Below are 57,671 nucleotides of genomic sequence, written 5' to 3'. Positions count from 1 at the left end.
TCAATAAAACCACACACTGTTGATTCACAATTTGATATTTCAGGGTTGAATAAACTACCTGTGGTATCTATTGCATATTTCAATATAGATGCTGATCCGCTTATTCTCGATTATCTTGCAGAAAGATCTGAGGGAGTTGTAATTGCAGGTGCAGGAAGTGGAACTTTTAGTTCTAACTGGTTGAATGAGATTAAGAACTTAGAAGAAAAAGGCATACCTGTTGTAAGATCCTCAAGGATAGGAAGTGGAATTATACTAAGGGATGAAACTATGGATAGATATATTAATTGTATTCCAAGCTATACATTATCACCTCCCAAAGCAAGAATTTTACTATCTTTGGCATTAACTAAAACAAAAGATTTTTCGGAGATTGGGAAGATCTTCTCTGAATATTGATAGAATAAATAATTGCAAATATATATAAGTTAAATAAAAAGATGGAGTTGATTTAAAGATTATCTTCATCTTTTAATTTTTTAATTAATAATATATAAAATATCAACTCTAACTAAATCTTCATATAATGAATAGAATTAATATAAATTATATGGAGTTGCTGTTGTATGAGTGAACATTGTAGTAAAGATAAGAATTTTATTAGTAAGTTAATGAAGAAAGCAAATATTATTGAATTTGATAATTCTTCTAAAATAGTTATAATAAGTGACTCTCATAGAGGAGATGGAGGATATGCAGATTCTTTAAGACAAAATAGAAATATTTATAAAGCGGCCCTTGGATTTTATTATGAAAATGGATATACTTTAATTGAACTAGGCGATGGAGATGAATTATGGAAAAATAAAGACTGTTTAGATATCGCATATATGTATAAAGATATCTTTGCTATTTTAAATGATTTTAATTACGATAATCGTTTATGTCTAGTTTTTGGAAATCATGACATAGTTAAATCAAATCCAGAATATATAAAAAGGCAGGAGCAGTTATTTGAAAATGCAGGTGGTGGATTTGGACGTGAAATGATTAGCCTTTATACAGATGTTACATTTTATGAAAGTGTTATACTAAGATATATGCCTTTAAAAGAAGATATACTAGCATTTCATGGTCATCAAGTTGATTTTATTAATTGCGACTTATGGAAGGAAAGCAGATTTTTAGTAAGATATGTATGGAGATTTTTAGAGGGAGTCGCTGGTTTTAAGTCTCCAACAAGTCCAGCCAATAATTATAATAAAGGTACTAAAATAGATCATATGCTTGAAAAAGTAGCGAGAAGAGAAAAAAAGATACTTATTTGTGGACATACGCATAATGATATTTTTCCTGAACCCGATGAAGGTCTTTACTTTAATGATGGATGTTGTGTATTTCCATCAGCAGTAACGTGTATTGAATTAACTAATGGCGAAATTTCTTTAGTTAAATGGCAGGTTGAGGTTAATAAAGATATTTTGTATATCAACAAAACGGTAACTGGAGGACCGGAAAAATTACAAAAATATTTTGATTTTGCAAGACAATTATTATAGAAAAATGTTACGAGTTAGGAGGAATGAAAATGAAGTTTATAGACTTGCATTGTGATACAGCAAGTAAAATATTTTATGATAATCTGGATTTTAAAAGTGAACTATGCAGTTCTAATATAACGAATTTAAAAAAAGGCGGAAGTTTAGGGCAAGTCTTGGCTTTTTTTGTAAACCAAGAATTAAATGAAGACCCATATGAGGAATTTCTAAAAATTTATAATAGATTTATAATAGAAATTGAAGATAATAAAAATGAAGTTGAAATTGTAAGAAATATAAAAGAATTAAGAGAAGCAGAAGCTTTAGGGAAAATAGGAGCATTTTTTTCAATTGAAGAAGGGGAAGTTATTAAAGGAAGCATAGAAAATTTAAAGAAAGTCTATGAAAAAGGAATAAGGATACTAACAATAACTTGGAATTTTAAGAATCAATTAGGATACCCTAATTTTAACTACGCATATAGGAACAATGGACTAACGAGCAAAGGAATAGAGGTGGTTGAAGCATGTGAGAGTTTAGGGATAATACCAGACGTTTCACATTTATCTGATGCTGGGTTTTATGATATGACTAAGATTTGTGAAAAGCCATTTATAGCATCTCATTCTAATGCAAGGGCTATTACAAATCATCCTAGGAATCTAGATGATAATATGATAAAATTATTAGCTGAAAAAGGCGGGATAATGGGAGTGAATTTTTGTGCGGATTTTCTGGGAAATAAAAGCACAGCTACAATAGATGAAATGTTGTCTCATATAAAACACATAAGAAATGTTGGAGGAATAGATATATTAGCACTTGGAAGTGACTTTGATGGTATACACAATGAAGTTGAAATTAAAGATGCTTCAGAATTTGATAAATTATATAGTGCTCTTGAGAAAAATAATTTCAAAGAATCTGAAATTGAAAAGATATTTTTTAAAAATGCAATTAGGGTTTTTAAAGAGACGTTAAAATAATTAATATATAAGTATAAGAGAAAAAGAGGTGAGTTTTAGGAGAGATTTAACGGATAGGTTTTATATCTCTCTAGAAATTATGAATAGATTAACTGGTAAGGTTGCATTGGTTACAGGTGCATCAAGAGGAATCGGAAGAGCCATTGCTATTGAGCTTTCAAAGCAAGGCGCAAGTGTAGTAATTAATTATTCTAAAGATGATGAAGGAGCTAAAGAGACACTTGAAGAAATAAAAAAAATAAATGGATATGGAATTATAATAAAAGGTGATATATCGTCTTTTGAAAAGTGTAAGGAAATAGTTCAAGAAATCTTAGTGTCTATGGGAAAAATAGATATACTAATAAATAATGCAGCAATAAGTCAAATAGGATTATTTATAGATGCCACAGAGGATGATATTCAACAAATTATGAATATTAATTTATTAGGTACCGTCTATATAACAAGACATGTGCTTGAAAATATGATTTCAAGAAAAAGTGGGAACATAATAAATATTTCTTCAATGTGGGGGGAAGTAGGTGCTTCTTGTGAAGTGTTATATTCAACTACAAAAGGTGGTTTGAATTTATTCACGAAAGCTTTAGCGAAGGAAGTAGCCCCTTCAAACATAAGAGTAAATTGCATCTCACCAGGAGTTATAGATACTAAGATGAATTCATTCTTAGGAGAAGAAGAAAGGAAATCCTTAGAAGAAGAAATTCCACTAGGAAGATTTGGAGTTCCTAGTGAAATAGGAAAACTAGCAGTATTTCTATGCAGTGATGATTCGTCATATATTACGGGACAAATTATCAGAGCAGACGGTGGTTTTCTTTAATATTCTTCATTTTCTTCTGATGATACTATTTTTTCTAAATAAAAGTAAAATTCTACTCCTCCATTTATGTTCTGTAAATTAAATTCGCTATTATGAAGGCGTAATATATTCTTTACTATTGATAAGCCTATTCCTGTGCTATTTTTTTGAGTTCTTTCCCTAGATTTATCCATTCTATAGAACTTATCAAAAAGCTTGCTTATTTCTGCATCAGGAATAGTAACCCCCATATTTTGAACAGATATTTTAAATTTATCCAAACCTTCTTCAATTGATATATTTATATCATTACGTGGAGGAGTATATTTAATTGCATTAGTTATAATATTTGTTAAGACTTGCTCCATTTGAAATGGATCTGCATAAACGTAACTATAAGGAGTAGAGGAATTAAATTTCACATTAAATTTATTTTCTTCAAATTCTGGTGTATGTTTCTTCAATATTTTTGTAATTAATCTATTTATGTTGAAATCTTCATAATTTGGTTTTATAGTACCAGACTCGAGTTTTGAAAGCTCTAACATATTGGTAACTAATACACTCATTTTTTTAGATTCATCAATTATAGTTTCCAAATACATTTTGGCATCATCGCCAGATACAATTCCATCTTTAAGACCTTCGGCATACCCCTCGATTATGCCGATAGGAGTTTTAAGTTCATGACTGACATTAGAAATAAAATCTTTTCTCATATCCTCTAGTTGTCTTTCTTTTTCAATATCATGTTCTAATTTTGAATTTTTTTGTTGTAAATCTAATAGAGCATCCTGAAGATTTTTGGACAAAAAGTTTAAAGATTTAGCAAGGCTTCCTATCTCATCTTCTCTTTTAGTTTCACAAACTTCAGTAAAGTTCATATGAGATATTTTATTTGCAGCATGAGTTAAATTTACTAGGGGTTTAGATATTAAATTAGAACAAATTAATGATAATACTACTGAGATAACAATTAAGCCTAAAAATAGGTATATAAAGAACTCACTCATTACTTCTGAAGCTTCTTGTATTGGTTGAATAGAAGATACACAAAAGATAAGACTATCATTTTTATTCATTAAGGACATTGGGCTTACTACTCCAATTTTTTTTAGTCCACTGCTTTCATTATCAAAACTTTTATATCTTGGCTGAGAGTATTTAAGGGCTTGGTTTATTAAGTCTTTATCATTTACTAGTTCTGAAGCAAAATTAGTAAAGCTATCAAAGCTTTCTTTATTGCCATAAATATTATTTGAAATATACTTAATATCTCCATTTAATGAAGTAATAACAATTTGAGCATTATTGTCATCTTCAAATTTTTGAAGAGCCTTGTATAAAGCCTGATCACTATCGATATGCATTGAATATAAATCATTAAATTTATTTACTTCTCTAATTAATGATACAGTTTTTTTATAAGAATAAAAATTTTCAAAGAAAAATGCTTGTGCCAAATAAGTCATATACATTAGCGCAATAATTAGCGATAAAGTTATGCTAAATAATCTTTTTGATAAACTTTTTTTCATTCTTTTACCTCGAATTTATATCCACTGCCACGAACCGTAATTATATAGTTGGCTTTGTCTAATAATTTTTCTCTAAGCCTTTTAACATTGGTATCAACTGTACGGATGTCACCATAGTAGTCCACTCCCCATACATTATCTAAAATATTATCTCTGCTTAATGCAATTCCTTCATTTGTAATTAAGTATATTAAAAGTTCATATTCTTTTGGTGATAATATAACTTCTTTTCCATCAATTTTTACTTCGTGAGAAAGCTTATTGACAGTTAGACCATTAAAGTCCTGAGAGCTTGAGTCTAAGTCATCTCTGGTCCTCTTTAGCAAGGCTTTAACTTTGGCGATTACAATTTTAGGACTGAAGGGTTTTGTCATATAATCATCGGCACCGTAGTCATATCCTTGTAATTTATCTTCTTCCTCACCTTTAGCAGTAAGAAGAATCACAGGAACTGTTGAAACTTCTCTTAATTTTTCAAGCATTGTTAACCCATCCATAACAGGCATCATTATATCTAAAAGCACTAAATCAATTTTTTGAGTGCTAAACATGTATAAGCCTTCTTCACCATTTGATGCTTCAAAAACGTTAAAATCTTCTTTCATTAAGTAATCTCTAAGTAAAAATCTAATTCTTAATTCATCTTCTACAATTAAGATGGATTTTCTCATTGCAACTCATCTCCTTATTTTGAAATAAACAATATAATAATAAATCTATATTTTCTAATTAAATATGTAAAATTCATTAAATATAATAAAAATTTTCTTATATTAATAATAACCTATAAATAAGGCAAATATATTACAACTATCTATTTATAAAGCTTTAAGTATTTAGTTTTTTACATATATAAACAATAATGATTTTAATTATAAATTATTTATTTAGATTTGACATATACTTTGACATTAATTAAATTATAATATAATTTTGCAATTTAATTAATATACTTTCTTATAGATATTATAATTGATTGCAAGATAAAAAAATATATTCCAGGCTAAAAATAAGAAACGCTTATGACAAGGAGCACGATAGTAATGATTTTATTAGAAAGTATAGGAATATATTTTTAACTTGTGATATTATTATAGAAGAAAGATTTTATTATATAATGTTAAGGAAGAGATTTTTATTAATTATTAGAAAGAACATAAAAAAGTTTCTTACGAAGCCAAAAGATTAATGATACAATTAGGAGAATAATGAATGGTAAAATTAAATTTTGATGTGAAAAGGCATACTCTAACAAATGGCCTAGAAGTGATAACTATAAAAAAGGATACCCAGCTTGCTGCCATAAATATAGGGATTAAAGTTGGAGCACTATATGAAAGTATAAAGGAAAAAGGAATTAGTCACTTTATTGAACATGCTTTATTTAAAGGCACAAAAAATAGAAGTGATGAGGAACTTAATGAAGAATTAGAAGCATTAGGTGGCGAATATAACGCGTATACAGATTATGATGCAACTGTATATACTATAAGTTGCTTGATGGAAGAGTTTGAAAATGCAGTAGAACTTTTGGGGGATATGATAATAAACCCAACGTTTGATAAAAAAGAGATAGAGAAGGAGAGAGGCGTAATACTATCTGAAATAAGAATGGGTAAGGACGATATTGAAGACTTTAGCTTTAAAAATGTAAATAAAATTGCGTTCAATAATAGTCCTCTTAAATATGAAGTAACTGGACTTGAAGAAAATGTTTCAAGATTTTCTAGAACAGAGATACTATCATATTATAATAAATACTATACTCCTAAAAATTCTTTATTAACCATGGTCTCATCATTAAACCATGAGGATGCAATTAAATTAGTAGAAATGCATTTTGAAGAATGGAAGGGAGAAAAACCTGATCCTATTAATATCATAAAGGAAAAAAATGAGGAAAAATTAGAAATAAGTTATAAAAAAGATATCGAACAAAGTACTATAGTATATCTATATACTTTCAATGATATAAGTAAAGCAGATGAGCTGCCATTAAGAATACTGAACCACAGACTTGGAGAGAGCTCAAACTCCTTGCTATTTAGAGAAATTAGAGAAAATAGAGGCTTAGCTTATGATATTTACACTCATTTAGAAATTACAAATAATATTAAAACTCTTTATATATATACTGCAGTTAGTGAAGAGAATGTTGATGAAGCTAAGCAAGCAATTGATGAAACATTAAAAAATATAACTGAAGGAAAAATTCAAATTGGAGAAAAAGATTTAGATATAATGAAGAAAGTCCATAAGACGGCAGTGATATCCACACTAGAAGATTCTTCAGAGTTATGTAATTATATGCTTCATCAAGCCTTGGAAGATGAGGATATTTTTGAATTTGTTAAAGATATGCATAGATTAAATACAGTAGATACAGTTAAAATTAATGAAGTGGGAAAAAAGGTTTTAAAAAATCCAACAATCCATATATTAAAATCAAATTAACCTATAATAAATGTAATTATAGAAAAAGGTGAAAATAAATAATCATGGCTAAGATAACAAAGATAGAAGTTCAAAAGAGGAATAAAGAGAGAGTTAATTTATTTTTAGATGATGAATATGCTTTCTCTATATCAGCAGAACTGGTTTATAAGGAAGGTCTTAAAGTAAATAAAGAAATAAATTTTGAAGAAATAAAATCATTAGCTGAAAATGAAAGTTTCATTAGATGTAAAGAAGCAGCACTCCGAAGTATTGAAAAGGCATATAAAACAGAAAAAGAAATAAGAGATAAATTAAGATTAAAAGGATACGAAGAAAATGCTATTGATTATAGCATAGAATTTTTAACAAAATATAATTTCTTAAATGATAAAAATTATGCAAAAGCCTTTATAAAAGACAAATTAAAATCAATGGGAAGCCAAAAAATTAAATATTCCTTGATTCAAAAAGGGGTTTCCAGAGATATTATAGATGAAGAACTTTATGATTTAGACAAAGAGAATGAAAAAAATATTGCATTGAATATTGCAAAGAAAAAACTTAATTTAATCAAAGGCAAAGAAAGTGACAATTATAAAATTTCTGGTAAATTATTTAGATACTTGATTTCAAAAGGATATGGAGCTGATATTACCAATGAGGTGGTAAAGGAGATCATGCTTTTAGAGGAGTTTGAATAATAAGGAATAACAGGTATTACCATAATATAAACATAGAATGGTATTTTTAATATGGCCAGTGATATTATTTTTGGTATAATAAGAATATAAATTAGAAGAAGGCATAATCAAATTCTTTCATGTGCCTAAGGCAAAGATAATTATCTGTGGAGGAAAGTTATGAAGGAAAATAAATTTTTACTCATAATTACTGGAGTTATATCAGGCTGTATTCAGATAAGCGTAGTAATTGGAATGTTAGTTCTTCCCAATATATTATTTAATTCAGAATCTACAAACTCATTTTCTGAAAATGAAATTACTAAAGAACAATCAACGAGCAAATATAATAAAAGCCAACTTACAAAATTTTTTACAAATAGGCAATTAAATAAAAATGGATCTTCTAAGGAAATAGTAATTTATAATGGAGTAACAATTGATGAGGGAATACAATCAAATGAAGATATTGATAATAAAGCAGAGGAGTTAACTCAAAATGCTACAAGTGATAGAGAGAGAGCAAGAATTCTATACACTTGGGTAGGGAGTAACATAAAATATGATGATGATAAAGCCAATAAGGTTTTATATGAAAAGGACATTCGCCAGATGCCAGAAAGTGGCGCAATCAATGCTTTTGAAGGTAGAACTGGAATATGTTTTGACAAAGCATGTCTTTATGTAGCTATGTCAAGAGCTATAAACCTCAAAGTAAGGTTAATAGGAGGACAGGCATTTGATGGACATCAGTATGTAGGGCATGCATGGAATCAAGTTTATTTAAATGATGAAAATATTTGGATAAATGTAGATTCAACCTTCTATGATGGAGGTAATTATTTTGATTCCAACTTATTTAAAAATCATAATGTTGAAGAAATTGTTGGCGAATGGTAAAAAACTTACGTTGCTGTCTTATATAATTTTGAAATTATAAGATTAATTGCTTTCTCACAGTCTTTATCATTGGGGTCTATTGACCAAGCTAAATTAAAGTGCCTCAAGGCTGTGTCAAGGCATTCCTTCATAACATAGCAGTACCCAAGATTAAAGAAATATTTACTTTCACGTTTGATAGAAATTGCTTTATTTAACATTAATATTGCATCGTCAAAATTTTTTAATTTAATAAAACAAACGCCGCAATTATAAAATGAACAAGCCGAATTTAGATTTTGAGATGCAGATTTTTTATAACAATCTATAGCTCTTTCATAATCTTTAGAATTATAATATTTGTTGCCTTCATTGAAATAATTCATTTGTGACCTCCAAAAATAAAAATGTAAATATTACCTTAAACATTTTATAATTATTGACAAAACTTTAAATTAGTATACATATGGAATAATTTATAAATATTTTAAATTTATAGCATTGTATTATACATTGCAAAAAACAGAGTAGGTGAATAATAAAACATGATAAATTATAGAATTGGTTTAGATATTGGATCAACAACTGTAAAGTTAGCAGTTCTTAATAGTGATAATATTTTAATATATAATGAATATAAGAGACATTTTTCGGATATAAGAAGTACAATAATTGATTTAATAAATGAATGTTATAAGGAATTAGGGGACATTAATTGTAAAATTAACATTACAGGCTCAGGGGGATTATCAGTATCCAAATGGTTGAATCTTGGATTTGTGCAAGAAGTAATTGCATGTTCAAAAACAGTTGAAACGATAATTCCTCAGACTGATGTTGTGATTGAACTTGGTGGTGAAGATGCTAAAATTACATACTTTAAAGGTGGAATAGAGCAAAGAATGAATGGAAGCTGCGCAGGAGGAACTGGAGCTTTCATAGATCAAATGTCAATACTATTAAATACAGATGCAATGGGATTAAACGAGTATGCTAAGGAATATAAAGTATTGTATCCAATAGCATCAAGATGTGGTGTTTTTGCTAAAACGGATGTACAACCATTAATTAATGAAGGAGCCAAGAAGAGCGATATTGCTGCGTCTATTTTTCAAGCGGTAGTAAATCAAACAATTGGGGGACTTGCGTGTGGTAAGCCTATTAGAGGTAATGTAGCGTTTCTTGGGGGACCATTATTCTTCTTATCGGAGCTTAGACAGAGGTTTATTGAAACATTAAATTTAAAAGATGGACAAATTATTGCTCCTGAAAATTCTCAACTTTTTGTTGCCATGGGCGCTGCATTATTGTCAGAAAAGGAAAAAATAACATCTCTAAGAAAGATTGTTGAGAAGATTTCAGATATATCAAGTATAAAAGATGATACAGAGCCAAGACTAGAACCATTATTTAAGAATGAAGAGGATTATATAAAATTTAAAGATAGACACGATAAGAATGTCGTAAAAAGATTAGATATCAAAGAATACAAAGGAAGAGCATTTTTAGGCATAGATGCAGGTTCGACAACAACTAAAGTTGCACTTATAAGTGAAAATTCAGAACTTTTATACTCCTATTATGGAAGTAATGAGGGAAAACCTTTAAAGAAAGTAGTAGAAATTATAAAAGATTTATATAAAAAGATTCCTGAGAGTGTAGAGATTATGAATTCGGCTGTTACTGGCTATGGAGAAGCTCTGATTAAAGCAGCTCTTCATATAGACATAGGAGAAATAGAAACGATTGCTCATTACAAAGCATCGGACTATTTCCTGCCAGGAGTTGATTTCATTTTAGATATTGGTGGACAAGATATGAAATGTCTGAAAATCAAAAATGGAGCTATAGATAGCATTCTTTTAAATGAAGCATGTTCTTCTGGGTGCGGATCATTTATTGAAAGTTTTGCTAAATCTTTAGATATGAAGGTAGAGAATTTTGCAAAAGAAGCTTTATTTTCAAAAGCTCCAGTTGACCTTGGTTCAAGATGTACAGTGTTTATGAACTCAAGAGTTAAGCAATCCCAGAAGGAGGGAGCTGAAGTTTCGGACATTTCAGCAGGACTTTCGTATTCAGTAATAAAAAATGCTTTATTTAAAGTAATAAAATTAAGAGATGAAAAAGATATTGGTGAAAAGGTAATAGTACAAGGTGGAACTTTCTATAATGAAGCTGTACTTAGAAGTTTTGAACTTATCTCTGGCAGGGAAGCTGTCAGACCAGATATAGCAGGTCTTATGGGTGCTTTTGGATGTGCGCTTATAGCAAAAGAAAGATATGTTGAAGGTACAAAATCAAGTTTATTACCTAGAAATAGAGTGGATGAATTCGAAATGACAACCTCATTTAGAAGATGTGGTAAATGCGGAAATAATTGTCTGCTTACTATAAATCAATTCTCTATGGAAGAAGAATATATTTCAGGGAATAGATGTGAAAGAGGTCTAGGAATAGAAAGGCCTAAGGAGAATAAATTACCAAATTTATATGAATATAAGTATAAAAGAACTTTTAATTATAAGCCTCTTAAAGAGGAAGAAGCAAAGCGTGGTGCAATTGGAATTCCAAGAGTACTAAATATGTATGAAAACTATCCATTTTGGTTTACACTGCTAACTAATTTAGGCTTTAGTGTAAAATTATCAGCTGCTTCAAGTAAAAAAATATATGAACTTGGAATAGAGACAATTCCATCTGAATCAGCTTGTTATCCAGCTAAACTTGCGCATGGGCATATAATGAATTTAATAAATAGAGGGATTAAAACCATTTTTTATCCATGCATATCATATGAAAAAAGTGAATTTAAAGATGCTCAGAATAATTACAATTGTCCCATGGTAACTTCATATCCTGAGGCTATTAAAAATAATATGGATGAGCTGAAATTAAATAATATTAATTTTATTGAACCGTTTTTATCTTTGGATAACGATAAGGAACTTTCTAAACGTATTGTAGACGAATTTAAGATGTTTAATGTTACATTGCAGGAGGCAAAAGCTGCTATAAAAGCAGCAAGCTTGGAAAGAGAAACTTACAAGAGGGACATACAGAGAAAAGGTGAAGAAGTAATAGACTATTTGAGAAATAATAATAAAAAGGGAATAGTTCTATGTGGAAGACCTTATCATGTAGATCCGGAAATAAATCATGGAATTCCTGATATTATAAGTTCCTTTGATATGGCAGTATTAACAGAAGATAGTATATCACACTTAGGTGTGCTAAAGGATAAATTAAGAGTTGTTGATCAGTGGATGTATCATTCAAGATTGTATAGAGCAGCAGCATTTGTCGCAGAGGAGCCTTGTGTAGATATTATTCAACTAAACTCTTTTGGTTGTGGATTAGATGCTGTTACTACAGATCAAGTTTCAGAAATAATATCATCTAGAGGAAAGATATATACTGTTCTTAAAATAGATGAAGGTAATAATTTAGGAGCGGCTAAAATAAGGATTAGATCATTAAAAGCCGCTATGGATGAAAGAGAAAGAAAGAATTATAAACCTGTTGAAGAAAAAATAGTTTATAAAAATCCAGTATTTACACCAGAAATGAGAAAAAAACATACAATATTAGCTCCGCAAATGTCACCGATACATTTTGAGCTAGTCGAAACCGCGGTAAGAGCAGCAGGATATAATATCGAAGTACTGCCATCAATGGATATGAAAGCGGTTGACGAGGGATTAAAATATGTTAACAATGATGCTTGTTACCCTTCGATAATAGTAGTAGGACAAATGATTGAAGCGTTAAAATCAGGTAAATATGATTTGAATAATACTTCAGTTATTATTACTCAAACCGGGGGTGGGTGTAGAGCGACTAACTATATTGGCTTTTTAAAGATGGCATTAAAACATGCAGGATTTGAGCAGGTTCCAATTATATCCTTAAATGCGGTTGGTCTTGAACAACAACCAGGTTTTAAAATTACTACGAAGCTTCTTAATAAAGCAATAATGGCACTTGTTTATGGGGACTTATTTATGAGGGTTTTGTATAGAACTAGACCATATGAAAAAGTTAAAGGTTCTGCAAATGAACTCCATGCAAAATGGAATGAGAAGGTAAAGGTTAATTTAATCAATGGAAGCAAGAGAGAATTTAATAATAATATAAAAGAGATTATTAAGGATTTTGATACGTTGCCATTACTAAATATTAATAAACCTAGAGTTGGAGTTGTTGGGGAGATATTAGTTAAATTTCATCCTACAGCAAATAACGATATAGTAGGAATATTAGAAAATGAAGGAGCGGAAGCTGTTGTACCTGATCTTTTAGATTTCTTCTTCTATTCAACTTTTGATGCTGATTTTAAAGCTAGATATCTTGCAGGAAGTAAAATTACACAACATTTGTGCAATTTAGCGATTATGTATATGGAGAGTTATAGAAATACTATGAAAAAATCTTTAGAAAAGAGCAGCAGATTTTATAAACCTAAGCATATAAAAGAATTAGCTGATATGGCATCTCCTATATTATCTTTGGGAAATCAGACAGGAGAAGGCTGGTTCTTAACTGCTGAGATGATAGAATTAATAGAAAGTGGAGCGAGCAATATTGTTTGCCTTCAACCATTCGCATGTTTACCAAACCATGTGACTGGAAAAGGAATGATTAAGACTTTAAAAGAAAGATATCCAAGCTCAAATATTGTAGCAATTGATTATGATCCAGGATCTTCAAATGTAAATCAGTTGAATAGAATTAAGCTGATGTTATCAGTAGCATTTAAAAATTTAGAAGATCAAGTTAAAACATATATGAAAAAGCAAGAGAAGGTAGAAGAACAAGGAGTACCTAATGAAGTAGGACTAACATTAGAATAAAATAAATAAGATTCAGTTTATACTGCATAATATTGCTGTAGGTATTTCGCAGGTCTATTTTGTACTATTTTTACTAAATCAAGTTGTTATTGGGATAGTGAAAGAATGGACAAAATATTTCTGAGAAAGACCCACAGCTATTTTTTTAAGTTATAATTCACTTGATTTAAGACGTAAATTTAAAAAAATATAAGTTATTTACATAATTTTAGCAAATAGGTTATAAACTTATTGTAAAAGTATATTTATCAGTGTATTGTATATGTATTGATAATTTGCAAAAAGGTAGATGGGTAGAAAATTAGGAGGTAATAGATGAGCACGCAAAGTAATCATCCAGAAGAAGAAAAACTAAATGAAAAGAAATTTAGACCAGTAGTATTTTTGATGGCAATAATATATATTGCTGTATTTTTAGGAATAACAACTCCTCTTATGTTACTTTGGGGGCCATATGAAAATACAAGGAAAGTGGTTATATCAACTGTTCTTGGAACAAGACATTCATACCTGGTAACTGATTTTTTGTCTCAAGATGCTATAAATAATATTCTAGGAGTAAATAATACTGTTAACGAGGTAACAGAGAATGTTGCTGAAAAAAGCGAAACAGATCTTAATAAAATAAGAGTTAAGTACACTAGTGGAAATGAAATCACTAGGTACGATATACATACAGATAGATATAATGGATATGTTTTAGAAATAAAAAACCCGCTTGGTGTTAAAGTTGCAATGACAAAGTACCTAGGAAAAATAGGACAAAAGACGAGCGAAATGGCCGAGGAACATAATGCAATTGCTGCTATTAATGGGGGAGCTTTTGTAGATGAGTCGTCAGACGGAACTCTTTATGCAGGAACAGGGGCAGAACCAGGGGGATTTGTAATTTCAGATGGTAAAGTTATATATCCAAAGACTAATGTAAAGAAAGATAATGTTGAAAATGTAATTGCTTTTACAAAAGGAGGTCAATTGATTGTTGGCGACCATACATTAGAAGAATTACAGAAACTAGATGTAAAAGAAGCAATGTGCTTTAGACGTCCAAATATTATAATTAATGGTAAGCCACAAGTAAAGGATAAAATGTCTGATGGGCTAAATCCGAGAACTGCCGTTGGTCAAAAAGAAGATGGAACAGTAATCTTTTTGGTTATTGATGGTAGAAAAATAACAGCACCTGGTGCAAGCATTTATGATGTACAACAAATAATGTTAGATAGAGGAGCAATCAATGCAGGGGCACTTGATGGCGGATATTCATCAACAATGTATTATAAAGATGAAGTAATAAATTCTCCTAATGCATGGGATGGAGAGAGATCAGTTGCAACAGCATTTTACGTTGAATAAAAGAAAATACTTAAAGCTTGTAATTGATATTTTTGTCTATCAAATTAAGATAAGGCTTAGGTAGGAATATTTTTGAAGGAAAGGATAAAGCAATGAAAAACCTAATTAGGATTTTAATATGGACATTTGTGGCGATATTAATTCAACAAAGTATCTTTATGTACGTAGAGAATATATACTTAGCTTCAGATGTAAAGATAGAAGCTCAAAAAGTTGAAGAGAAGAAAGAAGCTCCAAAAGAAAAGAAACAAAATGAAATTCACTTAAAAGATGGAGTGGAACAAATTTCAGTGTCATCTGATGGGAGATTTGTTGCTTACTTAGAGAATAAAAAACTTAAGGTATTGGATAGTAATGATAATAGTGAGAAAGAATTTGAAAGTGAAAGTAATGGGGAAGTTGCATTCTATAAATGGTTAACAAATGAGAATAGCATAATTGTTATTCAAAAGGTCCAAAAGGATGGAGATTTATATTTTGAACCAGTATCATTCAATGCAAAAAAAGGTGAGACAAGGCAACTTACAGATTTCAATTTAAATGAATTAAAAATAGATATAAGAAATAATAGTGAAGTAATTGATAATGTTGTGTTTTCAACGGCTACCCATACTCTTTATATAAAAGTTAAGAAAATAAGCGGCAAAAGTGATCTTTACTATGCAAATGTAATGAATCAATTAGAAAAAGTTAGATCAAATAAGCAGATTGGAAATATTGTTGTACCGACTACAAGTACAAATGCAGTAATGGAAATGGGAGATGGAGCAACTATATTAAATAATCCTGATAATATAGAAATACCTAATGTTGAAGTTACCAGAATATTGGGAAGTGATATTAATGATAATGTATATTTTGGTGAAGAATCTGATGGGAAAATTGCTAAGATATATTATACTACTTTAAATAATGAAAAAATAAAGTGGAACACATTAACCTTACAAAAACCAGTGAATAGAGACGATATTATAATAGATTATTCTGGCAAAGTCTATGTAAATGATAAAACTGCAAGTAGCGTTTTGGAGCTTTATAGCAAAAAAACGATTAAATACGAAGGTGAACTATTGCAGTCATACTCCAAAGGTATTTTTTCAAAAGATAATGGTAAATTGATAAAAAATGAGCTCCAAGAAAATAGAATCTCAATAAAATAGTATTGCTGAAATAATTACAATAGTGTTATATTCATAGGAAGCTTTCAGTACAATTTAATAGATTAACACTAATGTACAGGAGATTTTTATTTGTTATTCAATCCATATTTGGAATTTTACAAATGAAAATCTCCTAATATTTAATAATGAAATTACTGGGGGGTAAGCAATACAACCTTATTCTTTCTTCAATATTAATTTTTATACTTAATAAAAAAGTAAATTATTCGGAATTTTAAAATAATCTGTATTTATGCACACTATATTCCAAATTATATGATATAATAATTAATGGAAATGATGTTAACGTGAACAAAGGAGACTACTGGATACTAATGCTTATGTAAGCTAAGTAGTAGAAAGGGATGAATGGGAATAATGGTAATAAGAAAGAATGTATTAAAGTTAGCTATACCAATAATGGTAGAGCAGACTTTTGTTATGCTGCTAGGTGTTTGTAATACTATGATGGCAGGGCATATTAGTGAGGAAGCTGTATCTGCTATAGGGATGGTAGATTCAATAAATATGTTGTTTATTTCTTTTTTTGCAGCTTTATCGGTTGGAGCGACTGTAGTAGTAGCGCAACAAATTGGACAAGGTCAAACTAAGAGAGCGAATGAAACTGCGAAGCAAGCTATAATATCAGGGATTATCGTATCTGTACTGATAACTTTGCTTCTATGGATTTTACGGATTCCATTAATAAATTCTCTTTATGGTTCCGCTGAAGAATTAGTAAAATTAGATGCAAAATTATATATTGAATTCACTTTATTAACATATCCATTTATTGCTATTGAGCAAATTGCAAATGGTATACTCAGAGGGACAGGAGATACGAAAACTCCAATGAGTATTACAATGTTTATGAATGTTATTAATATAATATTAGGATATATTTTAATATTTGGGATTAATATTATCAATATACCTTCTCTTGGAATAATGGGGGCTGCAATAGCCATAGCTATTGCTAGAACTATTGGAACTGTAGTTATTGTGATAGTTTTATTTAGAGGAAGCAAAAATATAAAAATTAAGAGGTTATTTCCTTTTAAGTTTGACATGAAGATACAGAAGGAAATTTTTAATATTGGAATACCAGCAGGTATGGAACAAGTGATTTTTCAAACTGGTAAATTAATTGTCCAAGTCTTTATAGTTACAATGGGGACAGCATCAATTGCAGCAAATGCAATAGGAATGTCTATTTCTCAAATAATTAATGTACCAGGGAATGCATTTTGTTTGGCTGCAACTACTTTAGTTGGTCAATATGTTGGAAGAAATGATATTGAAGGTGCAAAAAGTACTTTGATTTATTTGACTAAGTTTGCAACTATTTGCCTAGTTTCTGTAGGTTTTCTTTTTGTTCCAATATCAGAATGGGTAGCAAGTTTTTATACCAGCGATCCAGAAGTAATACGGCTCACGGCATTATTACTTAAGAGCAATAGTATAGCGCTTGTTGCATGGGCTGTGTCATTCGTACTTTCGTCAGGATTAAAAGGAGCTGGTGATACTAGATACACTATGGTAACAGCATTTGTTGGCATGTGGGTGTTTAGAATCGGATTTGGATATGTTTTGGGAATTGTATGTAGAATCGGAGTTTTGGGGATATGGATTGCTATGTATATAGATTGGATTGTCCGCGGATCAATGTATTCTATAAGATTAAGCGGTATTAAATGGCTAAGACACAGGCTTACGTATTAGTAAATAAACTTTAGATTCTAAAAGGCAAAGTTTCAATAAATTCATAGACCTTTTAAATATTCTTATTTAATGTATATATAAATTTTAATTCACATCTAATAACGAAGCAAGGTATCTATAAATTTTAGATACCTTTTTTGTATAATATATTATATTTACTATTTAAACACTTGCAAAAATAAGATATAATTAGGTAAAATGATAAATTTTAGTAATAAAGTTGAAAAATTGTAAAGTGAAATTTATTATTTAAATGATTATTTTGTGGGTTTATATTAATAAAAATTTGCTAGTGTCAGATAATCCTATATTTAATATTAAAAGGGGAGAGTTGATAAAAAATAGAGGAAAGAATTACTTAGTATAATGAAACAAGATAATTGTAAAAAACAAGAGGGGAATGAAGAAAATGACAAAAAAAATTGTAAACATTATTGTGATAGCAATAATAATAATGATTAGCACCATATTGCCGATAATTTTAGAGTTGTCTATAATGAGTGCTGTAGTAACAGCATTGATAGCAGTTATTATAGCAGCAGTATATCTAGCTATATTAGGTAATTCTGAAAAAGATAAAACTAATAATTTAGGATATAATGAAATGCCTATAGAAACAACCATATCATCTCAAAGCTCACAAGAGGAACTAGCTATAGATATGGACAATGTTGTAAATAGTAAAGAAAAAGAAGAAATCTTGCAATTAGCAAAATTTCAAGAGGAGACTGTGGAAAATTTAAATAATATAATTAACAAAATGATTGACAAATCAGATGAAATGAAGAAGGATATTCACAAATCAACTAAATTAGATGAAATTGAAAACGATGACACTGTTAAACTTGGAGAAGCGCTAGCTAAGACTATGTATTTTACAAGTGTAGGTTCTGAAAGTATGGGGAATATGGATGAGTCTATGAAAAAGATATATGATGCTAACAGATTATTGGATAAATCAGTACAGGTTGCAAACAGTTCAACTAAAGAAGCAATTGATATAATTCATCTAATAGGAAATATTGCAAATCAAACGAATTTATTAGCGTTAAATGCAGCTATAGAAGCAGCGAGAGCAGGGGAAGCTGGTAAAGGCTTTTCAGTAGTAGCATCTGAAATTAGGAAGTTAGCAGATGATGTTAAAACAGCTGTAAATAGTGTTGATGGTATAATAAATGATATAACAAAAGCTATAAACAAGACTACTGAAAATGCAAGAGAAGGTGGACAACTAATAGAGGAAAGTATAAATACGGTAAAGACTGCAGAAGATATATTTAAGCAAATAGTTACAGAAGTAAGCGAAATTGATTCTCATGCAAATGTTATATCGGAACTAAGTGTAAGATATGAAAAAGTAAAGGCTACAGCATTAGAAATGTCAGAAGTACAAAATCAATCACTTAGCTCTTTATCAGAAACTGCAAAAAAATTATTACAAACTACAAAATCAATAAAGAATAAAATCTAAAGAAAATTGATATAATTAAAGCATACTATATAAATTATCTATGGTTAAAAAGGGGAAAAATTTATGAATAAAGGTAAAAAGACTATAATTGGTACGGGAGTTATTGTTGGAACTATGGCAGCAATAAGCAGTGTTATTGCTGTAAGTAAAAAGTTAAAGAAAAACAAAGAGCAAAGTTTTTTAGAAAGTATAGAATATACAACAGGTAAAGTTAGAAACTTTGGGACATTATATTTAGATAATGAGAAACAGAAAAGGCCAAAAGATTTTATAGAATTTAAAGATATCCCTGAGTACAAAGGACAAAAAATCAAAATAAACGATACTGATAAAAATGAAGAATATATGTTAACATGGGTAGAAGTGAACGACGATAATAAAAAACTTTTAATATGTGATCGGAATATATTAAAAGGCATGTCCTGGAATGAATTAAATGAGCAAAATTTAATTTTTGGTAAAGTTGTAATAATTGAAGGCAAAAAATATATTCTAAGGCTATTAACCGGATATAGTGAAAAGAAAAATTACAAAGCGAATGAATGGGATAAATATATTGTAAATACAGATAAAATTGATAGTTTGCCGATATGTAAGGATTGTGATATGACAAATAGTACGAAGCAGCAAGATGAAAAACAAAAATTAAATGGAGATAGTAATAAGTTGTGGAATTGGTACAATTTTTCTAGCTTTACTCAAAGTGAAGGCTTAAGGCGTGAAAAATTCTGCATAATAAGAGGATTCTATTCAATAACATACTCTAACCAATCAATTAAGGACTTAAAATACGAAACCGTTGGGTATAGACCAGTTTTAGAATTGATTGAATAAAAATATTATTAGCGTATAAGCAGTTGTATAAATGCTTATACGCTTTTATAATAAGAAAAAATAAATAATTTTATAAAAAGGAGAAGAACATGAGACTAAATAATTTCAGTGATAGAAATAAAGGAATATTATTTATTATAGCATCGGCTTTTGGATTTGCAATGATGGCTGCATTCGTTAAAATATCAGGGGATTTACCATCATTTCAAAAAACTTTTTTTAGAAATATAGTGTCAGCTACAGTAGCATTTATAATTTTATTTAGGCATAAGGGTAATTACTTTGGAAAAAGAGAGAATCAGAAAAAATTAATACTAAGATCAGCACTTGGAACTCTAGGGATAGTATTTAATTTTTATTCCATAGATAAATTAGTATTATCAGATGCAAACATGCTAAATAAACTTAGTCCGTTTTTTGTGATCATTTTTTCTGGATTATTTTTAAAAGAAAAAGTAAATTCAAAGCAGGTTATAGCTATAGCAATTGCTTTTATAGGAACATTATTTGTAATCAAACCATCATTTAATTTGGAGATGATCCCAGCAATAATTGGAGTACTGGGGGGAATATTTGCAGCGGCAGCATATACATGTGTCAGGGATTTAGGTGGAAAAGAAAATACGGAGACAATTGTTTTTTATTTTTCATTTTTTTCAAGTGTTATTATACTTCCGTTTATGATTATTTCATATAAACCAATGAATTTTATTCAATTTATTTACTTACTTTTAGCAGGAATTTTTGCTAGTATTGGTCAATTTGGAATAACTTTAGCTTATAAATACGCACCTGCTAAAGAAATTTCAATTTTTGATTATACAAATATAGTTTTTTCAGCAATAATAAGTGTATTTTTATTTGGAACTCTTCCGGATTATCTGAGTGTTATTGGGTATATGATTATATTCTTAGCTTCACTTTATATATTTATATTTAATAAAGGCTAGATTATTGAAGGCATAGAATTAATATAGCAATACATATAAAACTAGGTTAAAAATATATTGAAAGGTATATTATATAAAATTTTATAAATAAAACTTGACAAAAGTGGTTATATATTATATTATCTAATTGAGAATGATTTTCAAAATTATTTAAAGGTAACAAGGAGGAACTAAAATGAAGATTGTATATTGGTCAGGAACTGGAAATACAGAAAAAATGGCTCAGTTAATTGGAAAAGGAATAACTGAAGGGGGAAAAGAAGCGGAAGTTATAAATGTTTCTGATGTAAATGTAAATGAGTTATTAAGTGAAGATATACTTGTTTTAGGATGTTCAGCTATGGGCGATGAGGTATTAGAAGAATCTGAATTCGAACCATTTGTAGAAGAGATTTCAACCCAAATATCTGGAAAGAAAGTAGCGCTTTTTGGATCTTATGGCTGGGGAGATGGACAATGGATGAGAGACTTTGAAGAAAGAATGATAGGTTATGGTTGTAGCATAATCGGAGACCCATTAATTGTTCAAAATGAGCCAGATGACAATGAACAAGAGTGCATAGATTTTGGTAAAAAAATAGCGCAAATATAAGCAAGTTCGGTGGTGATATAGAATGAAATATCTAGATTTTTACAAAAGATTAGATTCAATGAAAAACAAGGAGTATATCGAGAATTTTTTAGTGTACAATTCGTCTCTAGTAATCGCTGGAGTTAAGCCGGCGGTAACAGTAACAATGAAAAAAAGTAATAGAAAATTACACAACAGCTGGACAAGTTATGGAAAGTCTTTTCTTAAAAATATAAATTTAAAGTTTATAGAATTAAGAGAAAGTGATAGTTCTATTATAGTGATGATTTACGATGAAAGTATATTGGAGAAAGAATTAAACAGAAAAACACATATAGAGTTTTTAGTTAATATGGGATACCCCTTCGAGATTAAAATAAATGAATATGTTAATACATTAAAGTATAGATATGATCAATATCACTGCCCTCACGAACTTGGATTATTCCTTGGAATACCTTTTGAAGATGTTAAAGATTTTATGGAATGTACTACTAAGCAATGCCTATTATGCGGATACTGGAAAGTATACAATGATAGTAATAAAGCAAAAATAATCTTTAATAAATATGATAAAGTTAAAGAATATGCCATAAAAAATATGCTTGAAGGGAATTCATCGCGTGACCTCGCTTTAAGTATAAAAAACTCCTTTTATATTAATGCTATTTAGTTAGCAAATAGATAATTAAAAATTGTTATATAGTTAAGTTTTTATAAGAATATGAATACAAAATTATTCTTGGTTTTACACACTACCATGAATAAATGTGATAATTAACCACCATAGTGATTTATTTAATGCCCACACACCATTAAATAATGTAATAGACCATGATATATACTTATAATGTCCACACCATTATAAGTATGAAAATAATAAAACAAACGAATTTTTTATTAGATAGTACATTTCATAAAATTTATATAAGAACTGCAAGGTTTACACACGCCTTGTGGTTTTTTATTTTTACATTAATGTACAATTATAGTATAATCTATATTATATAAAATTAAATTATGTAATAACTTATATTAGGATATTTTTTAACTTTGGAGTTAAAATATCATTAATAAGCTAAAATAAAACGAATAGTATTTAATTCTGAATATTTATATAAAGCTAAATATCAAATTGAATTTATGAATTTAGATTGGGAGTTTGAAAGAATAAGGATGTGAGAATATAATATGCTATTTAATAAACTTTTCGAGATAGATAAGGTTAGTGATTCAATTGGAAGTGTAAATTTTAGAGAAGCAGTAAGAGGAATCATAATACGAGATAACAAAATATTAATGGTACATTCGAAAAATAAAGACTACAAGTTTCCAGGTGGTGGAATGAAAAAAGAGGAAAAACATGAAGAAGCATTAAAAAGAGAAGTGGAAGAAGAGACAGGTTATATTTGCAATAGAATAAATGGGCAAATTGGTATTGTAACTGAAAGAAGTAGGGATAAATATGTAAATGATAGAATTTTTAAAATGATTTCTTATTATTATTTTGCAGAAGTATCTAATGTAAGAAAATCACAAAAGTTAGATCCTTATGAAGCAAAGTTAGGATTTAAGCCAGAATGGGTAGAAATAGTGGATGCCATAAATAATAATGAAAAGATAATTGAATCAGGAGATAAACATATTGCAAATTGGATATTTAGAGAAACTTACGTATTAAAAGAAATACAAAATCATATTAATGAAATATACCAACATAAGGAATAATATTTTGTTAATACTTTATTAAATAAGTTAGTAATTAATAATACTCAAGGATATATTAACAAAAGTGAAGAAAATGTTTACAAGAAGCTTGGCTCAAGTTATAATTAAGAAGAAGTAGTTAAAAGTGAATATTTTAAGTAGAATATAATAATAGCATTTAATAGCTTTTAATATATCTTCAAAACAATTAATCTCTTTACATAATAAAAAAACTCCTTTGAGGGGTTTTTTTATTATGTTTTTGGAAAAGTTATATTCAGTAATAACTTTACGAGGAGAAAAAGATGAGAGTAAGACTTGGTTATGTAGCAGTTTCTATGAGGCTAGGAAAGAAGATTACTAGTTCTAGTACAGTAACATTTGCAAATTATAGCAAAATAATTGATGATAAGAATAGATTAGAAAAGCTAAAGAGTATTACTTTATCTAATCTAAATGATTTAGAAAAAATACTCAAATATAATATAGAAAATAATATCCATTTTTATAGAATAACATCTGCACTAATTCCTTTAGTTACACACCCAGAAGTAGGTTACTGGGGCCATAGAGAAATTTTCAAGAAAGATTTTGAGTATATAGGTAAAATAATCAGAGAACATAATATGAGGGTTGATACTCATCCCGATCAATTTAATGTTTTGAATAGTACAAATGATGAAATAGTTAATAATACAGTAAATAATTTGATGAGGCAGGTGGAGTGGTTTCAAGATTTAAATTATCCGAATGGAAAAATGGTTTTGCATGTTGGTGGTTCAGCTGGAGGTAAACAAGCAGGAATAGAAAGGTTTATAGCAAATTTTAATAAGTCTCCTAAAGAAATAACTTCAAAACTAATAATTGAAAATGATGATAAGACTTATACAGCAAATGAAGTTTTAGATTTATGTAGAATATTAGACATACCAATGGTTTTAGATGTACATCATCATAACTGCAATAATAATGGTGAAAATATAGAGGCGTTGTTGAAAGATATTTTTAACACTTGGGGTAATGAAAGTTTACCACCTAAAATTCATTTCTCTACACCTAGAGAGAATGAAAAAGATAGAAAACATGCAGACTATATTAATGCTAAGGATTTTGTTGGATTTTTAGAAAAAGCTAAAAAAATAGATACAGATATTGATGTAATGCTAGAATGTAAGCAGAAGGACGAAGCATTGTATTTATTAGCTGAAGATATAAAAAAAATTAGGCCACAGTATAAATGGATAGATAATAGCAGCTTTGAAATTTAGTGATTGAAATAGGCGAAAAGTTTATGATTACAATAAAATAATTATTTAGATAAAAATAGATACATGAGTGTAATGCTTCATTTAATTAATTGAAACCATTCGCACATGTATCTATTTTTGAATTTAAATTATTATGGTTATTAATAATTTTTATAAATTTAGAAGTCGCGTTGACTTTGGATATAATTTTCATACCAATTATTAAATAAAACTTTGAAAGAAGCGGCTATTGGAACAGCTAACAGCATACCTAACAGTCCGCCTACATTGCCACCAATTAAAATTGCTAACATTGTAAATACAGCATGTAATCCTACACTATTGCCAACAATTTTAGGAGCTAAAAGATTATTATCTATTTGTTGAACAACTAGCATAGCAATAACAGCGTAAAGTATTTTAATAGGGGTTCCACTAAGAAGTCCCATAATCGCAGCAAGAATAGTACCAACTATTGGACCAACGTAAGGAATCATGTTGCAAATACCAGCAATGATTCCAATAACAAAGGCATAATTTATACCTACAATTGAAAGTGCAATTGCAGATAGGACTCCAACAAAAAATGCTTCTAACAATTGACCTCGTAGATATTTTGCAAATACTTCATGTATTACTCTAAAAATGTATGTAATATTACTTCCAATATTACTTTTCCTAAATACTAAATAGTAAAGTTTATTCCATAAATCCATAAAATACTCAGAATCTTTTAATAGATAGATACTAATTATAAGAGCAATAAAAAAGGTTGCAACACTACTTCCTATAGACATTATGTAGGAAGTCATATTACCAAGATTATTTTCAATATATTTTTGTAAGTTAACAAGTCCATCGGTAATATATGGTTTTACACCATCAATTAATGGGTTATTTAAATTATTTAAAGTTGCCCTTATGGAATCTGTTGAAAAAGAATTATTACTTAAATATAGAGAAATATGCTGAGCCATATTTGTTATAGTTGTGTTATTTGATAATTGACCACCAATCATGAAATAAATTCCAAACAGCAATCCTAAGAAGATACCGATCATTAAAAGGTATGCAAATATGATCGCCAATGTACGCCTTGTAGATGGATTTTGAATTCTAACGAATTTACTTTTTTCTAAAAAATTTTCTATAGTTCTAGTAATAGGATATAAAAGATAAGCAATTACGATCCCTATAAGTAATGGTTTGATTAAGTCAATTGAATAACTCCCAATATTTAATGCTGTTCTGAAGAGTGCACCTATATTAAGAATAAATAAGAATGCTATATAAATTATTACAGCTGTAATTGTTATATAAATAGAGTATTTAAGCAGTTTTTTATCAAATTCAATTTTCATGCTAGTATTATTATCTCCTTGTTATTGTGTAAATTTAAATGATCAATCAAAAATAATGTTGTTCATTTACAACATAAAACTTAATTAAAATATAATTACTAACATTATAACACATTTTTTAGAATATATTAGGTATTTTAAAATTACAATATACTTAAAATTAAGCAAAGCGTTTAGTTAAGAGTATGATATAAAAACTGAGCTTTTATAAACCGAATTAAGGTAATATTACTGAATCAAGTAAAATATATTTAATATGGTAATTATTATCAAGAATAGAGGAGAAGGGTGGAAGAGGAGCTAATGGAGTTTAAAAACATAACCTATAATGATTCAGGCGATAGATCAGTGAATCATAAGAATGAATCTTTGATTGAAACAGAAGTTTATAAAAAACAAGAGAATAAAAAATATGAAGATGAAAAAAAGCTATATTCAAAAGAAGAGGTAAATGAAATATTAAAAGACAGCATAGAAAATATGCTGATAAAATTGGAAAAGGTAATTAATGAAAAATATCAATGTTACAATATCCAAGCTGTATATAATAAAGCAATTAGCAACTGGAACGAGGTATTATGCGATATTAAGTATAATAAAAGTTTTTTGACTTTAAAGCTTTCTAATGATTATATATGTGATAGTGAGAATAAAATTAGTTCGATTTATATTACATTGCTTAGCAATGGAAAAGGAGTTTTTACTGAATGTATACAACGTATTAAGCAAGAATACGAATTCATTAGTCGAGCACTTGCTCATCTGCCTGTAAATGAAACAGAGTTATATTTTAAAGTATGTGAAGAAAGTAAAATTATAGATTGTATTGTTGCAGAGGTCAAAAAAATAATACAAAAGGCATAGATTAAATTTTGGTCTAAATTATATACCTAATGCATAATTATCCTATTTATAACAGGTATCATCCTTATACCTATTATAAATAGGGTAAATGAAAATTGAATTATTTAAAGAGGAACAACCGATAATTTTTTATTAAAATACTTCTTAAAACTTTCATCCATTTCAACAGGTAGACTATCTTTCATATACTTTACACTATCTGCAGGTAATGCTAAATTAAAGTTATCTTTTTCATTTAGGATTACAACCTCAGCTAAGCTATTATAGAAGTATTTGTCAATCTTATGAGCAAGACATAAAATAATTGAAAGTCTTTTACATATTATAATATCATCTTTAGTTAGCAGCGCTCTGTATTCATCTGCTATCTTATAATCAAATTTACCACTTAGGGCAACTGTATATGCAGCCATTAATATTTCTTTATGAGTGAGTCCGGCAATAAAGGAATTAATTATAATATAAAAACTATGTTTATAAGCATGTTTTACTGATATGCTGATGCCAACATCATGTAATTTAGCAGATACTTTTAATAATTTACTTTCTAATTCAAAATACCTTGAATCTGTCTGTTCCAAATGATCGAGTAAAACACGAGACAGATCTTGTATTTTTTCAGCATGTGGAAGATTCAAATCAGTGTTAGTTAAAATATTATTTAATGAAAAATCTAAAATATCTACATTATAAATATTTTCACCTAAGAGTTTTTCATATAGAACACCTTCACGAATTCCGTACTGACTAATTTTTAGAAGTGGGCAATTACAGTAATTCATCAACATAAAAAGAGCAGAAAAAGGAGCAGTAAAAATATCAACTCTTTCTTTAGGGAGTCCTTTTAATTTAGCTTTTTGACTTATATTTAAATCAATAACATAATTATATACTGTTGTAATTTCATCAAATAAAATAAAATAATTATGTAGCAAATCTAAAGGATAGGTAATAAATTTTTTATGAATTTTACCTATAGACCGTGCAGTTCCCCCTATGCCAATCAAAGGTAAACCTTTAGCGCTTTTTAACCAAGGTAATTTATCAAATTCACTGAAAATAAACTTTTTAAATTCTAATATAGTGTCCTTATCAGCAGGTGTATCAAATGGAAAAAGTTTAGTTAAAGGTATTGAGCCTAAAGGTAAACTTATACCATTAATGATATTTCTATTTTTAACCAAAGTTATCTCCATGCTTGAACCACCTATATCAATAAGGAGAGCATTATCAATATCCATGGTGGATTTTACTGTTATATAGCCATAAGCAGATTCTTCTAGCCCGCTTAATATTCTAATATTTAAATTTAATTTGTCTTTTATTAAAGAAATAATTTCATTTCTATTTTTTGCTCGTCTAATTGCTTCTGTGGCCACCGCAATTACTTCTACAACATTGTTCTTTTCACAAAGAATTTTGAAGAATTCTAATGTTACTAATAGCTTTTCGATTCCTTCAATTGATAGATTATTATTTTTATCTAGATATTGTCCTAATCTTGTCATTCTCTTTTCTTCATCAATGATTTTATAAGAATTATTTAAATATATTTCGTAGACTAAAACCCTCATAGAATTAGAACCGATATCAATTACTGCAATGTTTTTCATTTACTCACTCCTAATTAACAAAATGTGACAAAAAAGTTAACTAATAAATAATAATGTGTTAACATAGAATTAACAAAAATGTTAGATTATATTAGTATACTTTTAAATATATTACAATATTCAAAGTGTATTTTAAATACTATTATTACAAATAATTAAAATAAGTTGAAAGAAGATTTAACTTTTGGGTGAGGAGAATTATTATGAATCAAACTTATACATATGATAATCATGAAAATTTTATCAATAGAGAGCTCAGTTGGTTAGAATTTAATCAAAGAGTTTTAGATGAAGCTAAGGACAATACGAATCCTCTTTTAGAAAGGCTTAAATTTTTAGCTATATCTAGTTCAAACCTTGATGAATTTTTTATGGTGAGAATTGGTTCTTTATATAGTCAAATACAGGCAGGATTTGAAGAAAGGGAAGTATCAGGATTAACTCCAAGTGAGCAAATAGAGAGAATCTTAAATAGAGTTAGGAAAATGGTACATGATCAATATAGTACATATGAACATTTGTATGATCATTTAGGATCTAAAAATATAAGAATTTTCACGTATGAAATGTTAAATGAAAAACAACTTGATTTTGTTAAAGATTATTATAGAAATATTGTTTATCCAGTTTTAACTCCTATGGTTATAGATTCAGGAAGGCCATTTCCATTACTATTAAATAAAACGCTAAATATAGGTATAATGTTAAAGGCAAATAAAAGTGATCAAGAAATTTTTGCAACTATTCAAGTTCCATCTGTATTGGAAAGATTAGTGCCTATTCCAGGAGGAGAAGGAGAAAATTTCATTCTCTTAGAAGATGTTATAAAAAATCATTTATGTGAGCTATTTGGGTTTAAGGTTTTGACTACTGCTTGTTATAGGATCACGAAAAATGCAGATTTAAGCTTAAACGAGGAAGGAGCAGAAGATTTACTAGAAACTATTGAAGAATCTCTTAAACAAAGAAGATGGGGATTAGCTGTAAGATTAGAGATTGAAGATACTAGTGATACTAGGATAACAAATAAATTAGAGCAAGAATTTGAGATATCAGACAATCAAATTTTCTCCATAAAAGGACCAATCGATTTAACATTTATTAATAAGTTATATAGTATAAAAGGATATAATGAACTGAAATTTGAACAAATAAAAAGCCTTCCTGTAAAGGAACTACAAGAGTGTGATATATTTCAAGCGATAAGTAAAAAAGATATATTTATTCATCATCCCTATGAAAGTTTCTCATTAGTAGTAAAATTAGTTCAAGAAGCGGCACAGGACGAAAAAGTACTAGCCATAAAGCAAACTTTGTATAGAGTAAGTGGTAACTCTCCTATAATTGAAGCACTTTCAAAAGCAGCAGAAAATGGTAAGCAAGTGACCGTCTTAGTTGAATTAAAGGCTAGGTTTGATGAAGAAAATAATATCCATTGGGCGAGACAGCTAGAAAAAGCCGGATGCCACGTGATCTATGGAGTTATTGGACTTAAAACTCATAGTAAAATATTATTAATTGTTAGGCAGGAAAAGAAAGGAATAAAAAGATATGTTCATTTAGGAACTGGTAACTATAATGATGTAACAGCAAAATTTTATACAGATATAGGGCTTCTTACTGCAAAACCAGAATATGGAGAGGATGCATCTGTTATCTTTAATATGCTTTCTGGATATTTTAAGCCGGAAAATATGAGTAAAATAACAATTGCTCCATATGGATTGAGAAAAAAATTAGAATATTTAGTTGAAAGAGAAACAGAGCATGCTAAACATGGCAAGCCAGCAAAAATAATCGCAAAAATGAATTCACTAATTGATAAAAAATTAATGATAGCATTATACAAAGCTTCTCAAGCGGGAGTTAAAGTAGAGCTTATAGTCAGAGGAATTTGTTCATTAAGGCCTGGTATTAAAGGATTAAGTGATAATATAACGGTAAGAAGCATAGTAGGAAGGTATTTAGAACATAGTAGGATATATTATTTTCATAATAATGGAAATGAAGAAATTTATATTTCAAGTGCAGATTGGATGTACAGAAATCTAGATAAAAGAGTAGAAACTATGACAATAATTGAAGATCAGCAAATTAAAAAGGAATTAAAAGAAATGCTCAGCTTATATTTAAAAGATAATGTTAAAAGTAGAATTTTAAATTCAGATGGATCGTACACAAAGATAGATTCAGACGGAAGGTCAGTTAATGCGCAAGAAGATATGATAGATCTTTGTAAAAGATTTAATAATAAAATTTAATAAAAAAAATTAGTCCCAATTAAATTATTTAATTGGGACTAATTTTATATAATAATGTAAATATAATTACACTATGGTTTTTTTATGTATCTAATAAATAAGTTATATTTATTAGAAATATTACTATAAAAACCCTTAAGTATGGAAAAAAATAATCGAAAGTAATCATAAGAATATAATTTTGGTTTACATTAAAAACTTACGTAAAATATTCTAGGAGATGAGAAGGATGAAAAGCAATAAAATAAAAATCGTATCATTAGTTATAGCAGCAATTTTAGCTCAAGGAACTTGCGCGACTTTTGCGGCAACTTCGAAAGATAGCGATTATACCAAAGACGAATTAAATAATTTAGAACCAGGATTTGAATGGAAAGACGTTAATAAAAGCAATTACAAAGTTAACTCATATAAAAATAGTTTTTCAAGTACCCAAACGCCAGAAACTGGTAATGACAGCGGTAATGATAAGAGTGATTCGACGTCAACAGCAACTAATACCACTGTAGAATCAAATTTAGGAAATGTCATAGTAAGTTCTACACCGAGTACTGGGAGAAAGGGTGACTTCTGGGGGAAAACCAAGGACGGAAAGTGGATATTAATAGAGCAAGGTACTCCTGCAAGTGGATGGAGAAATGTAAGGGGACAGTGGTACTACATGGATGCTGATGGAGTAATGCAAACTGGTTGGATAAATGATGGTGAGACATGGTATTATTTAAATTCTAACGGAAGTATGGCATACAATACATATGTAGATGGATATTACCTTGATTGGAACGGAGCAATGCATTAATTTTATTAAGGAGCTATACTACCTAAAATAATTATTTAATTAACTTTTAAGAGTGTAAATGTGATGAAGTTTTTACAGCTATAACTTTATCATATTTACCTCTTTTTTATTAATTAAATAATCTCAACTTAATTTAAATAGTAATTTCAAGATTAGTAGAATAAATAATTTATATTTAATAATTTTTAAAAGAGCAGTATTTTTATATTATTCGCCTCTATTCTGCAAGAAAGTTAGGTTTTATAGTTATATAATAACATTATAATCATAGTTTGTTATAGAGTTATGGTTATTTGAATTACCAAGATATTTTAGGCTCAGTTAATATTTACGAATACCCCTTGGTCTGAGCCTTAAAATAAATTTAATCTAGCAAAACAACCTAAAATTAATTTGTTTTTAAAGTTAGTAATGGAGGATATGATTATGGAAAAATGTAAACGAGATAAAGAAGGTTTTGGAAAGTTACTAAACTATGAAGTTGAGAATAACGTAATTAGTATTGAATTTAATAATAAAAAAGTGTTTGTAAATGTAGTAAATTCACATATTATTAACTTCTTTGCACCTTTATTTAGAGAAGAAAGAAATTCTAAAGCAGTAGAAAATTTAAAAGATAGCCATTGTGATTTTGAAATTGAGAATATAGCAGATGGAATTCAATTATTAACAGAAAAACTAACAGTTAGGATTTATGATGAGTTTAAAGTAGATATTTATGATAAAAAGGGAACATTGCTTTGTGCAGATTATAGAGGTGAAAAAGACCCTTTTATAAGAAGAAAAGGAGACTTTATGTTAGCAGAGGCAGAAGGGCATGCCCTTAATAACGATGAAGAGTTTAAAGTATATGTGTCCAAACAAATGGAAGAGGATATGTTTTTTTATGGACTTGGAGAACGAAGTGGGCATCTAAATAAACGTGGCTATCATTATGTAAACTGGAATACTGATAATCCTGCACCACATGGAGAAACTTTTGATAGACTTTATAAGTCTATTCCATTTTTAATTGGATTAAATAAAGGAAATGCTTTTGGTATATTCTTTGACAATCATTTTGAAACACATTTTGATATGGGAAGAGATAATTCGAAATACTATTATTTTGCAGGAGTTGATGGTAATTTAGATTATTATTTTATTTATGGCCCATCAGTAAAAAACGTAGTTGAAGGATATACAAAAATTACAGGAAATATGCCTTTACCTCAAATGTGGACATTAGGATATCAACAATGCAGATGGTCTTATGATAATAAGGCAAGGCTTATGGAGATTGCGAATAACTTTAGGGAAAAAGGAATACCTTGTGATACATTGTACTTAGACATAGATTATATGGATGGATATAGAGTATTTACATGGAATAATGAGAGATTTAATAATCTGGAAGAAATGATTAAAAAGCTTAATAGCATGGGATTTAAGGTAGTAACTATTATAGATCCAGGGGTTAAAGTAGATAAAGGATATAAAATTTATGATGATGGGTTGAAAAACGGATATTTTGCAACTGATAATCAGGGAATAGTCTATAGAAATGAAGTGTGGCCAGGGGATTCTGTTTATCCAGATTTTTTGAATTCAGAAGTAAGAAAATGGTGGGGAGAAAATCAAAGGATAATGACAGAAGCCGGCGTGAGTGGTATTTGGAATGATATGAATGAACCAGCTAGTTTTAAGGGTCCGCTTCCTGATGACGTAATGTTTGATAATGATGGAATTCCGGTAACTCATAAGGAAGTTCATAATGTATATGGTCATATGATGGCTAAGGCTACATATGAAGGATTAAAAAAAGCAACAGGAAAAAGACCATTTATAGTAACTAGAGCCTGCTATGCAGGAACTCAAAAGTACTCTACAATATGGACTGGGGACAATCAAAGTACCTGGGAACATTTAAGGATGTCTATACCAATGCTTATGAATTTAGGGTTAAGCGGAATGGCTTTCTGTGGTACAGATGTAGGCGGATTTGGGCATGATTGCAGTGCAGAGCTTTTAAGTAGATGGGTTCAAGTAGGGACATTTACTCCACTTTTTAGAAATCATTCGGCAATGGGAACAAGAGATCAAGAACCTTGGGCATTTGATGAAAGTACCGAAGAAATAAATAAAAAATATATAAAGCTTAGATACAAGTTAATCCCCTATATATACGATAGTATGTGGAATTGCAGTAAAAATGGTGCACCTATTATAAGACCGTTATTATTCAACTATCAGAATGATAAAAATACTTATGAAATTAATGATGAATTCCTTTGTGGTGAAAATATTTTAGTTGCACCAGTTGTAGAACAAGGAGCTAAAGCAAGAATGATATATCTTCCTGAAGGTGAAACTTGGGTAGATTATTGGACAAAAGAAGAATATAGGGGTGGTCAATATATAATAAGAGAAACTCCACTAGATATTTGTCCAATATTTATTAAAGGGGGATCTATTATTTCGGTAGCAGAAGAACAAAACTATATTGGAGAAAAGAATTCTAATAAGCTAACATTTGAAGTTTTTCTATGCAATGAAGAAACAGAAACAAAATATCATCATTTTACTGATGATGGAGAAAGTTTTAAATATCAAGCTGGGGAATTTAATAATTATAAAATAAAAGTAATCAATAATAATAACAAGGTTGAAATAAAGGTTAAAATTATAGATTATGAATATGATGATAAATTCACACATATAGAATTTATATTTAATAATATAAATGAAAGAGCAGTAACCATCAATGGGGAAGCCATAGAAATTATTGATGGAAAAGCTATAATTCCTAATCTAGTAAGCAATAAAGAATTTGTTTAATAGATAAAAATATAGTTAATGAATTATATTAAATCAGTAGTTAAACGCTAAATAAAGCTAAGTGATTATTATAGCGTTTAACTACAATTTATTTTCAGGGTATTTGCTTAAATAATCAGAAAGGAAGATTTTAAGTTCTATGAAAAATGCAAGTATAAAATTAGAAGAGAATTTATTTAAGATTACTTGGCCTATTTTTGTTGAGATGTTATTACTTATGTTACTTGGAAGCATGGATATATTTATGCTTGGAAAATATAGTGACGATGCTGTAGGAGCAGTAGGAATAGTTAATCAAATAATAAATATGTTAAATCTATTATTTGTTATTATTACTTCAGGAACTACAATAATTTGTTCACAGTACATAGGAGCTAAAAAGAAAGATGAAGATATCATGGGGCTTGTGGGAACATCTCTTGTAATAAATTTATGCTTTGGCGGAATAATAAGTCTGATAATTCTACTATTTTCAAAGTATATTTTACAATGGATGAATGTAGCACCAGAATTTATGACATATAGCTCTCAATATATAAAGATAGTTGGAGGCTTTATGATTGTTCAAGCTATAACGACAACTTTTACTTCAGTTATAAGAGCTTTTGGATTTACAAGTATATGTATGTATACTACGTTTGTAATGAATATATTTAATATAATCCTAAATTATATATTAATATTTGGTAAGTTTGGAGCACCAAGTCTTGGGGTTCAAGGCTCGGCAACTGCAACTACTATAAGTAAGGTATTTGGGACTATCTTTCTAGGATATTACTTGTTTAAGAGGATATTACCAAACTTTTCGTCCAAGTATTTAAGGAAAATTGATAAAAAAGAAGTTAAAAACATACTTCATATGGGAGTACCATCCGCGGGAGAAAATATATCATACTCTGTAGCAAAATTAGTAACAACAGTTATACTAACACATATTAGTATTGCAGCAGTTACTACTAATAGTTATATAAATAATATTTGTATTTTTATTTTTGTATTCTCAGTTGCTATAGCTCAGGGATCATCAATCCTTGTGGGAAGATTAGTAGGGAGAGGAAAAACAGAGGATGCATATCATCTATGTTTCTCTTCGCTAAAAAAAGCATTTGTAGTTTCTACAATTCTAGGAATTTTAGTAGCCGCATTGGGAAGGAATATTTTTGGAATATTCACAAGCAATGAGGAGATATTAGCACTTGGAGCGGCAGTATTATTTGTGAATGCTTTTCTTGAGCCTGGAAGGACTTTTAATCTTGTAATTATAAATTGCCTTAGAGCTTGTGGGGATGTAAGATTTCCAGTGTTTGTTGGAGTATGTTCTATGTGGACAATTGGTGTAGGACTGGCTTATGTATTTAGCATAACTTTTAATTTGGGTATGCCAGGTATGTGGATAGCTTTAGCTATGGATGAATGGGTACGAGGGCTAATCATGTATTTTAGGTGGAGAAGTAAGAAATGGAATGGGAAAGCAATTGTAAGCAAAGAAGAAAAAATAGCTTCAGTATAAAAAAATAGGGAAAAATTGTGTATAAATTCTTGACTTAAAGCTAAGTATATGGTGTAGAATTTATATAGGTTATTCTATGTAACTGATATAATTATTACTCTAATTTTTTACTAATAAGGAGAGAGCGTTTATGGAAAATTTTAATTATTCAATACCTACTAAAGTTTATTTTGGTAAAGGTCAAATTAAAAAACTTGCAACAGTAATTAAAGAATATGGAAATAAAGTACTAATTGCCTATGGTGGAGGAAGTATCAAGAAAATTGGATTATATAATGAGATGATTAAAATCTTAGATGATAATTCAGTGACATATGTTGAGCTTTCAGGTATAGAACCTAATCCAAGAATTGAAACAGTAAGAAAAGGAATTGAAATATGTAGAGAAAATAATGTAGAGGTAGTTCTTGCTGTAGGAGGCGGAAGTACTATAGACTGTGCAAAAGTAATTGCAGCAGGAGTAAAATATGAAGGCGATGCATGGGACCTAGTAACTAATCCAGAAAAAATTAATGAAGTTTTACCTATAGTGACAATATTAACACTATCGGCAACTGGGTCAGAAATGGATAGGCATGCGGTAATTTCAGATATGAGCATTAACCAAAAAATAGGCACAGGGCATGAAAATATGAAACCAAAAGTATCTATATTAGATCCTGAATATACATATTCAGTACCTAAGAATCAAACAGCGGCAGGAACAGCTGATATTATGAGTCATATTTTTGAAACTTATTTTAATCACACAAAGGGTGTAGATATTCAAGATAGCACAGCAGAAGGATTACTCAGAGCTTGTATAAAATATGGAAAGATAGCAATAGAAAATCCTAAGGATTATGATGCTAGAGCTAATTTAATGTGGGCTTCAAGCTGGGCAATAAATGGTCTTATTTCTTATGGAACCAGTTCGCCATGGGTAGTTCATCCTATGGAACATGAATTAAGTGCTTTTTATGACATAACGCACGGGGTGGGTCTTGCAATATTAACTCCTTATTGGATGAGATATTCATTAGATGAGTTTACAGTTTATAAGTTTGCACAGTATGGAGTGAATGTTTGGGGAATAGATAAAGGCTTAGATGAATTTGAAATAGCTAATAAAGCAATAGAAAAGACAGCAGAATTTTTTAAAGATCTTGGAATACCAGGTACATTGGGGGAAGTTGGGATTGAAGAAGATAAACTTGAAATAATGGCTAAGAAAGCTATGAATCCATATTTTAAATATGCATTTAAACCACTAGAAGAAAAGGATGTATTAAATATTTTTAAAGCAGCATTCTAGAAAATATTTATATACCGTGCATTAGATAAGTATAAATATATTATTAAATCCTATGATTTAAAGAGAGGTTATTCTAATTTTGTTATCCATAATAATGATTGGGTTACGAAAGAGTTAGTTTAACCTCTCTTTATAATTATAATAACTAAACTTTAGGTTAAGATATCAAGCGGTTGAGTTGTAATTGAGTCCTAAGTATTCAAGGTATATAGTTTATTATATAGAGAAACTTTTTTTGTACGGGAATGTACGATACAATAAAATAAGATTATTATAAAAGATTAAACTACTCGAATAGTATTTAAAGGAGATTATTTATGAAAGTATTAAGTAATGGTGACAAAGTTGGAATTATCGCCTGTTCAAATGGATTAGAAGAAGCGAATAAAATAAAAATGAAAGAATTAGAAGACACATTAAGTTTATTAGGGTTAAAAGTTGTGTTTAGCGACAAAATATATAGAAAAATTTCTGTGTTTAATGGTACTGGAAGTGAAAGAGCAGAAGTTTTGATGGATTTTTTTAAGGACTGTAGTATTAAAGCCATATTTGATATCTCAGGTGGAGATTTAGCTAATGAGGTTTTGGACTATTTAGATTTTGAAATCATAAGAAATAATCCAAAGTCTTTCTTTGGATATAGTGATCTTTCGGTTATTATAAATTCATTATACTCAAAGGCCGGTTTAAAAACATATTTGTATCAGATAAGAAATTTAATTGAAAGTTATAAGGAAAAGCAAATAAAAGAATTTAAGAGCACGTTTATGGAATCAGGAAATGAACTTTTAAATTTTAACTATAAGTGGATTCAAGGCAATTCTATGGATGGGATTGTTGTTGGGGGAAATTTACGATGCTTTTTAAAATTAGCTGGAACCCAATATATACCTGACTTTCAAGACAAAATTATCTTTTTAGAAAGTTTAGGTGGAGATGTCCCTAAAATGGTAACATATTTAACTCAATATAAACAAATGGGAGTATTTGGTGAAGTGAAAGGAATAATACTTGGAAGTTTTACTGAGATGGAAAGAAAAAAATATTCTCCTGATATCGAAGAGATAGTAAAAGGAATTGTCGATAATCCGAATATGCCAATAGTTAAAACCGATGAAATTGGGCATGGGAAGGATTCTAAATGTATTATTATTGGGGAGAGAATAGAATTATTAATGGTTTAAGAAGATACAATTAATATATACATGTTAAGCTATTGTTAAGGTTAATAAAATAGAATAATATGTGTGAAGAGGAAATCTGATCTTGTAATACCATATTGATTTTATTCTCAACTGACTTATGAAAAAGTCAGTATCTGGTTTGTTTTAGTAGAAGGGGGATATGGATGAGGTAAGCTATCAGATTAAATATTAAGCTTAATTATTATAGAAAACTTTATAAATTAGAATTAATTTGGAATTTATAAGTGCTTTAATATAAAAATAATCTTAATGATAATAAACTTTCAGGGGGACAAGTATGAAAATTATAAGAAATTTATCAATCAAAGTAAAATTGCTAACAGGATTTATAGTTATTGCGCTTTTAATAGGAGTAACAGGCTTTTTTGGAAAGTTTGGTATGTCAAAAATAGAGAATAGTGCGCAAGAAATATATACCAATAACCTTCAACGAATTGATGAAATACATTCGATTAAGGAAAATTTACTTGATGAAATGTCCATAGTGCAGGGGATGATTATAGATGGTAATCCTACTAAAACGGCTGAAGGTATAAAAATAATAAATGAAATTAAATCAGCAAATATTACATATGTTGAGAACTATAGTAAAAGAACTATGTCAGATGATGAGAAAAGGGCATTTGATGGTTATGTTTCTAATCTGGAAAATTATGCATCGGTACAAAGTGAAATTTTTGATTTACTTAATAAAGAAAATTATGTCGAAGCAATTAAAAAGAAAGACGAATTATTTGAAGCTAGAGATAATATGTTTGAAAAGTTGAATGAATTGATTAAAATAAATCAAACTTTAGCAAAAGAAGCTAATGATAATAACGCGGAAGATTATAAAATAACAATTAATATAATGCATATAATTTTAGGTGTAGGAATTACCTTAGCAGTAATTATCGGAACTATACTATCAAGATATATATCAAATGCAGTAAAAAAAGGGTTATTATTTGCTGAAGCATTGGGAAATGGAGATTTAACATATTCTCTAGAAAGTAAAAGTAATGATGAACTCGGAAAACTTATAAAGGCTTTGAATAATGCGAAGAATAAAATGAAATCTGTTATTGAAAATATAATTGATCAAGCTCAAGGGATGACATCGTCTAGTGAAGAGTTATCTGCTACTTTGGAAGAAATGGCTAATAATTTTAATAACATAGATAAGAATACTTCACATATAGTGATGAATATACAGGAAATTAATTCTTCTACTGAGGAACTATCGGCAACTATGGAGGATGTTAATTCGGGAATAAATCAATTAGCAGCAAATTCAACTGAAAGCAGCCATCAATCGGTGCAAATTAAAGATAAGGCATCTGAAATAAGAGAAAAAGGTTATAATTCTAAGAATGCTGCTGATAAACTATATGGAGAAAAGCAAAGTAAAATTATAAATGCGATTGAGCAGGGAGAGGTAGTTGAAGAAATAAGTATAATTGCTAAATCAATAGCATCGATTGCTGACCAAACTAATTTGCTTTCATTAAATGCATCAATTGAAGCCGCAAGAGCAGGAGAGAATGGGAAAGGATTTGCAGTTGTAGCAGATGAAGTGAAAGAACTAGCTGAACAGTCAGCTGAGTATGTGAAAAATATACAGAATGTAATATCAAATGTTAAAGTTGCTTTTAACAATTTATCAGACAATTCAAAAGATATACTGAATTATATAGATAATAGAGTAAGAAAAGATTATGATCTATTAATTGATACAGGAGAAAAATATGAAAAAGATGCTGTTTTTGTTAGTGATTTATCTCAAAATATTGCATCAATGACTGAAGAATTAAATGCATCGACAGAAGAAATATCAAGTGTGATACAAACAATTGCTGGGAATATGCAAAATACTAAGGATAGTTCAGAAGAAATATTAATAGGTATAGGTGAAACTAATAAGGCAATTGAACAGGTTGCAGTAGTAGCTCAAGAGCAGTCAATAAGGGCAGAAAAATTAACTGAATTAGTTTTGAATTTTAAAATATAAATAAATTTGCTTTAATAATAAGGAATAAAACCGAAATTAAAATCTAGTCTATGAATACAAAAAAGTATGAGGTTATATAAAATAGAAGTAATAGCTATTTTATATAGCCTTATTTTCGTGAAATTATAAAAATATATTATAAATATTAAAATTATCAATAATGATAAATTTTACAATACTTAATTAAGGAGTTTAAAATCTATGTCATTCTTGATATATAATTCTAATTATTTTATGGAATTTAGATGAATTTTAACCTATAATTAGAGATAATGAATAAATATGTTTTATACAGCGGGGTTGAGATGTTAAAAAAGTGTAAGAATTTGACTAAAATAGTGATAGCATTAATGATTTGTTTGACTACTTTAACTGAGTGCAATGTTATTTCTAGGAATAAATATGGATTGGATAAAGAAGATCCAATAGCGATCCAAATATGGCATTATTATAATGGGGTACAGAAAATAGAATTTGATAAAATGATTGAGGAGTTTAATAAGGGGGTAGGAAAAGATAAAGGAATAATTGTTGAGGCTTTTAATCAAGGTAGTATTAATGAACTTACGGATAAAATTATAGATACTGCGAATAAAAAAGTAGGAACAGGTAAAATGCCAGATGCATTTATGGCGTATCCCGATACTGCATTTGAAGTGGATAGATTAGGAATATTATCTGATTTCAATAAATACTTAACTAAAGACGAAATAGCTGAGTATGTAGGGAATTATATTGATGAAGGAAAATTAAATGGCGAAGATAAATTGAAGATATTTCCAATAGCTAAGTCTACGGAAATACTTATGGTTAATAAAACAGATTGGGACACGTTTTCAGAGGAGACTAATGCAGATATAAAAGACTTTGAAACATGGGAAGGAATTGCAAATCTAGCTAAACAATATTATGAATGGTCAGATAGCAAAACTGAAACAAAAAATGATGGAAAAGCCTTTTTTGGAAGAGATGCAATGGCTAACTATATGATAGTTGGAAGTAAGCAATTAGGCGAAGATATGTTTAATATGGAAGATGGAAAATTAAAAGTTAATATAAATAAAAAAGTTATGAGAAAATTGTGGGATAATTTTTATGTTCCATACATAAATGGATATTACGCGTCTTATGGACGCTTCCGCTCTGATGATGCTAAAACAGGTGATATTATTTCATTTGTTGGATCAACAAGCGGAGCTGAATATTTTCCAGACGCAGTGATAACAAATGAGGAAACAAGTTATAAAATTCAGCCAATGATGCTGCCTCTTCCTAAATTTAAGGAAGGGAAAGGGTATATGCCTCAACAAGGAGCAGGAATGGTACTTATTAAATCCGATGAAAAGCGTGAATATGCAGTTACTGAATTCTTAAAATGGTTTACGGGTATAGATAGAAATATAGAGTTTTCAATGAATTCTGGATATTTACCAGTAAAAAAGGATGCAAATAGTTATGACGTAATTAAGAAAAAAATTAAAGAAAATAACAGTTTGGAGATTCCACAAAAATCCCGACAAGCTATTTTTGTTGCAATAAATCAAGAAAAAGAATTCGAATTTTACTCTAATGAAGCTTTCAATGGAGCAAATAAGGCAAGAGATATTTTAGAAAAATCAATGGTAGATAAAGCAAAGTCTGATAGAAAACAAATAAAGGCTCAATTAGATAGCGGTAGCTCGAAAGAAGAGATTATTGAAAAATATGATAATGATGAAAATTTTGATAAGTGGTTTAAGGAGCTGACTGAAAATGTACGAACGGTCGTATAAGTATTATCAATATATAATTGTTATGTAAGGAGATAAGTTATAATGAGTGGGGGAAATAATGGTTTTGGCTAATAATAAAAATTCAATAATTAGAAAATTATTGATTCCTATGATAATTATAATGATTGTACAAGTAGTTTTATTTGTAGGTGCAATTTTTTTTAGCGGGATAATTGATATTCTTAGAGATAATTCATTTAATATATTAAGTCAAAAAATAGAATCAAGAACTAATTATTTGCAAAATGAGATGATACAGCATTGGGGTAATCTCAGTGAATCGGAGAGCATAATTAATGCTCGAATTTCACAATTATTGAAAAATAAAGGGCTTACAGTAAAGGATATAAGTGATAATGGACAATTAACAACAGAGTTACTAAATGATGTTTCTAATGATGTCATATTTATGTTAAGGAAGAATTATGTAACAGGAGCTTTTATAATTCTTAATAATAATTCTGGCGAAAAAGGAGGGCTATATTTTAGAGACCTGGATCCTAATTCAAATCCAAGTGATAACTCAGATTTGCTTATGGAAAGAGGCCCAGCATCTATTGCGCAAAATTTGGGGATTCCACTAGATACTTGGTGGAATAATAAATTTATATTTGATTCAAGTAGCAAAGCAGTAGTTTCGCCTAAAGAATTTTTTTTAAAGCCCTTAAATGCTGCAAGTGATTATAATCATTTATCGTATAAAGATTTGGGCTATTGGAGTAAACCTTTTTACTTAAGTGAGAAGGATATTAAAATAATGACTTACTCGATTCCTTTAGTAGATAATGATAATAAACCATATGGAGTTCTTGGGATAGATATTTCTATGAAGTATTTAAATTCGCTTCTTAACTATGAGGAAATCGATTCGAGTGGGCAAGGTATATATATATTAGGGGTAGATAATAATAAAAGTATGAATTTTGATAGAGTAACAAATACAGGACCAATGATTAACAAAATGTTATCAGAAGGAAATGAAACCCGATTAAATTCAAAAGAAGTATATAATTCTATATATGAAATAAAAATGAAGGATACTAATAAAGTTGCATATGCGTGTACAAAGTACATTAATCTATATAATAGTAATACGCCATTTGAAAATGAAAAATGGGCACTCATTGGTATTGTAGAAAGAAATAATCTTCTGTATTATACTGATAGATTTAAAACTTTGTTAGCTTTTTCATTGACTGTATCAAGTATATTAGGAATTATAGTTGTTGTAATTAATGGTAGAAGAATAACAAGGCCTATAAGAAATCTAGCTAGGGATGTGAAAACGAGTGATCCTAGGGGACCACTAAAACTTAATAAAATTAATATATCGGAAATAGATGAATTATCATCAGCTATTATGACTTTAAGTACAAATGTAGCTGATTCAGCTTCTAAATTATCTCAGATAATAAAACTTTTTAATATGCCTATAGGAGCCTTTGAATATAAAAAGGGCCAGAATACAGTTTTGTGTACTGAAACATTTTTTGAAGTTATAGGAATTGGAAAACCAGATGAATTTCATACGTCCATCGATATACAATATTTTAACGAAGTATTAAATAAGATTACTGAATCTAAAGAAGGCAACGCAGATGAAGTATATAAAATTGAGAAGAAAAATGCCCAAGTAAAATGGGTCAAACTTAGAATACTAGAAGAAAAGCATAGAACTTTGGGAGTAATAAGTGATGTTACACAAGAGGTATTAGAAAAGCAGAAAATAGAGTATGAGAGAGATTATGATTTACTTACAAATATATTGAATAGACGTGCCTTTTATAATAATGTAAGAGAAAAGCTGGAAGAAGCAGATATAAATATTGGGGCATTTGTTATGTGGGATCTAGATAATCTAAAATATGTAAATGATACATATGGTCATGATTATGGTGATGAATATATAAGAAAAGCTTCACTACAATTGAAGAAATTTGAAGAGTATGGTGGTATAATAGGAAGAAGATCAGGTGATGAATTCTATACATTTTTATATGGATATGAAAGTAAAAATGCTATTAGGAGAATTATAAAGGAAGTTCATGAAAATATTGAAAAGTCAGCACTTAAATTGCCTAATAATAGGGAATTAAAGGTGAGAATATCAACAGGAGTAGCTTGGTATCCAGATGATGCTGTATCTTTTCAAGATTTAGAAAAATATTCTGATTTTGCAATGTACAAAATTAAAAGAACTATAAAAGGTAACATAAGTGAATTTAACAAAGATGATTATGGGGAAGATTCATTCCTTTTTAGCAGTCAAGAAGATTTAAATAAATTACTTGATGAGGAGCTTATAAGATATGCATTTCAACCAATTGTTGATGCAAGGACTGGACAAATATTTGCATACGAAGCACTTATGCGTTCACAATTAGAATCACTTAAAAATCCTCTTCAAATAATAAAACTCGCAACAGCAGATTTTAGATTATATGAGATAGAAAAAATAACATTCTTTAAAGCTCTTGAGGCTTTTGCAAATAATATAGAAAGGTTTAAAGATACAAAACTTTTTATTAATTCTATACCCAATCATGCCCTTTCAAATGAAGATTCAGAAAAATTAGAGGCGTTGTATGGAGAGCATCTTGATAGATTAGTTATTGAGCTGCTTGAAAATGAACGTTCTAATGGAGAGTTCATTTCTAAAAAGAGAAAATCTATTGAGAAATGGAACGCGAAGATTGCTATTGATGACTTTGGTTCAGGGTATAATAATGAAGCCGTATTACTCGCGATTACGCCAGACTTTGTAAAAATAGATATGGGTATTGTAAGAGGGATAGATAAAGATATAGATAGACAACAGATATCTAAAAACCTTGTTACGTACGCAAAACAAAGAGGAATTAAAATAGTTGCAGAAGGTGTTGAAACAAAAGAGGAATTAGAAAAATTAATAGAATTAGGGGTAGATTATTTACAAGGATATTATTTTAGTAAACCAGAGTTTATTCCACCTGAGATAAATGATGATTTAGTTAATAAAATATTAGAGATAAATAAAAAATTTAAATAGCTTAATACTGTTTAAGATTTTGGGGGAAAGTTATGGAAAGAGAAGTGGGCGCGAAGGTTGTAAATGGTCAGATAATAGTAAGTGATGGACTTAATAATGAGGTTATAACCATAAAAGCTCGTAAGTATATTAATTTAGTTATTAATGATGTTCCATGTGAACGCTTTAAAGCATATGAGGTTACTTCAAAAGATAAGATAACTTATACTTGTGAAAAAACTTCATCTAGCAGGGAAGTAGAAGTTATTATTTCAGAAGATAAAATGAAGGCGTATATAATTGTTAAATATACGTCAGAAGTAGAATATAAAATTAAGGATAGGGATGTATTCTTAGACTTAGCCGTTTCTGCTGAAATATCTTTTGAAAAGGAACCAAAACATTTTACTGCTGATGAAATAAAAAGGGTTTTAAAAGAGAATGGTGTGGTTTATGGGATTAAAGAGGAAGGATTGAAGTCAGCTTTAGAAGGAACTGCAAAAAAAGTATTAGTTGCAGAGGGGAAAATGCCAATTAATGATAAGCCGAGTGAAATAAAATTATTTTTTACTCCAACTCAAATGTATTTTCCAGAACCGGATTCTGATGAAAAAGTTGACTATAAAAACTTATTTAGGATTTCCAATGTTAATTCAGGGGATAAGATTGCTGAAATAATTCCGGAAGTTCATGGTGAAGATGGAATGAACGTTTTAGGACAGACAATAAAAAGAGAGTATATGAGAAGTCTGCCAATTGATGCTACCAAGGGCTGTAAAATTGAGGGGAATAGCATAATTGCACTAATAGATGGAAAAGCACATATAGCAAATAGGAATGTTAGCGTAAACCCAATATATTCTGTTGAATCTGTAAATATGGAAACCTGCAATATTAAATTTTACGGGGATATTGAGGTTTATGATAGCGTAGATGATAACATGTTTGTTAGTGCAGGAGGCTCACTCGATGTAAGTCAAAATGTTAATACTGCAAATGTAGTTACGGGTGGAGAAATAACTATTTTAGGAAATGCAATGAATTCTAAAATTTTATCTGGTCAAATTGATATTAGAAAAAAAGAATATGTAGATGTATTGGCAGAGTTTAAAGATATAATTACTAAAATGATTGAACATATTAACGGTTTAAACATAGGCGGTTCAAATTTCAAAAGCAGTGATTTTATCAGGACTTTAATTGAAAAAAGTTTTGGAGATTTCCAAAAGGTTGCGTTGAACATAGTAACATTAAATATTAAAAATAAGACTAAGAGGAGTAAACTTGTAGATTATCTTAAAGATAAAGTGTTGGGATTTAAAATCATAGAAATGAAATCTTTAAATGATTTGCGTACTTTGCTTAATATATTAGATAATGAAATAGACTATTTCGATAAAAGCATAGTTGTTCCATTAGATATACGTATTGGATACTGCCAGGAATGTGAGATAAAATCTACTGGAAATATAATAATAGGTGGTAAGGGTGAATATACCTCAAAGTTAACTGCAATGAGAGACATAATATTTACAAGATCTGATTCAGTTGCAAGAGGCGGAGTCTTAAGTGCAGGTGAAAATATTAGTGCAGGAGTAGTTGGAAGTAAGGCTTCTATATCTACAACGCTCATTGTACCACAGTGGGGGAAGATAACGGCAGCTTTAGCGTATAGCAATACAATATTTTGCTTTGGAAAAACTAAAATGGTTTTAGAAGAAGACTATAAAAATATTAATGTATATTTTAACGAGAAAACTAGACGTATAGAAATTGGTAAATCAGCATTGTAAAACTCTATATAGATAAACAACATATAACTCGTCGAAATAAGTAACATACAGTAAGATTAAAGGCGAAAAAGAGATAAGTATAATTCTACTGATTTGTAGCATGATATGGCAGGATTTACGTAAACCGCATGAGAAAAACAAGGAGAAAGAAGAAAGTGCTAGTATAGCATCACACAGTTTGTTTTGAGAATTTTGTGATAAAAATTAAAGAATAATAAAAATAATTAGTAATTATTTGTCTAAAAATTAGAAGCGTGATATAATTAATAAATAGTTCATACAGAAGACTCGTATATTTCCGATACTATGGTTGGAAAGTCTCTACCTGCTATCCGTAAATTAGCAGACTACGAGGTAGTGTTTTAGTGTTAAGTATTATTTACTTATATATTTACATAAAAATACAACACCTCATTATTTCGTTGAGGTGTTGTATTTTTTTGAAAACTTTTCAAGAATATAGATGAATAATTTACGTGTCCATGTATGATTAAATTTTACATAGGGAGAATGAACGAAGATGCAATTAACTAGCAAAGAAATTTTAACTGAGAATGTGGAGTTTAAAGAAAAAGAAACAGATGAACTCCTTTATGGCATTGATGACAAGCCGAGTCTATCAACACAAATTTTACTTGGGCTTCAACATATATTTGCTGCTTTTGGTGGAATTATTGTCGTTCCATTAGTTATTTCAAGTGCATTGGGATTTGATGCATTTACATCAACAGCGCTTATGAGCGCAACAATACTATCAGCTGGTATAGCGACATTTATTCAGTCAAGAGGGATAGGACCTGTTGGAGCAAGAGTAGCTTGTATAATGGGGACAGATTTTACGTTTGTAGCACCTTCTATTGCTATTGGAAGCATTTATGGCTTACCAGGTATTCTAGGTGGAACAATACTAGGATCGCTAGTAGGTATATTTTTAAGTTTTGTAATAAGACCAGTAATGAAGTTGTTCCCACCATTAGTTACAGGTACAGTAATAACATTAATAGGGTTAACTTTATTGCCAGTATCAATGGATTGGGCTGCAGGTGGAGTTGGTTCACCTTCATATGGTAATTTACTTAATATCTCAATTGCAATGGTTGTAATGATTATTACATTACTTTTAAACAGATATGGAAAAGGCTTAGTAAGTAGTGCTTCAATATTAATTGGAATGGCAGTTGGATATATTATTTGTATTCCACTTGGAATGGTTGATTTTTCTTCAGTGAATTCAGCGGAATTTATATCATTTCCGAAGATATTTGCTTTTGGAGTAAATTTTGATTTGAAATTAGTGCTTCCGTTTATTCCAGCTTATTTTGTTGCTACAATTGGAACGGTAGGTTGTTTAAAAGCCATTGGAGAAGTTTCAAAAGCTGAAATGGATGATAAGAGAATAGGAGCTGGAGTACTATCTGATGGAATTGGAAGTATGCTTGCAGGATTTATTGGAACTTTTCCAAATACATGCTTTAGTCAAAATGTAGGATTAATTCCTTTAACAAAAGTAGCAAGTAAATATGTTGCCATGATGGCAGGAATAATATTAGTTATATTGGGATTCTTACCAAAATTTGCTGCATTAATAAACATAATGCCTCAACCTGTTTTAGGTGGAGTTGGAATAGTAATGTTTGGAACAGTTGCAGCATCAGGAATCAAAACTTTAAGCAAAGTTGAATTAAATAATCGTAATTTGTTAATAATAGCAACAGCAATTGGACTTGGTGTTGGAATTACATTCCGTCCAGATTTTATAGGCCAATTACCTGAAGGACTTAAAATGATATTTTCATCAGGTATTTCAACCGGTACTATTGCTGCATTAATATTAAATTTAATTTTAAAAGAAGAAAAGATTGGAGTAGAATAATGGAGAATTTACATAAACGTATATTAGAAGAAGGACAAGCACTATCGGAGACAGTATTAAAGGTTGATTCATTTTTAAATCACCAAGTTGATGCAGAATTGATGTATGAAATGGGCACATATTTTAAAAACTATTTTGAAAAACATAAAGTTACAAAAATATTTACAATTGAAAGTTCAGGAATAGCACCAGCTGTAATGACTGCAATGCAAATGAATTTGCCTATGGTAACTTTAAAAAAGCAAAGTTCAAAAACTTTAAATGGTGATGTATATCAAACAAGAGTACATTCATTTACTAAAAACTCAGATTATGAATTAACATTATCTAAGAAATATATAGACAAGAATGATAATATATTAGTTATAGATGACTTTTTAGCTAACGGTGAAGCAGCACTTGGAGCAGCACGTTTAATAGAAGAAGCAGGAGCAAGTGTAGCTGGGATAGGTATAGTTATTGAAAAATCTTTCCAAAAGGGAGCAGAAATGTTGAAGGATAAAGGCTATGATGTTTATTCTTTAGCAAGAATTGCTAAATTATCAAAAGGTGAAATTGAATTTATAAAATAATATAGGGTTCCGCAGTGATAATCTAACTTATGTGTATACTCACCGAAATTGAATACATGTTTATTCCATAGGGCTATGAAAACAAGCTGAAAGGTTCTAAATAGCTGGTTGCACCATTACTGCATGCTCCCAACTTCGTTGTGACAAGCAGTAAGTGGAACAACCAGCCATTAAGAACCTAATCAGCTTATTTTTATATGCATATTTAATTTAATGCCCTTGCGGTTACAAACATCTATATAATTTCTTTGTTTTGATATGCACTCAAATCTAGGGTACTGAGGTATATGTTTTTGATTATATAAAAAATCTAAATTAATCTAAAGTTCAAGCTATTGTTGATTTCTGGAATGATAATAAGTAAAATGGTTATATAATTGTTTTCCATTAAGTAAAAGGTTACTATGGAAATTTATATGTAAATAAAAGGAGACAGAAAATATGAAAGCTTATGAACGTCTATTAAAGTATGTGAAAGTATACACAACATCAGATGAAAATTCTGATACTCATCCAACAACCATAAGGCAATTTGACTTAGCGCATATCTTAGTAGAGGAAATGAAGAGTCTTAGATTTGAAAATTGTAAAGTTGATGAAAACTGTTATGTTTATGGAACTATACCAGCGACAAAAGGATATGAAAGTAAGCCAAGTATAGGGCTTATAGCACATATGGATACTGCACCAGCGGCAAATGGAGAAAATGTAAAACCACAAATAATTGAAAATTATGATGGTGGGGAAGTTATATTAAAAGGAAATAATAGTGTTTTATCTCCAGATAGATTTCCACACTTGAAAGATTTAAAGGGAAGAACATTAATTACAACCGATGGAACTTCATTATTAGGTGCTGATGATAAAGCAGGTATTGCTGAGATATTAACAGCTTGTGAAATAATTATAAAAGAAAATATTCCTCATGGGAAAATATGTGTAGGATTTACTCCTGATGAAGAAGTGGGGCTTGGGGCTCACTTATTTGATGTTAAAAATTTTGGAGCAGATTTTGCTTACACTATTGATGGTGGAATTGAGGGTGAGATTTCTTATGAGAACTTTAATGCTGCAGCTGCAGAAGTAGAAATTAAAGGTGTATCAGTTCATCCGGGTTCTGCAAAAAATACTATGATTAATGCTGCGAATGTAGCTATAGAATTTAATTCTATGTTGCCATCGTGTGAAAGACCAGAATATACAGAAGGATATGAAGGGTTTTATTACTTAGACAGTTTAAAAGCTAATACTGAGCATGCATCTATGAAATATATATTAAGAGACCATAATAGTGATAAGTTTGAAAACAGAAAATCAACGATGCAATTAATCGAAAAATTGCTAAATGAAAAATATGGTGAGGGAACAGTAGAAGTTACATTAAAGGATCAATATAAAAACATGCTTGAAAATATTAAGCCTTGCATGCATCTAATAGATAACGCAATAGATGCTATGAAAGTTCTAAATGTCACTCCTGTTATAGAACCAATACGTGGAGGTACTGATGGAGCAACTCTAAGTTACATGGGATTGCCTTGCCCTAATCTTGGAACTGGTGGATTTGCATATCACGGGGAATTTGAACATATATCAGTTGAAGGAATGGATATTTGTACAAATATAATAGTGGAAATCTTGAAGAGGTATGCACGCTAATAAATACGATAAAATAGTAAATAAGAAGTTATATATAAAAAAGCAAAACTTTTTTTATATATAAGTTTTAATAAAGTTTCTACATTTTAACGCATAGCCTGTCTATTGTTTGTGTAGGAACTTTATTTATTGTTCTAATGAAATTTTGTATAGCAACTCGAATGCTAGCCCAACTTTTGAAGAATACATTATTCACCACAGATGATTTCAACCATCCCCATAACCCCTCAATTAGATTTAAATCAGGACTATATGGAGGCAAAAACATTAATTCAAGCCTATTCTTCATTTCTTCTAAAAATGGTTGTATCAATTTAGCATGATGAATTTTAGCATTATCAAGAATAATAACTATCTTACCCTTCGGGTATTGCGCAAGCACCGTCTTTAAAAACTTAAGGAATACAACAGCATCATATTTTTCATGTTCTTCACAGTATACATGACCGCTTTCATAATCTAGTATTCCTATTAACTTTACGCCTGCATTCTTTCCGTAAGTAGTTATCTTTCGCTGTTGCCCTTTCATAAACCAAGTCTTTTGAATAGCCTGATAATCTCTTATCATTGATTCATCTTGAAATAATATAGTATCAACTAAGCCATTAAGGTGTTTTTTTTAGATTTTCAAAATCCTTCTTGAAAGTTTCTTGCTTTTCTTTATCAGCCTTTTTTAAAACATATGTTGGTCTTGTATAACTCAAATTTAATCTGTGGAGTATAACTGCCATACTGCTATGCTTTATGATAATATTAAAATTAACCATAACCCATTGGCATATTAATTTGATAGTCCAGTTTTTTATTGATTCAAAACCTACTTCGTCAGGCGTATTATTTGTTATTACATAAATAAGTTTTTGTTCTTGCTCGGAGTTTAGTTTTCTAGGGGCACCAGGTGCTTTCTTCATAGCAAGCCCTTCTAATCCATTGGCTTTATATTTTTTTATATAGATACCAACAGCATGCTCTTCTAATCCTTCCATTTCTGCAATTATCTTATTTTGAAAACCTTGGAAGTGTTTTAAAACTACAGAGTAGCGCTTATACATTCGTATATTTTTAGTTTCCTTCATTGCTGTTTCAAGTTCTAATATTGAACTCTGATTATCTTCTATGGTATTTATGTTTAAATTCATCATTAGGTTCACCTCGCAAAATAAATCTAGATTTATTTTGTGCAAACTTATGAAATAATATAAACATGAGTTAATAAACAATGAATTTTATTAATCAGAACTTATATATATAACTTTTTACCTTTTATAAAGTTATATATTTATATTTTTATTTTTTTAACAATTTAAAAAGATAAAAATATAAAAAGTTATAGGAATCATCAGGGTTTAGAAGGATTTATATATTAATATACTAGGAAGTGGTTTATTCATTTTCGGTGAGTATGCACATAAGTTCGATTATCATTGAGGAATCCTATAACTTATAGATTAAAGATATCTTATAAATAAAAATTATTTTACAGTTTCTTAGATGATTTTTTCCTAGCTGACAAATAATTTTTATGTATTGCATTAAAGAAAAAATTAGTAATTTCATCATTAATGTTGTTATCGAAACTACAATTAGAATCAAATTCTTTTATTTTAGAATTAGTAGCATCATACTCAATTGCTTTTTCTTTTTCCATAGAATTAAATGGTATTATTTCTGAATTATCTATTACAATATCCGTGCCTTCTTTTATAATAGAATATCTTTTGTCTTTAATATATTTTACGTACATCACTTCCATTAAATACACCGCCTTAATTATAGTTATTTAGATAAGCAAGTAAGCAGCTTATGGTTAAGTATATGAGTGAAATTTAAATAATATTACATAATAAATACGAAGTATTTTATATTAGAACTGCATGAGTATGGTATAATTTTCATGTAACTATATAAAATAATAGATGAACTTAATCATAGTTGTATTATAAATTGCGATGGAATTATTATTTTATAGTTTTTAATAGAAGTTATGTATATGGAGTGGTATAGATGAAGAATAATGCAGCACAAAGAGACTTTAAGAAATATAAAAGTCAAATAAACCAAATAGAAGAAATCGTAGAACATTCAAAGCCTGGAGCACTTATAGAACATGAAAGCTCAATAAGAAAAAAATTAAAGCAGCTGAAAGAATTAGAAAGTCAAAGTTTAAAAGGTTTTAAAGAAGTATATGAAAGATATGAAGAATTATTAGAGAATGTATCAAAGAGATTACTTGACACCTATAATAAAAGGAATAATACCGACTTTGATTTCTATGAGGTCTTACGTGGAAACTATAATAGTTATTTAAATCAAGGATTAATGACTATACTTGTAAAACAGCATATACCTAGCTTAATTGCAAAGGAATTTGAAGAAAACTTCCCTAAGAATCCAAAAGATGAATATTTTGCGGCTAGAAGTATGAAAAGAAAATTCTACATTCACTTAGGTGATACTAATACAGGGAAGACATATAATGCTTTGGAACGTTTGAAAAATGCAAAAAAAGGTGTATATTTATCGCCGCTTAGAATCCTTGCCTTAGAGAATTTTGAAAAGTTAAATAAAGAAGGTGTAATTTGCAACCTTCAAACTGGTGAAGAAGAAATCATTAATGTAGGTGCTACTCATACATCATGCACTATTGAAAAGGCTAATTTGAAAGAGCACTATGATATTGCAGTAATAGATGAAATTCAAATGATTAGTGATCCTTTTCGTGGAATGGCATGGAGTAAAGCTGTTCTTGGACTACAATGCGATGAGATTCATATATGTGGTGCAGCAAATGCAAGATTCATATTAGAGACAATGATAAATGACTGCAAAGATGCGTATGAAATAAAGGAGTATAAGAGATCAATACCATTAGAAGTTGAATTTAAAAACTTTAGTTATAACGATGTTCAAGAAGGAGATGCAATTGTAGTATTCTCTAAGAAGAGGGTATTAGAAATTGCAGAAGAATATTCTGCTAGAAATATTAAAGCGAGTATAATATATGGGGATTTGCCTCCAGAAGTTAGAAAAATGCAATATGAGCAATTTGTAAATAAAGAGACAAAAATTCTTGTAACAACTGATGCTATTGGAATGGGAGTTAATTTGCCTATCAGAAGAATTATATTTATGAGTATAAGAAAATTTGATGGAGAAGAGGTCCGTGAACTTACCTCACAGGAAATAAAGCAGGTTGCAGGACGTGCGGGAAGACTAGGAATTTATGACGTAGGTTATGTTGCAAGCATTGCCGGAAATGCAGAGATAATTAAGTCAAAATTAGAAACAGAAGATAAAATAATAAACCAGGCCGTTATAGGACCATCAGAGGTAATATTGAGAATCAGAAGTTTACCTTTAAGTGAGAAGTTAGCCCTTTGGAGTACAAGAGAAGAAAAGTTGGACTATTATACTAAGATGGATGTTAGTGAGTATATATTGATTTTAGATAGGTTAAAACAATATAAACTTAATGAGGAAATACAATGGGATTTATTAAAAGTTCCATTTGATGTTTCTAGTGATGAATTAATGGATACTTTCTTAAATTATGTGGATGAGTTATTTGTTAATAAGCAGGATGAATTATTTAAACCTCAATGTTTTAGAGGTGGTTTAGATGACTTAGAAATATACTATCAAAAGATAAATATGTATTATTCATTCTCTAAAATATTTAACTTAAAATTAGATGTGCAATGGGTTTATGATGAAAGATTGAAAGTTAGTGAAGAAATAAATGAAATACTTTTAAGTATTTAACATATTTTCATAAATAGTAAGTGGTTCTAAATTAAAAAGTAAAATATTTTAATTAGAGTCACTTACTATTTTTATTAAAAAATAAAAAGTTCGAAATTTACTCTAATAATCATAGAATATAGTGAGATTATTTCTTTGATTATAAATGGAGGAAAGTTAATTGGGTAATAATATAATTGAGATGAATAATATTACTAAGAGTTTTTTTGTTGGAAAAGCTAATCAGCTAGATATCCTCAGGAATATCAATCTTATTGTTAAAGAAGGCGAATTTATATCAATTATTGGTGCATCAGGATCTGGAAAGAGTACATTAATGAATATCATAGGAGTTCTTGATAGGCAAACTTCAGGTAAATATAACTTAGATGGACTTGATATCAGCGAGGTAAGTGATAACAATTTAGCGGAAATAAGAAATAAAAAAATAGGATTTGTATTTCAAACTTCAAATTTAATAGCAAGAACAAACTCATTAAAGAATGTTGAACTGCCAATGCTATATTATGGAGTTGAAAGAAAAACGAGAATTAATAAAGCTCAGGAACTTTTAGATATTGTTGGTATGGGAGATCGATTAAATCATCTTCCAAATGAATTATCTGGAGGGCAAAAGCAAAGAGTTGCAATTGCACGTGCTCTTGCAAATGACCCTAGTATCATTTTAGCAGATGAACCAACTGGGGCGCTTGATTCTCAAACAGGTAGAAGGATTATGGATATATTTCACAAGATTCATGAGGAGCAGGGAAAGACTATAATATTAGTAACTCATAATAAGGAACTTGCTGATGAAACTGAGAGAATAATAACCATACATGATGGAAGAATAATAGGTGAAAAAATAATTATTCAAGAAGAATGAAGTAGCAACTTAATAAGCAAATTAATATTAATAATAAAAAGATGTTATATTTAAAGCTATAACTTACTAAATGTAACATCTTTTAATTTGTATGTTTCAGTATGCAGATACTAAATTATGTATAAATGCAAATAAAAGTGCAGAATTAGTATATCACAAAGATAAATTTTTAATGAAATTTGTAATAATATATTTATATATGTGTAATTTTAGGGTATACTTAAATTGTTTGAGTTTTTTTATAACAATAAGCACTATACTAGAAAATATTAGAAAAAAGGGGAACGCAAATGAGTGAATTAAATCATGAACTTGGAATTATAGCATTAGAAAGTTGCAAAGAATTAGGCGATGCTATTAACAAGTATATCCAAAACAACAGAAATTGTACTGAATCATTCTTAATACCAGTTGAAGAAATTAGATTTTCTAATGGCGAAGGAAAAATTAAAATTTCTGAAACTGTTAGAGCAAAGGATATTTACATTTTATGTGATGTTGGAAATTATAGCTGCACGTACAAAATGTTCGGGATTGAAAACCATAAAGGGCCAGATGAACATTTTCAAGATATAAAAAGAACTGTTGCAGCAATAAGAGGAAAAGCAGCAAGGATAACTGTAATAATGCCTCTTTTATATGAATCAAGACAACATAGACGTAAAGGAAGAGAATCTCTAGATTGTGCATTAGCGCTTCAAGAACTAGAAAGATTAGGTGTTGATGAAATTATAACTTTTGATGTTCACGATCCTAACATTCAAAATGCAATTCCTTTATTGTCTTTCGAAAATATATATCCAACTTATGACATTGTAAAAGCTATTGTATCAAATGAAAAATCATTAGAGTTAGATAAGGATAAATTACTTGTAATAAGTCCTGATACTGGTGCTATGGATAGAGCTATTTACTATTCAAGTGTTTTAGGGGTTGATGTTGGTTTATTCTATAAGAGAAGAGATCATTCTACAATTGTTAATGGAAAAAACCCAATTGTTCAACATGAATATGTAGGAAGAGAAGTTTCAGGTAAAGATGTTTTAATTGTTGATGACATGATCGCTTCTGGTGAATCTGTTCTTGATATTGCAAAGGAATTAAAGAAAAGAAACGCTAGAAATGTATATGTAGCATCTACCTTTGCTTTCTTTACTGAAGGTCTTGAAAAGTTTGGAAAGGCATATGAAGATGGATTAATATCTAGAATATATTCTACAAACTTGACATATATACCAGAAAGTTTATTAAATGAACCATGGTTTATAGGTGTCGACCTGTCACAACTTTCAGCTAGAATTATAAACAGATTAAATCACGGTAGATCAATTGCTAAATATATGGATGCTACCAGAATAATACATAGTTTATTAAATAAGTAATACAATCTTACTGAGAATAATGCAAAAAGTATGTATATGATTTAATAGATAAATATTTATTTTTGTGAAAGAAATGAGCTATTTAAGTTTCAAACGTAGCTAACTACTATTAGAAACTTTATAGCTCATTTTCAGTGTTAGGTTAAAAAATATTTTTAAATGTTATTTATAGTTTTAAAAAATGATATTTACCTAAATAAGTCAAGTATCATGAAAAAGTTCTTCTTGAGGCTATTAATTTAAGTTCAGTAGTATCAGTTATATCATTATAAGAATGATATTTTGAATCAAATGCATTTCTATCATAATTATATTCTTTTTTATCACTAATTAGTGTAGCGAATATAAAGTGTAACGATTTGGTTATATTGTTTAAAATTTTATTATTGGCAATACTTTTATCATCAGTATAAGTTGATAATTTTATATTAGATTTATCCATAATTTTAGAATTCATAATAATCCCCTCCATTTTAAACAACTTACTTTAATTTTTATATAATGTAATTACTATATCTATAATATAAAGCATTTCCTTGTGTTTTACACCTCAACAAAAATTACCATTTATCAAAAAAGCGTTAATATATTTAATGATATTAATA

43 protein-coding genes and 1 riboswitch (1 of these 44 running past the window's edge) are annotated in these 57,671 nt (G+C 29.2%); of the genes, 35 read left to right on the top strand and 8 right to left on the bottom strand.

Translation table 11 applies throughout. The features are described from left to right. The 4 genes from CLCHR_RS10695 to ymfI form a co-directional block, all read left to right on the top strand. A protein-coding gene (locus CLCHR_RS10695; RefSeq protein ID WP_079439753.1) for an asparaginase crosses the window boundary here: on the top strand, window positions 1–399 show its end. Its footprint begins 612 nt before the window's first position; the window shows 399 of its 1,011 coding nt (coding positions 613–1,011); its start codon lies beyond the left edge, outside the window; its stop codon occupies window positions 397–399. Window positions 400–566: 167 nt separating this feature from the next. Continuing rightward, window positions 567–1,499 carry a metallophosphoesterase gene (locus tag CLCHR_RS10690; RefSeq protein ID WP_079439751.1) on the top strand — a complete coding sequence of 311 codons (933 nt, stop codon included), beginning with the start codon at window positions 567–569 and terminating at the stop codon, window positions 1,497–1,499. A gap of 29 nt (window positions 1,500–1,528) precedes the next feature. Continuing rightward, a complete protein-coding gene (locus CLCHR_RS10685; protein WP_079439749.1) occupies window positions 1,529–2,464 on the top strand; it encodes a dipeptidase in 936 nt (311 codons plus the stop codon). 79 nt (window positions 2,465–2,543) lie between these two features. Further along, a complete protein-coding gene (gene ymfI / locus CLCHR_RS10680) occupies window positions 2,544–3,287 on the top strand; it encodes an elongation factor P 5-aminopentanone reductase (protein ID WP_079439772.1) in 744 nt (247 codons plus the stop codon). Here the strand turns inward: ymfI and CLCHR_RS10675 are convergent. Together CLCHR_RS10675 and CLCHR_RS10670 are read right to left on the bottom strand one after the other, a co-directional pair. After that, a complete protein-coding gene (locus tag CLCHR_RS10675; protein ID WP_079439742.1) occupies window positions 3,284–4,804 on the bottom strand; it encodes a HAMP domain-containing sensor histidine kinase in 1,521 nt (506 codons plus the stop codon). The two genes, ymfI and CLCHR_RS10675, sit on opposite strands and share 4 nt — an antisense overlap. After that, complete coding sequence (locus CLCHR_RS10670) at window positions 4,801–5,475, bottom strand: response regulator transcription factor (protein ID WP_079439729.1); 675 nt, start codon at window positions 5,473–5,475, stop codon at window positions 4,801–4,803. Before CLCHR_RS10670 ends, CLCHR_RS10675 begins: the two co-directional genes overlap by 4 nt. A 541-nt stretch (window positions 5,476–6,016) precedes the next feature. Here CLCHR_RS10670 and CLCHR_RS10665 point away from each other — a divergent pair. The 3 genes from CLCHR_RS10665 (at window position 6,017) to CLCHR_RS10655 (ending at window position 8,820) form a co-directional block, all read left to right on the top strand. Continuing rightward, window positions 6,017–7,258, top strand: coding sequence for a M16 family metallopeptidase (locus CLCHR_RS10665; protein WP_079439726.1), 1,242 nt, complete (start codon window positions 6,017–6,019; stop codon window positions 7,256–7,258). Window positions 7,259–7,302: 44 nt separating this feature from the next. Next, a complete protein-coding gene (gene recX / locus CLCHR_RS10660) occupies window positions 7,303–7,941 on the top strand; it encodes a recombination regulator RecX (RefSeq protein ID WP_079439723.1) in 639 nt (212 codons plus the stop codon). Window positions 7,942–8,100: 159 nt separating this feature from the next. Then, window positions 8,101–8,820: a transglutaminase-like domain-containing protein gene (locus CLCHR_RS10655; protein WP_079439721.1), complete on the top strand. Its 720-nt coding sequence runs from the start codon at window positions 8,101–8,103 to the stop codon at window positions 8,818–8,820. A gap of 5 nt (window positions 8,821–8,825) precedes the next feature. On the opposite strand, the gene CLCHR_RS10650 is transcribed toward CLCHR_RS10655, so the two are convergent. Beyond that, a complete protein-coding gene (locus CLCHR_RS10650; RefSeq protein WP_079439719.1) occupies window positions 8,826–9,185 on the bottom strand; it encodes a tetratricopeptide repeat protein in 360 nt (119 codons plus the stop codon). A 159-nt stretch (window positions 9,186–9,344) separates the two neighbouring features. Between CLCHR_RS10650 and CLCHR_RS10645 the strand changes: the two genes are divergently transcribed. The 11 genes from CLCHR_RS10645 to uvsE all read left to right on the top strand — a co-directional run bounded on the left by CLCHR_RS10645 (window position 9,345) and on the right by uvsE (window position 24,688). Further along, complete coding sequence (locus tag CLCHR_RS10645; protein ID WP_079439716.1) at window positions 9,345–13,649, top strand: 2-hydroxyacyl-CoA dehydratase; 4,305 nt, start codon at window positions 9,345–9,347, stop codon at window positions 13,647–13,649. 315 nt (window positions 13,650–13,964) lie between these two features. Further along, entirely contained in the window at window positions 13,965–15,005 is a 1,041-nt protein-coding gene (locus CLCHR_RS10640) for a phosphodiester glycosidase family protein (RefSeq protein WP_079439714.1), read from the top strand. 92 nt (window positions 15,006–15,097) lie between these two features. Further along, window positions 15,098–16,165 (top strand): hypothetical protein, encoded by a 1,068-nt coding sequence (locus tag CLCHR_RS10635; RefSeq protein WP_079439703.1) that lies wholly within the window; start codon window positions 15,098–15,100, stop codon window positions 16,163–16,165. Between the two features lie 378 nt (window positions 16,166–16,543). Next, window positions 16,544–17,887, top strand: a complete 1,344-nt coding sequence (locus CLCHR_RS10630) for an MATE family efflux transporter (protein WP_079439701.1) — start codon at window positions 16,544–16,546, stop codon at window positions 17,885–17,887. A 409-nt stretch (window positions 17,888–18,296) separates the two neighbouring features. Continuing rightward, complete coding sequence (locus CLCHR_RS10625) at window positions 18,297–19,358, top strand: methyl-accepting chemotaxis protein (protein ID WP_079439699.1); 1,062 nt, start codon at window positions 18,297–18,299, stop codon at window positions 19,356–19,358. Window positions 19,359–19,421: 63 nt separating this feature from the next. Then, window positions 19,422–20,192, top strand: coding sequence for a hypothetical protein (locus CLCHR_RS10620; protein WP_079439697.1), 771 nt, complete (start codon window positions 19,422–19,424; stop codon window positions 20,190–20,192). 89 nt (window positions 20,193–20,281) lie between these two features. Next, window positions 20,282–21,142, top strand: a complete 861-nt coding sequence (locus CLCHR_RS10615; RefSeq protein WP_079439694.1) for a DMT family transporter — start codon at window positions 20,282–20,284, stop codon at window positions 21,140–21,142. 175 nt (window positions 21,143–21,317) lie between these two features. Beyond that, window positions 21,318–21,734, top strand: coding sequence for a flavodoxin (locus CLCHR_RS10610; protein WP_079439691.1), 417 nt, complete (start codon window positions 21,318–21,320; stop codon window positions 21,732–21,734). A 22-nt stretch (window positions 21,735–21,756) separates the two neighbouring features. Next, entirely contained in the window at window positions 21,757–22,386 is a 630-nt protein-coding gene (locus tag CLCHR_RS10605; protein ID WP_079439690.1) for a DUF3793 family protein, read from the top strand. Window positions 22,387–22,904: 518 nt separating this feature from the next. Beyond that, window positions 22,905–23,441, top strand: a complete 537-nt coding sequence (locus tag CLCHR_RS10600) for an NUDIX hydrolase (protein ID WP_079439689.1) — start codon at window positions 22,905–22,907, stop codon at window positions 23,439–23,441. Between the two features lie 284 nt (window positions 23,442–23,725). Then, window positions 23,726–24,688, top strand: a complete 963-nt coding sequence (gene uvsE / locus CLCHR_RS10595) for a UV DNA damage repair endonuclease UvsE (protein ID WP_079439688.1) — start codon at window positions 23,726–23,728, stop codon at window positions 24,686–24,688. Window positions 24,689–24,846: 158 nt separating this feature from the next. Here uvsE and CLCHR_RS10590 read toward each other — a convergent pair whose 3' ends face one another. After that, window positions 24,847–26,028: an AI-2E family transporter gene (locus tag CLCHR_RS10590; RefSeq protein ID WP_079439687.1), complete on the bottom strand. Its 1,182-nt coding sequence runs from the start codon at window positions 26,026–26,028 to the stop codon at window positions 24,847–24,849. Window positions 26,029–26,331: 303 nt separating this feature from the next. Between CLCHR_RS10590 and CLCHR_RS10585 the strand changes: the two genes are divergently transcribed. Next, window positions 26,332–26,892, top strand: coding sequence for a hypothetical protein (locus CLCHR_RS10585; protein WP_139376224.1), 561 nt, complete (start codon window positions 26,332–26,334; stop codon window positions 26,890–26,892). A gap of 104 nt (window positions 26,893–26,996) precedes the next feature. Here CLCHR_RS10585 and ppx read toward each other — a convergent pair whose 3' ends face one another. Next, window positions 26,997–28,505: an exopolyphosphatase gene (ppx, locus tag CLCHR_RS10580; RefSeq protein ID WP_079439685.1), complete on the bottom strand. Its 1,509-nt coding sequence runs from the start codon at window positions 28,503–28,505 to the stop codon at window positions 26,997–26,999. A 203-nt stretch (window positions 28,506–28,708) separates the two neighbouring features. Here ppx and CLCHR_RS10575 point away from each other — a divergent pair, with 203 nt between their 5' ends. The 13 genes from CLCHR_RS10575 to pepT all read left to right on the top strand — a co-directional run bounded on the left by CLCHR_RS10575 (window position 28,709) and on the right by pepT (window position 51,057). Continuing rightward, window positions 28,709–30,766, top strand: a complete 2,058-nt coding sequence (locus CLCHR_RS10575; protein WP_079439684.1) for an RNA degradosome polyphosphate kinase — start codon at window positions 28,709–28,711, stop codon at window positions 30,764–30,766. 229 nt (window positions 30,767–30,995) lie between these two features. After that, the gene (locus CLCHR_RS10570) at window positions 30,996–31,565 is read left to right on the top strand and encodes a PspC-like choline-binding domain-containing protein (RefSeq protein WP_079439683.1); all 570 of its coding nucleotides are present in this window, start codon (window positions 30,996–30,998) and stop codon (window positions 31,563–31,565) included. Window positions 31,566–31,991: 426 nt separating this feature from the next. Next, complete coding sequence (locus tag CLCHR_RS10565) at window positions 31,992–34,382, top strand: glycoside hydrolase family 31 protein (RefSeq protein WP_079439682.1); 2,391 nt, start codon at window positions 31,992–31,994, stop codon at window positions 34,380–34,382. A gap of 139 nt (window positions 34,383–34,521) precedes the next feature. Beyond that, window positions 34,522–35,892, top strand: coding sequence for an MATE family efflux transporter (locus tag CLCHR_RS10560; protein ID WP_079439681.1), 1,371 nt, complete (start codon window positions 34,522–34,524; stop codon window positions 35,890–35,892). A 130-nt stretch (window positions 35,893–36,022) separates the two neighbouring features. Then, window positions 36,023–37,186, top strand: a complete 1,164-nt coding sequence (locus tag CLCHR_RS10555; protein WP_079439680.1) for an iron-containing alcohol dehydrogenase — start codon at window positions 36,023–36,025, stop codon at window positions 37,184–37,186. Between the two features lie 317 nt (window positions 37,187–37,503). Further along, window positions 37,504–38,370, top strand: coding sequence for a S66 family peptidase (locus CLCHR_RS10550; protein ID WP_079439679.1), 867 nt, complete (start codon window positions 37,504–37,506; stop codon window positions 38,368–38,370). Window positions 38,371–38,668: 298 nt separating this feature from the next. Next, complete coding sequence (locus CLCHR_RS10545; RefSeq protein ID WP_079439678.1) at window positions 38,669–40,381, top strand: methyl-accepting chemotaxis protein; 1,713 nt, start codon at window positions 38,669–38,671, stop codon at window positions 40,379–40,381. A gap of 272 nt (window positions 40,382–40,653) precedes the next feature. Next, entirely contained in the window at window positions 40,654–42,153 is a 1,500-nt protein-coding gene (locus CLCHR_RS10540; protein WP_242966014.1) for an extracellular solute-binding protein, read from the top strand. A 58-nt stretch (window positions 42,154–42,211) separates the two neighbouring features. After that, window positions 42,212–45,181: an EAL domain-containing protein gene (locus CLCHR_RS10535; RefSeq protein WP_079439676.1), complete on the top strand. Its 2,970-nt coding sequence runs from the start codon at window positions 42,212–42,214 to the stop codon at window positions 45,179–45,181. 32 nt (window positions 45,182–45,213) lie between these two features. Beyond that, the gene (locus tag CLCHR_RS10530; protein ID WP_079439675.1) at window positions 45,214–46,953 is read left to right on the top strand and encodes a DUF342 domain-containing protein; all 1,740 of its coding nucleotides are present in this window, start codon (window positions 45,214–45,216) and stop codon (window positions 46,951–46,953) included. Window positions 46,954–47,221: 268 nt separating this feature from the next. After that, window positions 47,222–47,323: riboswitch (purine riboswitch) on the top strand. A gap of 150 nt (window positions 47,324–47,473) precedes the next feature. Beyond that, entirely contained in the window at window positions 47,474–48,826 is a 1,353-nt protein-coding gene (locus CLCHR_RS10525; RefSeq protein ID WP_079439674.1) for a uracil-xanthine permease family protein, read from the top strand. Then, window positions 48,826–49,398: a xanthine phosphoribosyltransferase gene (locus tag CLCHR_RS10520; RefSeq protein ID WP_079439673.1), complete on the top strand. Its 573-nt coding sequence runs from the start codon at window positions 48,826–48,828 to the stop codon at window positions 49,396–49,398. Before CLCHR_RS10525 ends, CLCHR_RS10520 begins: the two co-directional genes overlap by 1 nt. A 441-nt stretch (window positions 49,399–49,839) precedes the next feature. Beyond that, complete coding sequence (pepT, locus tag CLCHR_RS10515; RefSeq protein WP_079439672.1) at window positions 49,840–51,057, top strand: peptidase T; 1,218 nt, start codon at window positions 49,840–49,842, stop codon at window positions 51,055–51,057. A gap of 79 nt (window positions 51,058–51,136) precedes the next feature. Here pepT and CLCHR_RS10510 read toward each other — a convergent pair. Both CLCHR_RS10510 and CLCHR_RS10505 read right to left on the bottom strand, forming a co-directional pair. Continuing rightward, window positions 51,137–52,196 (bottom strand): IS630 family transposase gene (locus CLCHR_RS10510; protein WP_139376227.1). Its coding sequence is split into 2 segments (ribosomal slippage): window positions 51,137–51,667 and window positions 51,669–52,196, totalling 1,059 coding nucleotides; the frame shifts between segments, so codons are not numbered across the junction. A 338-nt stretch (window positions 52,197–52,534) separates the two neighbouring features. Further along, window positions 52,535–52,810 (bottom strand): hypothetical protein, encoded by a 276-nt coding sequence (locus CLCHR_RS10505; RefSeq protein WP_079439671.1) that lies wholly within the window; start codon window positions 52,808–52,810, stop codon window positions 52,535–52,537. Window positions 52,811–53,061: 251 nt separating this feature from the next. Between CLCHR_RS10505 and CLCHR_RS10500 the strand changes: the two genes are divergently transcribed. The 3 genes from CLCHR_RS10500 (at window position 53,062) to CLCHR_RS10490 (ending at window position 57,066) form a co-directional block, all read left to right on the top strand. Then, complete coding sequence (locus tag CLCHR_RS10500; RefSeq protein WP_079439670.1) at window positions 53,062–54,819, top strand: helicase-related protein; 1,758 nt, start codon at window positions 53,062–53,064, stop codon at window positions 54,817–54,819. A 160-nt stretch (window positions 54,820–54,979) separates the two neighbouring features. Beyond that, entirely contained in the window at window positions 54,980–55,684 is a 705-nt protein-coding gene (locus CLCHR_RS10495) for an ABC transporter ATP-binding protein (RefSeq protein ID WP_079439669.1), read from the top strand. A gap of 290 nt (window positions 55,685–55,974) precedes the next feature. After that, window positions 55,975–57,066, top strand: a complete 1,092-nt coding sequence (locus CLCHR_RS10490; RefSeq protein WP_079439668.1) for a ribose-phosphate pyrophosphokinase — start codon at window positions 55,975–55,977, stop codon at window positions 57,064–57,066. 208 nt (window positions 57,067–57,274) lie between these two features. On the opposite strand, the gene CLCHR_RS10485 is transcribed toward CLCHR_RS10490, so the two are convergent. Then, window positions 57,275–57,523, bottom strand: a complete 249-nt coding sequence (locus CLCHR_RS10485) for a hypothetical protein (RefSeq protein ID WP_079439667.1) — start codon at window positions 57,521–57,523, stop codon at window positions 57,275–57,277. Between the last annotated feature and the right edge of the window lie 148 nt (window positions 57,524–57,671).

Origin of the sequence: Clostridium chromiireducens, assembly GCF_002029255.1 — a bacterium.
GTDB lineage: Bacteria > Bacillota > Clostridia > Clostridiales > Clostridiaceae > Clostridium > Clostridium chromiireducens.
Note: the sequence above shows the minus strand (reverse complement) of the source record. Positions and strands in the feature narration are given on the sequence as shown.

Bases quoted from the DNA above. Each gene is read 5' to 3' on its own strand.
- CLCHR_RS10555 (WP_079439680.1), top strand. From the start codon at position 36,023: ATGGAAAATTTTAATTATTCAATACCTACTAAAGTTTATTTTGGTAAA.
- CLCHR_RS10630 (WP_079439701.1), top strand. From the start codon at position 16,544: ATGGTAATAAGAAAGAATGTATTAAAGTTAGCTATACCAATAATGGTA.
- CLCHR_RS10590 (WP_079439687.1), bottom strand. From the start codon at position 26,028: ATGAAAATTGAATTTGATAAAAAACTGCTTAAATACTCTATTTATATA.
- CLCHR_RS10670 (WP_079439729.1), bottom strand. From the start codon at position 5,475: ATGAGAAAATCCATCTTAATTGTAGAAGATGAATTAAGAATTAGATTT.
- CLCHR_RS10535 (WP_079439676.1), top strand. From the start codon at position 42,212: ATGGTTTTGGCTAATAATAAAAATTCAATAATTAGAAAATTATTGATT.
- CLCHR_RS10575 (WP_079439684.1), top strand. From the start codon at position 28,709: ATGAATCAAACTTATACATATGATAATCATGAAAATTTTATCAATAGA.
- CLCHR_RS10655 (WP_079439721.1), top strand. From the start codon at position 8,101: ATGAAGGAAAATAAATTTTTACTCATAATTACTGGAGTTATATCAGGC.
- CLCHR_RS10565 (WP_079439682.1), top strand. From the start codon at position 31,992: ATGGAAAAATGTAAACGAGATAAAGAAGGTTTTGGAAAGTTACTAAAC.
- ymfI (WP_079439772.1), top strand. From the start codon at position 2,544: ATGAATAGATTAACTGGTAAGGTTGCATTGGTTACAGGTGCATCAAGA.
- CLCHR_RS10545 (WP_079439678.1), top strand. From the start codon at position 38,669: ATGAAAATTATAAGAAATTTATCAATCAAAGTAAAATTGCTAACAGGA.
- CLCHR_RS10605 (WP_079439690.1), top strand. From the start codon at position 21,757: ATGAAATATCTAGATTTTTACAAAAGATTAGATTCAATGAAAAACAAG.
- CLCHR_RS10540 (WP_242966014.1), top strand. From the start codon at position 40,654: ATGAATAAATATGTTTTATACAGCGGGGTTGAGATGTTAAAAAAGTGT.
- CLCHR_RS10520 (WP_079439673.1), top strand. From the start codon at position 48,826: ATGGAGAATTTACATAAACGTATATTAGAAGAAGGACAAGCACTATCG.
- CLCHR_RS10685 (WP_079439749.1), top strand. From the start codon at position 1,529: ATGAAGTTTATAGACTTGCATTGTGATACAGCAAGTAAAATATTTTAT.
- CLCHR_RS10560 (WP_079439681.1), top strand. From the start codon at position 34,522: ATGAAAAATGCAAGTATAAAATTAGAAGAGAATTTATTTAAGATTACT.
- CLCHR_RS10500 (WP_079439670.1), top strand. From the start codon at position 53,062: ATGAAGAATAATGCAGCACAAAGAGACTTTAAGAAATATAAAAGTCAA.
- CLCHR_RS10610 (WP_079439691.1), top strand. From the start codon at position 21,318: ATGAAGATTGTATATTGGTCAGGAACTGGAAATACAGAAAAAATGGCT.
- CLCHR_RS10650 (WP_079439719.1), bottom strand. From the start codon at position 9,185: ATGAATTATTTCAATGAAGGCAACAAATATTATAATTCTAAAGATTAT.
- CLCHR_RS10625 (WP_079439699.1), top strand. From the start codon at position 18,297: ATGACAAAAAAAATTGTAAACATTATTGTGATAGCAATAATAATAATG.
- CLCHR_RS10615 (WP_079439694.1), top strand. From the start codon at position 20,282: ATGAGACTAAATAATTTCAGTGATAGAAATAAAGGAATATTATTTATT.
- CLCHR_RS10675 (WP_079439742.1), bottom strand. From the start codon at position 4,804: ATGAAAAAAAGTTTATCAAAAAGATTATTTAGCATAACTTTATCGCTA.
- CLCHR_RS10505 (WP_079439671.1), bottom strand. From the start codon at position 52,810: ATGGAAGTGATGTACGTAAAATATATTAAAGACAAAAGATATTCTATT.
- CLCHR_RS10600 (WP_079439689.1), top strand. From the start codon at position 22,905: ATGCTATTTAATAAACTTTTCGAGATAGATAAGGTTAGTGATTCAATT.
- uvsE (WP_079439688.1), top strand. From the start codon at position 23,726: ATGAGAGTAAGACTTGGTTATGTAGCAGTTTCTATGAGGCTAGGAAAG.
- CLCHR_RS10635 (WP_079439703.1), top strand. From the start codon at position 15,098: ATGAAAAACCTAATTAGGATTTTAATATGGACATTTGTGGCGATATTA.
- pepT (WP_079439672.1), top strand. From the start codon at position 49,840: ATGAAAGCTTATGAACGTCTATTAAAGTATGTGAAAGTATACACAACA.
- recX (WP_079439723.1), top strand. From the start codon at position 7,303: ATGGCTAAGATAACAAAGATAGAAGTTCAAAAGAGGAATAAAGAGAGA.
- CLCHR_RS10690 (WP_079439751.1), top strand. From the start codon at position 567: ATGAGTGAACATTGTAGTAAAGATAAGAATTTTATTAGTAAGTTAATG.
- CLCHR_RS10530 (WP_079439675.1), top strand. From the start codon at position 45,214: ATGGAAAGAGAAGTGGGCGCGAAGGTTGTAAATGGTCAGATAATAGTA.
- CLCHR_RS10525 (WP_079439674.1), top strand. From the start codon at position 47,474: ATGCAATTAACTAGCAAAGAAATTTTAACTGAGAATGTGGAGTTTAAA.
- CLCHR_RS10490 (WP_079439668.1), top strand. From the start codon at position 55,975: ATGAGTGAATTAAATCATGAACTTGGAATTATAGCATTAGAAAGTTGC.
- CLCHR_RS10640 (WP_079439714.1), top strand. From the start codon at position 13,965: ATGAGCACGCAAAGTAATCATCCAGAAGAAGAAAAACTAAATGAAAAG.
- CLCHR_RS10585 (WP_139376224.1), top strand. From the start codon at position 26,332: ATGGAGTTTAAAAACATAACCTATAATGATTCAGGCGATAGATCAGTG.
- CLCHR_RS10665 (WP_079439726.1), top strand. From the start codon at position 6,017: ATGGTAAAATTAAATTTTGATGTGAAAAGGCATACTCTAACAAATGGC.
- CLCHR_RS10485 (WP_079439667.1), bottom strand. From the start codon at position 57,523: ATGAATTCTAAAATTATGGATAAATCTAATATAAAATTATCAACTTAT.
- CLCHR_RS10620 (WP_079439697.1), top strand. From the start codon at position 19,422: ATGAATAAAGGTAAAAAGACTATAATTGGTACGGGAGTTATTGTTGGA.
- CLCHR_RS10570 (WP_079439683.1), top strand. From the start codon at position 30,996: ATGAAAAGCAATAAAATAAAAATCGTATCATTAGTTATAGCAGCAATT.
- CLCHR_RS10550 (WP_079439679.1), top strand. From the start codon at position 37,504: ATGAAAGTATTAAGTAATGGTGACAAAGTTGGAATTATCGCCTGTTCA.
- ppx (WP_079439685.1), bottom strand. From the start codon at position 28,505: ATGAAAAACATTGCAGTAATTGATATCGGTTCTAATTCTATGAGGGTT.
- CLCHR_RS10645 (WP_079439716.1), top strand. From the start codon at position 9,345: ATGATAAATTATAGAATTGGTTTAGATATTGGATCAACAACTGTAAAG.